This is a genomic window from Microbacterium sp. ZW CA_36 (genome assembly GCF_044987475.1).
Classification (GTDB): Bacteria; Actinomycetota; Actinomycetes; order Actinomycetales; family Microbacteriaceae; genus Microbacterium.
Map to the genome: position 1 here is coordinate 1 of NZ_JBJDRL010000007.1, position 55,102 is coordinate 55,102.

At 70.8% G+C, this 55,102-nt stretch carries 56 protein-coding genes and 1 tRNA gene (1 of these 57 cut by a window edge); 35 read left to right on the top strand and 22 right to left on the bottom strand.

Features of this window, described 5'->3' with window-relative positions; translation table 11 throughout:
- Positions 1 to 184 precede the first annotated feature (184 nt).
- Positions 185 to 895 (top strand): 3-oxoacyl-ACP reductase FabG, encoded by a 711-nt coding sequence (fabG, locus tag ACI3KX_RS05160; protein ID WP_404908348.1) that lies wholly within the window; start codon positions 185 to 187, stop codon positions 893 to 895.
- Between the two features lie 71 nt (positions 896 to 966).
- Here fabG and ACI3KX_RS05165 read toward each other — a convergent pair whose 3' ends face one another.
- The 3 genes from ACI3KX_RS05165 to ACI3KX_RS05175 all read right to left on the bottom strand — a co-directional run bounded on the left by ACI3KX_RS05165 (position 967) and on the right by ACI3KX_RS05175 (position 3,677).
- Positions 967 to 1,674 carry an alpha/beta fold hydrolase gene (locus ACI3KX_RS05165; protein WP_404908350.1) on the bottom strand — a complete coding sequence of 236 codons (708 nt, stop codon included), beginning with the start codon at positions 1,672 to 1,674 and terminating at the stop codon, positions 967 to 969.
- A gap of 73 nt (positions 1,675 to 1,747) precedes the next feature.
- Complete coding sequence (gene serB, locus ACI3KX_RS05170) at positions 1,748 to 2,389, bottom strand: phosphoserine phosphatase SerB (RefSeq protein ID WP_363357472.1); 642 nt, start codon at positions 2,387 to 2,389, stop codon at positions 1,748 to 1,750.
- A gap of 43 nt (positions 2,390 to 2,432) precedes the next feature.
- A complete protein-coding gene (locus ACI3KX_RS05175) occupies positions 2,433 to 3,677 on the bottom strand; it encodes a glucose-1-phosphate adenylyltransferase (RefSeq protein WP_363357471.1) in 1,245 nt (414 codons plus the stop codon).
- 48 nt (positions 3,678 to 3,725) lie between these two features.
- On the opposite strand from ACI3KX_RS05175, the gene glgA reads away from it, so the two are divergent.
- From glgA to ACI3KX_RS05190, 3 genes are all read left to right on the top strand, one after another.
- Positions 3,726 to 4,919, top strand: a complete 1,194-nt coding sequence (gene glgA, locus ACI3KX_RS05180) for a glycogen synthase (protein ID WP_404908354.1) — start codon at positions 3,726 to 3,728, stop codon at positions 4,917 to 4,919.
- Positions 4,920 to 4,928: 9 nt separating this feature from the next.
- Positions 4,929 to 5,714, top strand: a complete 786-nt coding sequence (locus ACI3KX_RS05185) for an ABC transporter ATP-binding protein (protein WP_349427646.1) — start codon at positions 4,929 to 4,931, stop codon at positions 5,712 to 5,714.
- Between the two features lie 121 nt (positions 5,715 to 5,835).
- Positions 5,836 to 6,093 (top strand): type B 50S ribosomal protein L31, encoded by a 258-nt coding sequence (locus ACI3KX_RS05190; protein WP_194415598.1) that lies wholly within the window; start codon positions 5,836 to 5,838, stop codon positions 6,091 to 6,093.
- A gap of 116 nt (positions 6,094 to 6,209) precedes the next feature.
- Here the strand turns inward: ACI3KX_RS05190 and ACI3KX_RS05195 are convergent, their stop codons facing one another.
- Entirely contained in the window at positions 6,210 to 6,941 is a 732-nt protein-coding gene (locus ACI3KX_RS05195) for an exonuclease domain-containing protein (RefSeq protein WP_404908358.1), read from the bottom strand.
- Between the two features lie 88 nt (positions 6,942 to 7,029).
- On the opposite strand from ACI3KX_RS05195, the gene ACI3KX_RS05200 reads away from it, so the two are divergent.
- Entirely contained in the window at positions 7,030 to 7,929 is a 900-nt protein-coding gene (locus tag ACI3KX_RS05200) for an alpha/beta hydrolase (RefSeq protein ID WP_363357468.1), read from the top strand.
- Here ACI3KX_RS05200 and ACI3KX_RS05205 read toward each other — a convergent pair.
- Positions 7,889 to 8,443: a CGNR zinc finger domain-containing protein gene (locus tag ACI3KX_RS05205; protein ID WP_349427643.1), complete on the bottom strand. Its 555-nt coding sequence runs from the start codon at positions 8,441 to 8,443 to the stop codon at positions 7,889 to 7,891. The two genes, ACI3KX_RS05200 and ACI3KX_RS05205, sit on opposite strands and share 41 nt — an antisense overlap.
- A 74-nt stretch (positions 8,444 to 8,517) precedes the next feature.
- Between ACI3KX_RS05205 and ACI3KX_RS05210 the strand changes: the two genes are divergently transcribed.
- Positions 8,518 to 9,510 carry an EamA family transporter gene (locus ACI3KX_RS05210; RefSeq protein ID WP_404908361.1) on the top strand — a complete coding sequence of 331 codons (993 nt, stop codon included), beginning with the start codon at positions 8,518 to 8,520 and terminating at the stop codon, positions 9,508 to 9,510.
- Positions 9,511 to 9,535: 25 nt separating this feature from the next.
- Here ACI3KX_RS05210 and ACI3KX_RS05215 read toward each other — a convergent pair whose 3' ends face one another.
- Together ACI3KX_RS05215 and ACI3KX_RS05220 are read right to left on the bottom strand one after the other, a co-directional pair.
- On the bottom strand, positions 9,536 to 10,360 hold the full coding sequence (locus ACI3KX_RS05215) for an alpha/beta fold hydrolase (protein WP_404908364.1): 825 nt from the start codon (positions 10,358 to 10,360) through the stop codon (positions 9,536 to 9,538).
- 95 nt (positions 10,361 to 10,455) lie between these two features.
- The gene (locus ACI3KX_RS05220; RefSeq protein WP_331907206.1) at positions 10,456 to 10,926 is read right to left on the bottom strand and encodes an Lrp/AsnC family transcriptional regulator; all 471 of its coding nucleotides are present in this window, start codon (positions 10,924 to 10,926) and stop codon (positions 10,456 to 10,458) included.
- 165 nt (positions 10,927 to 11,091) lie between these two features.
- Here ACI3KX_RS05220 and pdhA point away from each other — a divergent pair, with 165 nt between their 5' ends.
- From pdhA to ACI3KX_RS05235, 3 genes are read left to right on the top strand one after another with little or no spacing between them, the layout of a single operon-like run.
- Positions 11,092 to 12,222 (top strand): pyruvate dehydrogenase (acetyl-transferring) E1 component subunit alpha, encoded by a 1,131-nt coding sequence (gene pdhA / locus ACI3KX_RS05225; RefSeq protein ID WP_363357465.1) that lies wholly within the window; start codon positions 11,092 to 11,094, stop codon positions 12,220 to 12,222.
- A gap of 2 nt (positions 12,223 to 12,224) precedes the next feature.
- A complete protein-coding gene (locus ACI3KX_RS05230; RefSeq protein WP_404908368.1) occupies positions 12,225 to 13,235 on the top strand; it encodes an alpha-ketoacid dehydrogenase subunit beta in 1,011 nt (336 codons plus the stop codon).
- Complete coding sequence (locus ACI3KX_RS05235) at positions 13,235 to 14,614, top strand: dihydrolipoamide acetyltransferase family protein (RefSeq protein WP_404908370.1); 1,380 nt, start codon at positions 13,235 to 13,237, stop codon at positions 14,612 to 14,614. The genes ACI3KX_RS05230 and ACI3KX_RS05235 overlap by 1 nt, the downstream gene beginning before the upstream one ends.
- A 38-nt stretch (positions 14,615 to 14,652) precedes the next feature.
- Here ACI3KX_RS05235 and ACI3KX_RS05240 read toward each other — a convergent pair whose 3' ends face one another.
- Both ACI3KX_RS05240 and ACI3KX_RS05245 read right to left on the bottom strand, forming a co-directional pair.
- Positions 14,653 to 16,401 (bottom strand): alkaline phosphatase family protein, encoded by a 1,749-nt coding sequence (locus ACI3KX_RS05240; protein ID WP_363357462.1) that lies wholly within the window; start codon positions 16,399 to 16,401, stop codon positions 14,653 to 14,655.
- 93 nt (positions 16,402 to 16,494) lie between these two features.
- Entirely contained in the window at positions 16,495 to 17,091 is a 597-nt protein-coding gene (locus ACI3KX_RS05245; RefSeq protein ID WP_349427636.1) for a TetR/AcrR family transcriptional regulator, read from the bottom strand.
- Between the two features lie 138 nt (positions 17,092 to 17,229).
- Here ACI3KX_RS05245 and ACI3KX_RS05250 point away from each other — a divergent pair, with 138 nt between their 5' ends.
- The 6 genes from ACI3KX_RS05250 to ACI3KX_RS05275 are packed head-to-tail and all read left to right on the top strand — an operon-like array spanning position 17,230 to position 23,667.
- On the top strand, positions 17,230 to 18,834 hold the full coding sequence (locus ACI3KX_RS05250; RefSeq protein ID WP_404908373.1) for a carboxyl transferase domain-containing protein: 1,605 nt from the start codon (positions 17,230 to 17,232) through the stop codon (positions 18,832 to 18,834).
- A gap of 5 nt (positions 18,835 to 18,839) precedes the next feature.
- Entirely contained in the window at positions 18,840 to 20,960 is a 2,121-nt protein-coding gene (locus ACI3KX_RS05255; RefSeq protein ID WP_404908376.1) for a biotin carboxylase N-terminal domain-containing protein, read from the top strand.
- Positions 20,961 to 20,974: 14 nt separating this feature from the next.
- Complete coding sequence (locus ACI3KX_RS05260; protein WP_363357460.1) at positions 20,975 to 22,126, top strand: acyl-CoA dehydrogenase family protein; 1,152 nt, start codon at positions 20,975 to 20,977, stop codon at positions 22,124 to 22,126.
- A gap of 7 nt (positions 22,127 to 22,133) precedes the next feature.
- On the top strand, positions 22,134 to 22,667 hold the full coding sequence (locus ACI3KX_RS05265) for a MaoC family dehydratase (RefSeq protein ID WP_404908379.1): 534 nt from the start codon (positions 22,134 to 22,136) through the stop codon (positions 22,665 to 22,667).
- Positions 22,664 to 23,473 (top strand): HpcH/HpaI aldolase/citrate lyase family protein, encoded by an 810-nt coding sequence (locus ACI3KX_RS05270; protein ID WP_404908382.1) that lies wholly within the window; start codon positions 22,664 to 22,666, stop codon positions 23,471 to 23,473. Before ACI3KX_RS05265 ends, ACI3KX_RS05270 begins: the two co-directional genes overlap by 4 nt.
- Complete coding sequence (locus ACI3KX_RS05275; protein WP_363357457.1) at positions 23,470 to 23,667, top strand: hypothetical protein; 198 nt, start codon at positions 23,470 to 23,472, stop codon at positions 23,665 to 23,667. Before ACI3KX_RS05270 ends, ACI3KX_RS05275 begins: the two co-directional genes overlap by 4 nt.
- On the opposite strand, the gene ACI3KX_RS05280 is transcribed toward ACI3KX_RS05275, so the two are convergent.
- From ACI3KX_RS05280 to ACI3KX_RS05290, 3 genes are read right to left on the bottom strand one after another with little or no spacing between them, the layout of a single operon-like run.
- Positions 23,649 to 24,029: a DUF1801 domain-containing protein gene (locus tag ACI3KX_RS05280; protein ID WP_363357456.1), complete on the bottom strand. Its 381-nt coding sequence runs from the start codon at positions 24,027 to 24,029 to the stop codon at positions 23,649 to 23,651. The two genes, ACI3KX_RS05275 and ACI3KX_RS05280, sit on opposite strands and share 19 nt — an antisense overlap.
- Positions 24,030 to 24,039: 10 nt before the next feature.
- A complete protein-coding gene (locus tag ACI3KX_RS05285; RefSeq protein ID WP_404908385.1) occupies positions 24,040 to 24,663 on the bottom strand; it encodes a histidine phosphatase family protein in 624 nt (207 codons plus the stop codon).
- A gap of 38 nt (positions 24,664 to 24,701) precedes the next feature.
- Positions 24,702 to 25,556, bottom strand: coding sequence for a Sir2 family NAD-dependent protein deacetylase (locus ACI3KX_RS05290; RefSeq protein WP_404908388.1), 855 nt, complete (start codon positions 25,554 to 25,556; stop codon positions 24,702 to 24,704).
- An 81-nt stretch (positions 25,557 to 25,637) separates the two neighbouring features.
- On the opposite strand from ACI3KX_RS05290, the gene ACI3KX_RS05295 reads away from it, so the two are divergent.
- Positions 25,638 to 26,411, top strand: coding sequence for a class I SAM-dependent methyltransferase (locus tag ACI3KX_RS05295; RefSeq protein ID WP_404908391.1), 774 nt, complete (start codon positions 25,638 to 25,640; stop codon positions 26,409 to 26,411).
- Positions 26,412 to 26,440: 29 nt separating this feature from the next.
- Positions 26,441 to 27,244, top strand: a complete 804-nt coding sequence (locus ACI3KX_RS05300) for a TrmH family RNA methyltransferase (protein WP_404908393.1) — start codon at positions 26,441 to 26,443, stop codon at positions 27,242 to 27,244.
- A gap of 41 nt (positions 27,245 to 27,285) precedes the next feature.
- Here ACI3KX_RS05300 and ACI3KX_RS05305 read toward each other — a convergent pair whose 3' ends face one another.
- Together ACI3KX_RS05305 and ACI3KX_RS05310 are read right to left on the bottom strand one after the other, a co-directional pair.
- The gene (locus tag ACI3KX_RS05305) at positions 27,286 to 27,975 is read right to left on the bottom strand and encodes an SDR family oxidoreductase (RefSeq protein WP_363357452.1); all 690 of its coding nucleotides are present in this window, start codon (positions 27,973 to 27,975) and stop codon (positions 27,286 to 27,288) included.
- 1 nt (position 27,976) lies between these two features.
- On the bottom strand, positions 27,977 to 28,867 hold the full coding sequence (locus ACI3KX_RS05310; protein ID WP_349427628.1) for an SGNH/GDSL hydrolase family protein: 891 nt from the start codon (positions 28,865 to 28,867) through the stop codon (positions 27,977 to 27,979).
- Positions 28,868 to 29,034: 167 nt separating this feature from the next.
- On the opposite strand from ACI3KX_RS05310, the gene ACI3KX_RS05315 reads away from it, so the two are divergent.
- From ACI3KX_RS05315 to ACI3KX_RS05325, 3 genes are all read left to right on the top strand, one after another.
- A complete protein-coding gene (locus ACI3KX_RS05315; protein ID WP_363357646.1) occupies positions 29,035 to 30,885 on the top strand; it encodes a DEAD/DEAH box helicase in 1,851 nt (616 codons plus the stop codon).
- 180 nt (positions 30,886 to 31,065) lie between these two features.
- Entirely contained in the window at positions 31,066 to 32,154 is a 1,089-nt protein-coding gene (locus ACI3KX_RS05320; RefSeq protein WP_363357451.1) for a VIT1/CCC1 family protein, read from the top strand.
- 81 nt (positions 32,155 to 32,235) lie between these two features.
- Positions 32,236 to 32,320, top strand: a tRNA-Leu gene (locus ACI3KX_RS05325).
- A gap of 59 nt (positions 32,321 to 32,379) precedes the next feature.
- Here the strand turns inward: ACI3KX_RS05325 and ACI3KX_RS05330 are convergent.
- Positions 32,380 to 32,982 (bottom strand): response regulator transcription factor, encoded by a 603-nt coding sequence (locus tag ACI3KX_RS05330; protein WP_349427626.1) that lies wholly within the window; start codon positions 32,980 to 32,982, stop codon positions 32,380 to 32,382.
- A complete protein-coding gene (locus ACI3KX_RS05335; RefSeq protein WP_404908398.1) occupies positions 32,979 to 34,190 on the bottom strand; it encodes a sensor histidine kinase in 1,212 nt (403 codons plus the stop codon). Before ACI3KX_RS05335 ends, ACI3KX_RS05330 begins: the two co-directional genes overlap by 4 nt.
- 178 nt (positions 34,191 to 34,368) lie before the next feature.
- Here ACI3KX_RS05335 and ACI3KX_RS05340 point away from each other — a divergent pair, with 178 nt between their 5' ends.
- From ACI3KX_RS05340 to ACI3KX_RS05350, 3 genes are all read left to right on the top strand, one after another.
- A complete protein-coding gene (locus ACI3KX_RS05340) occupies positions 34,369 to 34,911 on the top strand; it encodes a small multidrug efflux protein (protein WP_404908400.1) in 543 nt (180 codons plus the stop codon).
- Between the two features lie 87 nt (positions 34,912 to 34,998).
- On the top strand, positions 34,999 to 36,300 hold the full coding sequence (locus ACI3KX_RS05345; protein WP_363357447.1) for a M20/M25/M40 family metallo-hydrolase: 1,302 nt from the start codon (positions 34,999 to 35,001) through the stop codon (positions 36,298 to 36,300).
- Positions 36,301 to 36,358: 58 nt separating this feature from the next.
- Entirely contained in the window at positions 36,359 to 37,180 is an 822-nt protein-coding gene (locus ACI3KX_RS05350; protein ID WP_308867361.1) for an undecaprenyl-diphosphate phosphatase, read from the top strand.
- A 141-nt stretch (positions 37,181 to 37,321) separates the two neighbouring features.
- Here ACI3KX_RS05350 and ACI3KX_RS05355 read toward each other — a convergent pair whose 3' ends face one another.
- Positions 37,322 to 38,197: a PAC2 family protein gene (locus ACI3KX_RS05355; protein WP_404908404.1), complete on the bottom strand. Its 876-nt coding sequence runs from the start codon at positions 38,195 to 38,197 to the stop codon at positions 37,322 to 37,324.
- 91 nt (positions 38,198 to 38,288) lie between these two features.
- Between ACI3KX_RS05355 and ACI3KX_RS05360 the strand changes: the two genes are divergently transcribed.
- The 9 genes from ACI3KX_RS05360 (at position 38,289) to lnt (ending at position 48,287) form a co-directional block, all read left to right on the top strand.
- Complete coding sequence (locus tag ACI3KX_RS05360; protein ID WP_363357446.1) at positions 38,289 to 38,996, top strand: HAD family phosphatase; 708 nt, start codon at positions 38,289 to 38,291, stop codon at positions 38,994 to 38,996.
- Positions 38,993 to 40,018, top strand: a complete 1,026-nt coding sequence (locus tag ACI3KX_RS05365) for a tRNA (adenine-N1)-methyltransferase (protein ID WP_404908407.1) — start codon at positions 38,993 to 38,995, stop codon at positions 40,016 to 40,018. Before ACI3KX_RS05360 ends, ACI3KX_RS05365 begins: the two co-directional genes overlap by 4 nt.
- A gap of 9 nt (positions 40,019 to 40,027) precedes the next feature.
- Positions 40,028 to 40,993 carry an FKBP-type peptidyl-prolyl cis-trans isomerase gene (locus ACI3KX_RS05370; RefSeq protein ID WP_404908410.1) on the top strand — a complete coding sequence of 322 codons (966 nt, stop codon included), beginning with the start codon at positions 40,028 to 40,030 and terminating at the stop codon, positions 40,991 to 40,993.
- 44 nt (positions 40,994 to 41,037) lie between these two features.
- The gene (locus tag ACI3KX_RS05375) at positions 41,038 to 42,054 is read left to right on the top strand and encodes a helix-turn-helix transcriptional regulator (protein ID WP_404908413.1); all 1,017 of its coding nucleotides are present in this window, start codon (positions 41,038 to 41,040) and stop codon (positions 42,052 to 42,054) included.
- Positions 42,051 to 43,013, top strand: coding sequence for a helix-turn-helix transcriptional regulator (locus ACI3KX_RS05380; RefSeq protein WP_404908415.1), 963 nt, complete (start codon positions 42,051 to 42,053; stop codon positions 43,011 to 43,013). The genes ACI3KX_RS05375 and ACI3KX_RS05380 overlap by 4 nt, the downstream gene beginning before the upstream one ends.
- 67 nt (positions 43,014 to 43,080) lie before the next feature.
- Positions 43,081 to 43,326 (top strand): Sec-independent protein translocase subunit TatA, encoded by a 246-nt coding sequence (gene tatA, locus ACI3KX_RS05385; RefSeq protein WP_349427616.1) that lies wholly within the window; start codon positions 43,081 to 43,083, stop codon positions 43,324 to 43,326.
- Positions 43,327 to 43,392: 66 nt separating this feature from the next.
- Positions 43,393 to 44,154, top strand: a complete 762-nt coding sequence (gene tatC, locus ACI3KX_RS05390; protein WP_404908505.1) for a twin-arginine translocase subunit TatC — start codon at positions 43,393 to 43,395, stop codon at positions 44,152 to 44,154.
- Complete coding sequence (locus ACI3KX_RS05395; protein WP_404908418.1) at positions 44,151 to 46,673, top strand: DEAD/DEAH box helicase; 2,523 nt, start codon at positions 44,151 to 44,153, stop codon at positions 46,671 to 46,673. Before tatC ends, ACI3KX_RS05395 begins: the two co-directional genes overlap by 4 nt.
- Before the next feature lie 48 nt (positions 46,674 to 46,721).
- Entirely contained in the window at positions 46,722 to 48,287 is a 1,566-nt protein-coding gene (gene lnt, locus ACI3KX_RS05400) for an apolipoprotein N-acyltransferase (protein WP_404908420.1), read from the top strand.
- A 23-nt stretch (positions 48,288 to 48,310) separates the two neighbouring features.
- Here the strand turns inward: lnt and ACI3KX_RS05405 are convergent, their stop codons facing one another.
- The 4 genes from ACI3KX_RS05405 to ACI3KX_RS05420 all read right to left on the bottom strand — a co-directional run bounded on the left by ACI3KX_RS05405 (position 48,311) and on the right by ACI3KX_RS05420 (position 51,083).
- Positions 48,311 to 48,694: an RNA polymerase-binding protein RbpA gene (locus tag ACI3KX_RS05405; protein ID WP_349427613.1), complete on the bottom strand. Its 384-nt coding sequence runs from the start codon at positions 48,692 to 48,694 to the stop codon at positions 48,311 to 48,313.
- A gap of 126 nt (positions 48,695 to 48,820) precedes the next feature.
- The gene (locus ACI3KX_RS05410) at positions 48,821 to 49,597 is read right to left on the bottom strand and encodes a glycerophosphodiester phosphodiesterase family protein (protein ID WP_404908422.1); all 777 of its coding nucleotides are present in this window, start codon (positions 49,595 to 49,597) and stop codon (positions 48,821 to 48,823) included.
- Positions 49,594 to 50,592 (bottom strand): SPFH domain-containing protein, encoded by a 999-nt coding sequence (locus ACI3KX_RS05415; RefSeq protein WP_363357439.1) that lies wholly within the window; start codon positions 50,590 to 50,592, stop codon positions 49,594 to 49,596. The genes ACI3KX_RS05410 and ACI3KX_RS05415 overlap by 4 nt, the downstream gene beginning before the upstream one ends.
- A complete protein-coding gene (locus tag ACI3KX_RS05420) occupies positions 50,589 to 51,083 on the bottom strand; it encodes an NfeD family protein (RefSeq protein ID WP_404908426.1) in 495 nt (164 codons plus the stop codon). Before ACI3KX_RS05420 ends, ACI3KX_RS05415 begins: the two co-directional genes overlap by 4 nt.
- A 42-nt stretch (positions 51,084 to 51,125) precedes the next feature.
- On the opposite strand from ACI3KX_RS05420, the gene ACI3KX_RS05425 reads away from it, so the two are divergent.
- Both ACI3KX_RS05425 and ACI3KX_RS05430 read left to right on the top strand, forming a co-directional pair.
- Positions 51,126 to 51,899, top strand: coding sequence for an SDR family oxidoreductase (locus ACI3KX_RS05425; RefSeq protein WP_404908429.1), 774 nt, complete (start codon positions 51,126 to 51,128; stop codon positions 51,897 to 51,899).
- 3 nt (positions 51,900 to 51,902) lie between these two features.
- Entirely contained in the window at positions 51,903 to 53,888 is a 1,986-nt protein-coding gene (locus ACI3KX_RS05430; protein ID WP_404908430.1) for a S9 family peptidase, read from the top strand.
- A 70-nt stretch (positions 53,889 to 53,958) separates the two neighbouring features.
- Here ACI3KX_RS05430 and ACI3KX_RS05435 read toward each other — a convergent pair whose 3' ends face one another.
- Positions 53,959 to 54,516, bottom strand: a complete 558-nt coding sequence (locus ACI3KX_RS05435) for an HdeD family acid-resistance protein (protein ID WP_194415527.1) — start codon at positions 54,514 to 54,516, stop codon at positions 53,959 to 53,961.
- Between the two features lie 185 nt (positions 54,517 to 54,701).
- On the opposite strand from ACI3KX_RS05435, the gene ACI3KX_RS05440 reads away from it, so the two are divergent.
- Positions 54,702 to 55,102, top strand: the 5' portion of a protein-coding gene (locus tag ACI3KX_RS05440; protein ID WP_404908433.1) for a sulfite oxidase-like oxidoreductase. 193 nt of this gene lie beyond the right edge of the window; the window shows 401 of its 594 coding nt (coding positions 1–401); it begins with the start codon at positions 54,702 to 54,704; its stop codon lies off the right edge, out of view.

Consider the following 55,102-nt stretch of genomic DNA (forward strand, 5'->3'; position numbering starts at 1 on the left):
GAACGGGCGGGTAGGCGCCCGGCTCCGGTGCGGGGTTCTGAGGAGTGGAGTCGCTCACGGCGGGCCTTTCGTCGGTGTCTGGACCCAGCGTCCCAGCGGGCACCGAGGGTGTCAAACGGGCCGGGGGCGCTGCGCCCACGCCGATAGGCTGGTGCGGATCCGCCACAACCCCGGGAGTGCCACCATGTCCACCGATCGCGTCGTCCTCGTCACCGGCGGAAATCGCGGCATCGGCCGCGCCATCGCGGAGCGCTTCGTCGCCGAGGGGTACAGGGTCGCGGTCACCGCACGCTCCGGCGAGGGCCCCGCCGGCACGCTGACCGTACGAGCGGACGTGACGGATGCCGCATCCGTCGACGCCGCGTTCACCGAGGTCGAGAACGCGCTCGGCCCCGTCGAGATCGTCGTCGCGAACGCCGGCATCACGAAGGACACGCTGCTGCTGCGCATGACCGAGGACGACTTCGACAGCGTCGTCGCCACGAACCTCGGCGGCGCCTTCCGGGTCGTCAAGCGCGCGTCGAAGGGCATGCTGCGCGCGCGATGGGGTCGCGTCGTCCTCATCTCGAGCGTCGTCGGCCTGTACGGGTCCGCCGGCCAGATCAACTACGCCGCGTCCAAGAGCGCCCTCGTGGGCTTCGCCCGTTCGCTCACCCGCGAGCTCGGCGGACGCGGCATCACCGCGAACGTCGTGGCGCCCGGCTTCATCGAGACCGACATGACGGCGGAGCTCCCGGCGGACACGCAGGCGGAGTACAAGAAGAACATCCCGGCAGGGCGCTTCGCATCGGCCGACGAGGTGGCCGGCGTGGTGACGTGGATCTCGTCGGACGACGCGGCCTACATCTCCGGCGCCGTCATCCCCGTCGACGGCGGCCTCGGCATGGGGCACTGACCCGCTCCCACACGCGCGCACCCGCGCCGTCCTGCGCTCGGCGGGCGGCCCGACCGGCTCGGCGACCGGCGTCAGCCGATCGCGCGGAGGATCGCCTCGGCGACCGCGCCGGGACGGGAGAACTGCGGCCAGTGGCCGGTGGGGTCGCCCGGTGCCCCGAGCTCGATCACCTCGAGCTTCTCGAGCTCGGCCAGTTCTGCCGCCCACGACGGAGCCTTCTCGACGATCTCCCTGATCTGCGCCTCGGGCACCGTGCCGGTGATGATCGTGGCGGGCACCGCGCGGCGCCGTTCGTCGGAGAGCCGGATGGGATCGGTCGGCACCCGCTCGGGCACCGACTTCGCGCGAGCTGCGACATCGGCTCGTGTCTGCGGATCGAGGTCGGCCACGTCGGAGTCGTCGAAGAAGTCCCAGCCAGGGAACGGGATCACGCCGTCCACCACGGGGAACTCCGAGATGGAGCCGCCTTCGCCCGGCGGGAAGGTGTCGAGGAACACCATGTGGCCGACGCGGTCGGGGCGCGCGTCCACCGCTCCATAGGCGACGTTGCCGCCGCCGGAGTGTCCGACGACGGCCACCGGACCGTCGAGGCGATCGAGTGCGTCGACCGTCGCGGCGATCCAGTCGGCGATGCCGATGCCTGCGGACTCGGAGCCGGACGCGCCGACCCCCGGCATCGTCAGCGGGTGGGTGCGGTGGCCGGCTGATTCGAGGGCAGGGGCGACCTCGCCCCAGGAAGACGCGTCGAGCCACAGCCCGGGAACGAGGATGATGTGCATCCTCCGACCGTAGCGACGGCGACCGACATCCGGACCCCCTGCGCGCGAGGCGAGCGGAGTGGTGAGCCGCCGCCTACGGCAGCAGTGCGATGACCTCGGCGAGGTCGACCGGCCCGACGACCACGTCGGCGCGAGCCCGGACCGCGGGCTTGGCGTTGAACGCGACGCCCAGCCCGGCGACCGCCATCATCTCGAGGTCGTTGGCTCCGTCGCCGATGGCGATCGTGCAGGCGATCGGCACGCCGCGCTCGGCGGCCCATTCGCGCAGCGCCGCGGCCTTGCCCGCGGCATCCACGATCCCGCCGTCGACGCGCCCGCTCAGCGCGCCGTCGCGCGTCGCCAGCCGGTTCGCGCGCCAGACGTCCACGCCCAGGTCGGGGGCGACGGTGTCGAGGATCTCGTGGAACCCGCCCGACACGACGCCCACGGCGCCGCCGCGGTCGTGCACGGCGGCGATGAGCTCGCGCACCCCGGGGGTGGGCTCGATGCGCGCCAGCACGCGTGCGAACGCGGCGACCGGCACGCCCTGGAGGGCCTCGACGCGCGAGCGCAGGCTGCTCGCGAAGTCGACCTCGCCGCGCATGGCGGCCTCCGTCGCGGCCGCGACCTCGGCGCCGCGCCCGGCCTCGTCGGCGATCAGCTCGATGACCTCGTTGCGGATGAGGGTCGAGTCGGCGTCGAGCACGACGAGGAAACGGGCGGCAGCGGCAGGCACCCTTCCACGCTAGCGGGACGCGGTCCCCGCGCCCGACCGCGTGTCATCGCTCGACGCGGAACCCCTTGCCGACGACCGTGATGCCGCTGTCGGTGATCGTGAAGCCGCGCGCCAGATCCTTCTCGCGATCGACGCCGACGGTGGCGCCGTCGTCGAGGACCACGTTCTTGTCGAGGATCGCGCGATGCACGCGGGCACCGGCACCCACGTGGACGTGGTCGAAGAGCACCGAGTCGGTGATCGTCGAGCCGCCGCCGGCGAGCGTCCAGGGGCCCACCACGCTGCGCTCCAGGTGGGTGCCCGAAAGCACCGATCCGAGCGAGACGATCGAGTCGATCGCATTGCCGATGCGGCCGACCGAATCGCGCACGAACTTCGCAGGCGGCGAGTTCACGGACTGCGAGTGGATCGGCCAGTCGGTGTTGTACAGGTTGAAGATCGGGAGCGTCGAGATGAGATCGCGGTGCGCGTCGAAGAACGAGTCGATCGTTCCGACATCGCGCCAGTAGTACCGGTCGCGAGGGGTCGATGCGGGCACGTCGTTGCGGTTCATGTCGTAGACGCCGGCCTCGCCGCGATCGACGAAGTAGGGGATGATGTCGCCGCCCATGTCGTGGTTCGACGTCGGCAGCTCGCCGTCGGACTCGACCGCCTCGATCAGCGCGTCGGTGTCGAAGATGTAGTTGCCCATCGAGGCCAGCACCTGGTCGGGGGCGTCGCCGAGCCCGACGGGGTTCTGGGGCTTCTCGAGGAACTCGCGGATGCGCACCGGGTCCTGGGGGTCGACGTCGATGACGCCGAACTGGTTCGCCAGCGAGATCGGCTGACGGATGCCGGCGACCGTGGCCCGCGCGCCCGATTCGATGTGCGCGGCGAGCATCTGCCGGAAGTCCATCCGGTAGACGTGATCGGCGCCGATCACGATGACGATGTCGGGCTGCTCGTCGTTGATGAGGTTGAGGCTCTGCAGGATCGCATCGGCCGAGCCGGAGAACCAGCGCTTGCCGAGGCGCTGCTGGGCGGGCACCGAGGTGACGTAGGAATCCAGCAGCGCCGACATCCGCCAGGTCTGCGAGATGTGACGGTCGAGGCTGTGGGACTTGTACTGCGTGAGCACGACGATCTGCCGCAGGCCCGAGTTGATGAGGTTCGAGATCGCGAAGTCGATGAGCCGGTACTGGCCGCCGAAGGGGACGGCGGGCTTGGCGCGATCCGCGGTCAACGGCATCAGCCGCTTCCCTTCGCCGCCGGCGAGGATGATTCCGAAGACCTTGGGTGCAGCTGGCATGGCCCCCACACTATGACGCGTTCCGGCCCGTGTACTAGCGTTCGACACATGCGAGTCGACATCGTCACCAAGGAGTACCCGCCGGAGATCTACGGCGGCGCCGGCGTGCACGTGACGGAGCTCGTGAAGGCGCTCCGCTCCCGCATGGATGTCCGGGTGCGCGCGTTCGGCGCCGAGCGCGACGAGGAGGGGACGAGGTCGTACGGCGTGCCCGCCGAGCTCCTAGGCGCGAACGCGGCGGTGCAGACGCTCGGCACCGACCTCGAGATCGTCTCGGATGTCGCGGGCGCGGACGTCGTGCACAGTCACACCTGGTACGCGAACCTCGCCGGCCAGCTGGCGTCGCTGCTCCACGGCATCCCGCACATCGTGACGGCCCACAGCCTGGAGCCGCTGCGACCGTGGAAGGCGGAACAGCTCGGCGGCGGCTACGCCGTATCGAGCTGGATCGAGAAGTCGGCCTACGAGGGCGCCGCGGCCATCGTCGCGGTCAGCAACGGCATGCGGGAGGACATCCTCCGCAGCTATCCGGCACTGGACCCCGACCGCGTGCGCGTGATCTACAACGGCATCGACGTGGACGCGTGGCACCCCGTCGAGGACCCGGCGCTGCTGGGGGAGCTGGGCATCGACCCCGCGCGTCCCTCGGTCGTCTTCGTCGGCCGGATCACCCGGCAGAAGGGCCTGCCCTACTTCCTGCGCGCCGCCGAGCGCCTTCCGGCCGACGTGCAGGTGATCCTCGCCGCCGGCGCGCCCGACACGCCCCAGATCATGGCGGAGGTGGAAGACCTCGTGCGCGGCCTGCAGGAGACCCGCGACGGCGTCGTCTGGCTCGACCGGATGCTGTCGCGCCACGAGCTGTGCACCATCCTCAGCGCCGCGACGACCTTCGTGTGCCCGTCGGTGTACGAGCCGCTCGGCATCGTGAACCTCGAGGCCATGGCCTGCGGCGCCGCGGTGGTCGGCACGGCGACCGGCGGCATCCCGGAGGTGGTCGTCGACGGCGTCACCGGGCGCCTCGTGCCCATCGAGCAGGTGCAGGACGGCACCGGAACGCCGACGGATCCCGAGCGGTACGTCGCGGATCTCGCGCGCGTGCTCACCGAGGTGGTCGGCGATCCGGAGCGCGCCCGGGAGTACGGTGCCGCGGGGCGCCGGCGTGCGACGGAGGACTTCAGCTGGCAGCGCATCGCCGACCAGACGGCCGAGCTCTACGCGGAGGTCGTCGCCGACGGCCGATAGGCTGTGAGCATGCCACAGGTGCTCGAGTTCTCCGACGTCGTCGTCCGCCGAAACGCCCGGAACATCGTCGATCACCTGAACTGGACCATCAACGACGACGAGCGCTGGGTGGTGCTCGGACCGAACGGCGCCGGCAAGACGACCGTGCTCCAGATGGCCGACACGCTCCTTCACCCGACCTCGGGAACCGTGACGATCCTCGGTGAGCGGCTGGGCCGCACCGACGTCTTCGACCTGCGGCCGCGGATCGGATTCGCGTCCTCCGCGATGGCGCGTCGCGTGCCGCCCGAGGAGACGGTCCTGAACGTCGTGCTGACGGCCGCGTACTCGGTGCTGGGCCGCTGGCGCGAGGACTACGAAGACATCGACGAGCGGCGCGCCCTGCGGGTGCTGGCCGAGTGGAAGCTCGACCACCTCGCCGATCGCACGTTCGGCACCCTCAGCGACGGCGAGCAGAAGCGCGTGCAGATCGCCCGCGCCGTCATGACCGACCCCGAGCTGCTTCTCCTCGACGAGCCCACGGCGAGCCTCGACCTCGGCGCGCGCGAAGAGCTGCTGATCCTGCTGAGCGGCTACGCCCAGGCGCCCACGACCCCCGCGATGATCATGGTCACCCATCACGTGGAGGAGATCCCGATCGGCTTCACGCACGTGCTGCTGCTGCGCGACGGCCAGGCGGTGGCGTCCGGCCCGATCCGCGAGACGCTCACGGCCGAGGCGCTGACCGACACGTTCGGCGTTCCGATCCGCCTCACCGAGGACAGTGGCCGCTTCGCCGCGCGCGCCGCGCACTGAGGCCCGCGAGGGCCGGTTCGGCAAGCGCGCCCGAGACTGATAGAATCCTTCTTTGGTGCGCTCGCACCCCAGACTTTGACCGCCCTGGCAAAATCCAGGGCACCACCCTCAAAGGACCATCATGAAGACTGACCTCCACCCGGACTACCAGGCCGTCGTGTTCCGTGACCTCGGCTCGGGCGAGACCTTCCTCACCCGCTCGACGGTGACCAGCGACAAGACGATCGAGCTCGACGGTGTCGAGTACCCCGTCATCGACGTCGAGATCTCGTCGGCCTCGCACCCGTTCTACACGGGCAAGCAGCGCATCATGGACTCGGCCGGTCGTGTCGAGAAGTTCAACCAGCGCTTCAAGAACTTCGGCGGCGCTTCCAAGTAAGCCCGCCCGCTCCGGCGCCGATCGATCACCGGCCCGCCCCGGATCAGAAGACCCCGCTTCGGCGGGGTCTTCTGTGTTTCTCGGACCGCCCGGCGATCGCGCGATCCTGCGACGGATCAGCGGATCGGCCAGCGGCCGTCGAGCTGCTCGTCGGGATCCAGCCGGCCGATGCCGATGAAGTACTCGGTGAGGCTCTCGGCCTGCGCCCGCGCCCAGCCGATCTGCCGGGTGTGCAGTTCGTGCACGGTGTCGGGAAGCCACGGGGCGAAGCGCTCGGCGAGCGCCTGTGCGACGCGTCCGGCGGCCACGGCATCGGCCGACGCCTCGTGCGCCGCATCCAGCCGCACCGCGTAGTGCGCCGCGACGACCTGGAGAGTGCGCTTGCCCTTTCGCCACCGGTCGTACGCCTTGTCGACGACGAGCGGGTCGATGACCGGCGAAGGGTTCTCGATCGGCACGACGCCATGGCGCAGCGACTCGTACTTCAGCAGCGAGAAGTCGAACGGCGCGTTGTAGGCGACGACGGGGATGCCGGCGTCCAGAAGAGCACGGACGGCCTCGACCACTTCGGCCACGACGTCGACCGCCGGGCGCCCCTCGGCACGCGCCTGTGCGGTGGAGATGCCGTGGATCGCGCTCGCGCCCTCGGGGATCTCGACGCCGGGATCGGCGAGCCAGTCGCGCGCGCGGATGACCCGGCCGGCGGCATCCAGCAGCCCGACGTGCGCCGTGACGATGCGATCCGCGGTGACGTCGACGCCGGTCGTCTCGAGATCGAACACCCCGATCATGCGCACCCAGTCCGGCACATCCCACAGCGGCAGCTGTTCGGGATGCGGGCGGCTCATGCCGATCACGGTATGCGTCGCCTCCGACATCGGAGCACAGGCGCACCGCGCACAGGCGAGGCCCGGGTGCGACTCGTAGACTCGATGGGTGACCGCGCCGAACCCGTACGCACCTCTCCTCGACGAGATCCCTGTCGAGCGCCGCGAGGTCGGCGTGCTGGGCGGCGTCACGGCGTACTGGGTCTACGGCCCCGCCGATGCGGCCGTCACGATCGTCGCGGTGCACGGCTTCCGGGGCGAGCATCACGGACTCGAGCCGGTGGTCGCGCACCTTCCGGCGGTGCGCGTGATCTCGCCCGACCTCCCGGGATTCGGCGAGACCGCGCCGGTGCCGGGGCGACGGCACGATCTCGGCCTCTTCGCGGAGTGGCTGCGCGAATTCGCCGGGGCGGTCGCGCCGGGCGCGGTGATCCTGGGCCACTCCTTCGGCTCCATCGTCGTGGCGGCCGCGGTCGCGGGCGGCCTCGAGACGCCGCGGGTCATCCTGGTCAACCCCATCGGAGCGCCTGCGCTCGAGGGTCCTCGGGGGGTGCTCACCCGGCTCGCCGTCTTCTACTACTGGGCCGGGGCGAGGCTTCCGAAGCGGCTCGGCGACGCGCTGCTGCGCAACGGCCTCATCGTGCGCGTGATGAGCGTGTCGATGGCGAAGACCAAGGACCCCGGCATCCGACGATTCGTGCACGACCAGCACGACACCTACTTCTCGCGCTTCGCCGACCGCGACGTGCTGCACGACGCGTTCCTCGCGTCGGTGTCGAACGACGTGCGCGCGTTCGCGCCGCGCATTGCCCAGCCGACCCTGCTGGTGGCCGCGCAGCGCGACGACATCACGCCCATCGAGGCGGAGCGACGCCTGGCGACGATGTTCCCGGACGCGCAGCTCGTGGAGATCCCCGACGTCGGGCACCTGATCCACTACGAGACGCCGGCGGCCGCCGCCGGCGCGATCACGCGGTTCGTCGCGCCTTCCGCTGCCGATACGCGTTGACGTTCATGCGGTTGCCGCAGTTGCCGATGTCGCAGTAGCGCTTCGAGCCGTTCTTCGAGAAGTCGACGTAGACGCCGTCGCAGTCGTCCGCGGCGCAGATCCGCACGCGGTCGTACTCGTCGGCGCGGATGACGTCGACGAACGCCAGCGCCGCCTCGACGAGCACCCGGGTTGCCAGCGGAGCGTCGTCGCTGGTCGCATGGATGTGCCAGTCGAATCCGTCGTGGATGACCAGGCGGGGGAGTGCCCTGCCGTCGCGGAGCATCTCGTTGACCAGCGGCACGGCGCCGTCGCGGTCGACCTCCCACAGCTGCCGAAGGCGCGGCCGGACGTCGCGGAGGGCGGCGAGCTCGGCGGCGTCGCGCCGGATGAGCCCCGTGTACGGGTTGACGCGCAGGTAGTCCTCGAAGTCCTCGAGGGTGGTGAGGGTGTCCTCGTCGTCGTAGCCGGGCAGCGTGTTCACCAGGTACGACGCCGCGCGCAGGTTCTGCTCCGTGTCATGAATGAAAACCACGTTGACTCCTGACAAGCCGGTCCGGTACTGTCACCAGTGTAAACACCTTTCACTCCTGACAGTCGGATGCGCCCATGACCTCGACCGCGTCGCTTCGCGTCGCCCTTCCGAGCTCGGCGCCCGGCTCGAGCGCACGACTGCGCACCACCGGCCTGATCATGGGCGTCGCCTCGGCGCTCGCGTTCTCGTCGAGCGGGCCGTTCATCAAGCCGCTCCTCGAAGCCGGCTGGTCGCTCGGTGCGGCGCTGCTCGTACGCATGGGCGTCGCCGGCCTCGTGCTGTCGCCGGCGCTCTTCCTGGCGATGAAGCGGCAGCGCGGCTTCCTGCGCCGGCACTGGCGGCTCATCGTCGGCTTCGGTCTCATGCCCGTGCTCGGCTGCCAGCTCTTCTTCTTCTCCGCGATGCAGCGGATGCCGGTGGCCGTGGCGCTGCTGATCCAGTACCTCGCGCCGGTCATGCTGGTGGTCGCCGTGTGGGTGCGCACCCGGCGGGCACCGTCCGCGCTCGTGCTGTGGGGATCGCTGGTCGCGATCGTCGGCCTCGTGCTCGTCGTCGACATCTCGGGCGCGTCGTTCGATCTGATCGGCACCCTGCTGGCACTCGCGGCGGCCGTCTGCGTGTGCGCCTATTTCGTGATCTCCGAGCGCGCCGGCGACGACCTGCCACCGCTGGCGCTGGCGGCGAGCGGCCTGCTGACCGGCGCGCTCGTGATGGGGGTGCTCTGCGCCACCGGCATCATGCCGTTCCAGGCCCCCGCCGTCTCGGTGGTGCTGGCCGGCACCGCGGTGCCGTGGTGGATGCCGCTGCTCTGGGTGGCCGCCGTCGCCACGACGCTCGGCTACGCGTTCGGCGTGATGGCGGTTCCGCGCATCGGCTCTCGTCTGGCGTCGTTCGTCGGGCTGTCAGAGGTGCTGTTCGCCCTCATGTTCGCGTGGATCTTCCTCGCCGAGGTGCCCGCACCGATCCAGTTCGCCGGTGGGGCGCTGATCCTCGTGGGCGTCGTGCTCGTGCGTGCTGACGCATCGTCGACCGCGAACCCACGCGGTGAGGCGGCTGTGCTCTCCTGAGAGGGAGCCCTGGGCCGCAACGCTGTCATCGCCCGCGCGCGGCAGTTGTCGAACTGTGCCGGCGAAGAAACTGGACAACAGCGCGCCCGGCTGGTTCAGGCTCTTGTTCAAGTGGGTAATGACCGGAGTCATCGAGAACGAGACTGGTCACGTCCCTGGCGATGGGACGCACACCGTCGGCAACGGCGGAGCCCAATGCGAAGCGCCCGCCGATCGCGAGCACTGGTGTTGCGACCTGGTTCGTGACGAGGGCCTGGACGTCGCCGAGATCATCGCTGCGGGTGCGATAGTAGCCGAGGCCTGCTTCCAGAACGCCCCGTGCGGAATATGCGTTGACGTACGAACGCATCGTGGCGGGATCGAGTCCCGCCGGGCCTGCGCTCTGCTGGAGGAACACGCCGTAGTAGGCGGCTTCGCGTCCGGGGACGAGGCGTTCTGCGAGACCGGCTGCACGGTTGAAGGGTCCGTGCCATGTCGGGTAATGGTCACGGCCCGGCGCGGGGATGTCGATGTCGATCCCGGGGAGGATCTCTTCCTCGACGACAAGCGCGGTCACTGCGGAAGCCAGCTCGGCGGCGAGGAATACGGCAACCGTGGCGCCCCAGTCATGGCCGATCAACGCGAAACGCGTGATCCCGCGTCGAGCGAGCACATCCCTCAGCCAGTGCGCAAGGTCGGCCTTGCGGAAGCTCGGGCGCTGGTCGGGTTTCGCGCCGAGACCTGGCAGGGTGATCGGAACGGTGGTGAAGCCCGCCTGGTCGAGGAGGGGGAGCAGGTGTCGCCAATGCTCCTCGGTCACCGGCCAGCCATGCAGCAGCACGACCGGCAGACGATCCGATCGGGCGCTCATCGTTCCATGATGCCCGCATCCTCAGACGTTGAGTGATCGAGGTCGCGGTCCTGAACGTCGCCATCGTTTCAGGCGGAGGATTTGTCAGACACGCCCTAATCGCGTCGAGCCAGGTCCATCAGGGGCGTGACGCGGTGGGCGATGACCTCGCCCATCACCAGTGACGTCTCGGTGCGCTCGACGCCCTCGATGGCGAGGATGCGGGCGTCGGTGTCGAACAGGTGCTGCGTGTCACGGCAGGCGACCCGCACCAGCAGGTCCACCTGACCCGACAGGCCGTGCGCCTGCACGACCTCGGGCACCCGGGCGAGTTCGACGGCGATGCGCGGGAGATCCGCCTGGCGCACGATGACGCTGATGAACGCCTCGATCGGAAACCCCAGCGACGCCGAAGAGATCGCCCGCTCATACGACAGGAACACTCCCGCCTTCTCCAGCCGTGACATGCGCGCCTGCACCGTGTTGCGTGAGAGGCCGAGCCGTTCGGCGAGTGCGACGACGGTCGCGCGGGGATCGGCGGAGAGCGCTGCCAGCAGCTCCAGGTCGACGTGATCGAGGGCACTCATAGTGCGAAACGTTAGCACGGTCTGGGTGGTCATGACTTATCAACATGCTCAAGCAGAGCACGGATGCTTGAGCGAGGTGCGATGCAGACGTAGCCTCGAGGTAGCCGGCGACGAAGCCGGCGGACGCGAAGCGGCTCCTCACGAGGGAGCCCGCAACGAGGAGTGATGACGATGACGCACACCCTGACCCCGACAGCGGATCTCGCCACCGACATCGACGATGTCGCGCGACTGCTGACACCCGACGGCGAGCGCATCGCCGACCCCGAGCTCGATCGTTGGGTCGCCGACGTCGACGCCATCACACTGCGCGGTCTGTACCGCGACATGGTGCTGCTGCGACGCATCGACACCGAGGGCGTCGCACTCCAGCGGCAGGGCCAGCTCGGCCTCTGGCCGCCCTGCCAGGGGCAGGAGGCGACCCAGATCGGCACCGCGCGGGCGCTGCGCGCCGACGACTTCGCGTTCCCGAGCTACCGCGAGACGGGTGTGGTCTACGCGCGTGGTGGCAAGCCCTCGGACTTCGTGCTCGCCTGGCGGGGCGAGGAGCACTCGACGTACAACCCCTACGACATCAACACAGCCACGCAGCAGATCATCATCGGCGCGCAGGCGCTGCACGCCGTGGGCTACGCCATGGGCGTGCAGCGCGACGGCACCGACCAGGTGTCGGTCGCCTATTTCGGCGACGGTGCCTCCAGCCAGGGCGACGTCAACGAGGCGATGGTCTTCGCCGCCTCCTTCGGGGCGCCCGTCGTCTTCGTGTGCACCAACAACCAGTGGGCGATCTCGGAGCCCGTCTCGGTGCAGGCGAAGTTCCCGATCGCCGGCCGGGCGCCCGGGTTCGGCATCCCGAGCATGCGCGTGGACGGCAATGACGTGCTCGCGTGCTTCGCAGCGATGCGCTGGGCGCTGGACATGGCCCGCCGCGGCGAGGGCCCCGCCTTCATCGAGGCCGTGACGTACCGCATGGGCCCGCACACCACCTCCGACGACCCCACGCGCTATCGCGACAAGGAGGAGGTCGAGAAGTGGCGTCGCCGCGACCCGATCACGCGGCTCGAGGCCCTGCTGCGCGCACGCGGCGAGTTCGACGAGGCGTTCATCGGCACGGTCGAGGCTGATGCCGATGCGCTGGCCGCCGGGGTCCGCGAAGCCGCGATGACCGCCACGACCCGCGCACCGCTGACGGTGCTCGACAACGTCTACGCCGAGCCCCACTCGGGGATCGACGAGCAGCGCGAGTGGTTCGGTGCGTACCTCGACGGGTTCGCCCCCGCCCCCGAGGAGGTGTGACGATGGCGCAGCTCACGATGGCGAAGGCCATCAACGAAGGACTCCGCCGCGCGATGGCCGACGATCCGAAGGTGCTCGTCATGGGCGAGGACATCGGCAAGCTCGGCGGTGTGTTCCGCATCACCGACGGACTGCTCGGCGAGTTCGGCGCGCAGCGGGTGGTCGACACCCCGCTCGCCGAGGCGGGCATCATGGGCACCGCCGTCGGACTCGCCTTCCGCGGCTACCGGCCCGTCGTCGAGATCCAGTTCGACGGATTCGTGTACCCCGCGTTCGACCAGATCGTGTGCCAGGTCGCGAAGCTGCACTACCGCACGCGCGGCAACGTCACGATGCCGATCACGATCCGCATCCCGTGGGCCGGTGGCGTCGGCGCGGCCGAGCATCACTCCGAGTCGCCGGAGGCCTACTTCGTCCACACCTCGGGGCTCCGCGTCGTCGCGGTGTCGAACCCGCAGGACGCGTACGTGATGCTGCGTCAGGCCATCGCGTCGAACGACCCGGTGGTCTTCTTCGAACCCAAGCGGCTCTACCACTCCAAGGGCGAGGTCGATCTCGACGTGCAGCTGGCCGACGCGCCGCCGATGGGTCTCGCCCGCGTCGCGCGTGAGGGCAGCGACGTGACGCTCCTGACCTACGGCTCGCAGGTCGCCACTGCTCTGGATGCCGCCACCGCGGCCGAGGACGACGGCGTCTCGATCGAGGTCATCGATCTGCGCTCCATCTCGCCCGTGGACTACCGCACGGTGACGGCATCCGTCCGCAAGACCGGCAGGGTCGTCGTGACGCACGAGGCAGCTCGGGAGGCCGGGGTGGGCGCCGAGCTCATCGCGAGCGTCACCGAGCGGTGCTTCAACTATCTCGAGGCCGCGCCCCAGCGGGTCACCGGCCACGACATCCCGTACCCGCCTGCGAAGCTCGAGAAGCATCATCTGCCCGACCTCGACCGCATCCTCGACGCCGTCGATCGTGTCATGGACCGGCCGAACAGCCTGAGCGGGGTGCGCGACTGATGGCACAGGACTTCCGTCTCCCCGACCTCGGCGAGGGCCTTCCCGAGGCCGAGCTCGTGCAGTGGCTGGTCGCCGTGGGCGACACCGTCGCACTCAACCAGACGATCGCCGAGGTCGAGACCGCCAAGGCCGTCGTCGAGCTGCCGTCGCCGCACGCCGGCACCGTGACCGCCCTGCACGCCGCCCCCGGTGACGTCGTGGCGGTCGGCTCGGTGCTGATCTCGTTCGACACCGCCGCGGTTCCGCCGTCGGCCGAAGCCGCCTCCGCCTCGGTGAGCGCGGCGGCGGCCCCCGCGTCCGAGCCGAACCTCGTCGGCTACGGCGCCGCGCCCCGAAGTGCCGCACGGCCGCAGCGTCGCGCACGCGTCGCGGGAACCGTGGCTGCAGCATCCGACACCGCGGTGCTCGAAGCGGCTCCGCACGACGCGATCCAGTTCGCGGATGTCGTGGAGCGTGCGGTCGAACGTCCCCGTTCGACTCCGCCGGTGCGCAAGCTCGCCAAGCAGCTCGGCGTGGACCTCGCACTCGTCGAGGCCACAGGCGCGTCCGGCGTGATCACACGTGCCGATGTGGAGGCGTACGCGGAGCGCGTCGGAGCGGTCACGGTCGCCCCGGTGGCCGCGGCGTCCGCCGAACCGGTGGAGACGTTCGAGCTGCCGCGATCGGGTGAGGCCGGCGAGCGCACGACGCGCACGCCGATCCGGGGCGTGAGGCGCGTGACCGCGGAGGCCATGGTGCGCAGCGCCTTCACGGCGCCGCACGTGACCACGTTCTTGACGGTCGACGTCACGGCGACCAGCGAGCTGATCGCGTCGCTGCGCGCGGACCGCGCCCTCCAGGAGCACCGGATCGGCATCATGGCGGTGGCCGCCAAAGCCGTATGCCTCGCGCTCGCGCGCCACCCGGGGCTCAACTCGAAGTGGGACGATGCGGCGGGCGAGATCGTCGAGCACCACTACGTCAACCTGGGCATCGCCGCGGCGACCGGGCGGGGCCTCGTCGTGCCCAACATCCGCGACGCGCAGGAGCTCACCCTGGTCGAGCTCGCCGACGCCATCCGCGGCCTCGCCGAGACCGCGCGGTCGGGCAGGACGGCGCCGGCGGACATGATGGGCGGCACGTTCTCGATCACGAACGTCGGCGTGTTCGGCGTCGACGCCGGCACACCGATCATCAACCCGGGGGAGGCAGGCATCCTCGCCCTCGGAGCCGTGCGGCGCCAGCCGTGGGAGCACCGCGGCGAGATCGCGCTGCGCGACGTGATGACGCTCGCTCTCTCGTTCGACCATCGCCTCGTGGACGGCGAGCAGGGGTCACGGTTCCTCGTCGACGTCGCCGACATCCTGCGCGAGCCCGGGCGGGCGATGCTGCTGCGATAGAAGGCCGCTGGCCGGCCGGCACCTTGGGGGTCGGCCGGTCAGCTCTTCTTCGGGTAGAAGAGGCCGAGCCCGTGCTTCTGGAGCACCTCGTACGCCTCGGCGTAGGTCTCGGGCTCGGGTGCACCGGGCGGCGCGTAGCGCGCGAGCAGCAGACCCAGCAGCCCGCGTCCGGGCGGGCTGAGCGGCTTTGTCCTGTGCTTGCCGTCGCGGAGATCGATCCGCTCGTCCTCGTGCGGGTTGGGCGGCACGTACATCGGGTGCACGACGGGCCAGGTCGACGGATCTCTGGGAGCGTCGAGGTTGATCACCGAGAACAGGTCGCGCGCCGTCGCGTCGCGACGGGTGAGCGGACGCAGGCCGTGCAGGCGTGCGAGCGTCGCGATCACGGCGCCATGGTGCAGCTCATCGTGGACGATGGTGCCGCTGCGCGTGTAGGCCGAGACGGCGATCGCGGGCACGCGCAGCCCCAGCCGGTCGAACGTGAAGCCCATCTCGCCGGGTGCGTCGTCGGCGACCGGTGGGACCGCGGCCGGGGGAGGGACGTGGTCGTACGTGCCGCCGTGCTCGTCGAAGGTGATCAGCAGCAGCGTGTTGAGCGCGTTGGAGCCGTCTGGCGTGGCGCTGTCCTTGATGGCGTTGTACACGTCGGCGATGAGCTTCTCGCCGGCACGCACGTCCGAGATGGCGGAATCCAGCACGGGCGTGCCGTCGACGTCGCTCTCGCGGTACACGCCGAAGGGCGGGTGGAAGTCGTTGTGGTTGTAGACCATCCGCGGCTCGATGAACGCGTAGGCCGGCAGACGCCCGGCCGCGGCATCCTCGGCGAACTCCGACATGTGGCCGAAGCGGCCGGTGCGCCAGTACTGCTCCAGCACGGGGGCGTGCATCATGCCCGTGAGCGACACCAGCTGCATCTCGTCGAAGTAGATCTTCCACGAGATGCCGGCCTCCTCGAGCCGGTTGAAGATCGTCGGCGTCGCGGGCGCGTCGAGCCACTTGTCGTAGCCGCCGCCGTGCTTGTTCGTGACGAAGCCGTGCGAGGTCGACGCGTGGAAGAACGACCGGTTGCAGTAGGTCTGCGACGGGACGGCGGCGAACCACGCGTCGAAGACGGCGAAGCCTTTGGCGAGGGTGGAGAGCACCGGCAGCTGCTCGGGGGAGAAGCTGCCCATGATGTGGGTGGCCTCCTCCAGCGTGGGTGCCTGCCCACGGCGCAGCCGCTCGACGTTGTTCCAGTAGTCGCGGACGAATCCGTCCATCGTCGGCACGGTGCCGGAGGGCGGTGCGTTGAAGGGCGCCGTCATGTCGCCGATCTGGCTGGTCGCATTGGCGGCGGGCGACACCGTGCCGAACAGCTGCGTATTGACGTGCGGGAACTCTTCGCCGGGATCGGGGTTCGGCCGGCCCATCACCTCGTCGGTGGGACCGCTGTAGGTGTGCGCCGCGATCCGCTCGCCGCTCGGGGCGGTGTTGGCATAGTCCCCGAAGGCGAGCCCGTCGAACGTCGCGCCGTCGGGGAGCGTGTCGGGCGTGTACAGCCAGCCGAGCAGGTTGTCGAACGAGCGGTTCTCGCCCATGACGACGACCACATGATCGAAGCCGGGCTCCGAGCGCGCGGGCAGAGCGGCCAGATCGAGTGATCCCTCGCGGAAGCCGAGCTCGTGGCCGATGGTGGCGCCCGCCGCAGCGCCGACCGCGCCGCCGACCACGAGCCCCGCGGTCGCGATGCCGCCGAGCTTCAGGAAGTCGCGGCGCGAGCTGTCGGTGCCCTCCGCACGCGGTCGCATGACTCTTTCCGCGTCGCCGTGATCCTCCGGCTGCGCGTCGTCCGTGTGGCCATCCCCCGCCATGGTCCGTCCAGATTAGGCCACCCAGACAGTTCAGGCGGTGAGCGAAGCGCGGGCCATCGCGCGGAGGATGCCGCGCACGTCGCGCTCCCCGGGGCGCGACCGGGAGGCGCGCACGGTGTGGGGCGTCGAGTTGATGAGGCCGAAGCACGCGTGGGCGCGCACGCGCAGGTCGTCCTCGTCCCGCTCGGGATGGATCGTCGAGAGGATGCCGATCCACACCTCGACGTACTCGCGCTGGAGGCGTCGGACGGTGTGGCGGTCGTCGTCGCTGAGGCTGGCGAGATCGCGGTCCTGGACGCGGATGACGTCGGCATCGCGGAGCGCGAACTCGACGTGGAAGGCGATGATCGCGTCGAGCTGGTCGGCGGGGGTTTCATGGGCCGTCAGCACGGTCCGGCCTCCGGCCAGCAGCCGCTCGCTCACCTCGACGAGGATGGCGCCGAGCAGCGCCTGCTTGTTGGCGAAGTGCCGGTAGAGGGCCGGACCGCTCACGCCGACCGCGCCGCCGATGTCTTCGAGACTGACGCCGCTGAAGCCGCGTTCGGCGAACAGGGCGGCCGCCTCGCGGAGGATCGCTGCGTGGCGGTCGGCCTTCGCACGATCGCGGTCGGTGGCGGCGCTTGTCATTCCGGTTCCCCGCTTGTGATTCCAGTTAATGGTCGCTAACCTGAAGCTCAGTTAGTGAACACTAACCAATCCGATCGCGTCAGGACAACGGACGTGATCCGATCGTGACGTCGACGGAGATGACACGGGAGGGCGCAGATGGGCGTGCTGAGCACCGCCGCGGTGCACGACGAGACCTTCGTGCGCATCCACGAGGCGCAGCAGGGGCTGGCTCGAGAGCTGCGCGACCGGCTGGCGGCGGCATCCCTCGGCGGGCCCGCCGCCTCACGGGAGCGCCATGTCGCACGCGGCAAGCTGCTGCCCCGTGACCGCGTCGCGCGGCTGCTCGACGAGGGGAGCCCCTTCCTCGAGATCGCACCGCTCGCCGCCGACGGGCTGTACGGCGGGGATGCCCCGGCCGCCGGTGTCATCGCCGGCATCGGCCTCGTCCACGGCCGTCAGGTGATGGTGGTCTGCAACGACGCGACCGTCAAGGGCGGCACGTACTACCCGCTGACGGTGAAGAAGCACCTCCGTGCCCAGGAGATCGCGTTCGAGAACCGCCTGCCGTGCGTCTATCTCGTCGACTCGGGCGGCGCGTTCCTGCCCATGCAGGACGAGGTGTTCCCCGACCGCGACCACTTCGGGCGCATCTTCTTCAACCAGGCCCGCCTCTCGGCCGCCGGCATCCCGCAGATCGCCGCGGTCCTCGGCTCCTGCACCGCCGGCGGCGCGTACGTGCCTGCCATGAGCGACGAGACCGTCATCGTGCGCAACCAGGGCACGATCTTCCTCGGCGGCCCGCCGCTGGTGAAGGCCGCGATCGGCGAGGTCGTCACGGCCGAGGAGCTCGGCGGGGGAGAGCTGCACGCCCGACGCTCGGGCGTCGTCGATCACCTCGCCGAGGACGACGAGCACGCCCTCGAGATCGTCCGCGACATCGTCGCCACCCTGCCGCTTCCCGCAGCGCCCGCATGGGATGTCGTGCCGAGCGTGCCGCCGGCGGTCGACCCGTCCGACCTGTACGGGGTCGTCCCCGTCGACGTCAACCAGCCGTACGACGTGCGGGAGGTCATCGCCCGCCTCGTCGACGGCAGCGAGTTCCATGAGTTCAAGCGCGAGTACGGCGACACGCTCGTGACCGGTTTCGCCCGCATCCACGGCCACCCCGTCGGCGTCGTCGCGAACAACGGCGTGCTGTTCAGCGAATCCGCGCAGAAGGGCGCGCACTTCATCGAGCTGTGCGACCAGCGCGGCACGCCGCTGCTGTTCCTGCAGAACATCTCCGGCTTCATGGTGGGACGGGACGCCGAGGCAGGCGGCATCGCGAAGGACGGCGCCAAGATGGTCACCGCCGTCGCCACCACGCGCGTCCCCAAGCTCACCGTCGTGATCGGCGGCTCGTTCGGCGCCGGCAACTACTCGATGTGCGGCCGTGCGTACTCGCCGCGGTTCCTGTGGACCTGGCCCGCGAGCCGCATCTCGGTGATGGGCGGGAATCAGGCCGCGTCGGTGCTCTCGACAGTCAAGCGCGACCAGCTGGAGGCACGAGGCCAGGAGTGGTCGCAGACGGACCAGGCGGCGTTCGAAGCGCCGATCCGCGCTCAGTACGAGGAGCAGGGGAGCCCCTACTACGCCACCGCCCGGCTCTGGGACGACGGCGTGGTCGACCCACTCGACACCCGCGACCTGCTCGGACTCGCGCTGGACGTCGTCTCGCGCACGCCCCTGCCCGAACCGCGCTTCGGCGTCTTCCGGATGTGATCCCCGTGACCTCTTCTCCCACCTCGGTCCGTGAGGCCCGGCCTGCGATCGTTGATCCCGTCGACGGCCCCCCGTTCGGGACCGTCCTCGTCGCCAACCGCGGCGAGATCGCACGCCGGGTGATCCGCACGCTGCGGCGGCTCGGCATCCGCTCGGTCGCCGTCTACAGCGACGCCGACGCCGACGCGCCGCACGTGCGGGAGGCCGACGTCGCGGTGCGCATCGGACCGGCGGCCGCGTCCGCGTCGTACCTCGACATCCAGGCGGTGATCGGCGCCGCGCGCGAGACCGGCGCCGAGGCCGTCCATCCGGGCTACGGGTTCCTGGCCGAGAACGCCGGCTTCGCGCGCGCGTGCGCCGAGGCCGGGATCGTGTTCATCGGCCCGGGGGAGCGTGCCCTCGACGTGATGGGCGACAAGATCCGCGCGAAGGAGCACGTGACGGCGCACGACGTCCCGACGGTCCCCGGCTTCAGCGCCGTCGGGATGACGGACGCCGAGATCGCCGGGGCGGCGGCCGAGACGGGCTATCCGCTGCTGGTCAAGCCCTCGGCCGGTGGGGGCGGCAAGGGCATGCAGGTGGTGCGCGGGGCGTCCGAGCTGCCGCAGGCGCTGGCGACGGCCCGGCGCGTGGCCGCCGCGGCGTTCGGCGACGACACGCTGCTGCTGGAGCGTCTCATCGAGCGCCCGCGCCACATCGAGGTGCAGGTGCTGGCCGACGCGCACGGCAGCGTCATCCATCTCGGCGAGCGTGAGTGCACACTGCAGCGCCGGCACCAGAAGGTCATCGAGGAAGCCCCCTCGCCGGTGGTGGATGCCGCCACCCGCGCGCGCCTCGGAGCCGCGGCGTGCGCGGCCGCCGCGAGCGTGGACTACCGCGGCGCCGGCACCGTCGAGTTCCTCGTTGCCGGCGATCGCCCCGACGAGTTCTTCTTCATCGAGATGAACACGCGACTGCAGGTCGAGCACCCGGTGACCGAGCTCGTGACCGGCGTCGACCTCGTCGAGCAGCAGCTCCTGGTCGCGGCGGGCCGTCCGCTCGCGGTCGCGCAGGACGACATCCGCCTCGACGGCCACGCGATCGAGGCCCGCGTGTACGCCGAGAGCCCCGAGCGCGGCTTCCTGCCGGCGACCGGCGACGTGCTGGTGTGGCGCGAGCCTGCCGGGGTGCGGACGGACGCCGCGGTCGAGTCGGGCAGCGTCGTCTCGTCCGACTACGACCCGATGATCGCGAAGGTGATCGCCCACGCCGGCGATCGCGCCCAGGCGATCGAGCGGCTCGGCGCCGCGCTCGCCGAGACCGTGCTGCTCGGCGTCGACAGCAACCTCGGCTTCCTGCGGGCGCTGCTGGCCGATCCGGGCGTCCGCGCCGGCGATATGGACACCGGACTGATCGACCGGATGCCGCCGTACACCGCCGCGGAGCCGGGGGAGGCGGCGCTCGCCGCCGCGGCCGTGGCCGGAGAACTCGCGCGCGTGCGCGGCGCCGAGCCGGTCCGAGCGGCGGCGGGCCCGCTGTGGCTCGCCGGCACCGGCTGGCGCGCGGGGAGCGCACCGGTCGGCCGCACGGTCGCGGTCGAGGAGGAGAACGGCGCCATCGTCGTCGTGGCCGCTCCCGACCTCGCACCGGCCTCGTTCTCCGCCATGGACCCACGACGGGCCCCGGAGCCGTCGGCCTCCGGCCGCGCCGGCTTCGTTCCGCACGGCGGATCGCACGCCACTGCGAAGGCGCCCGCCCCGGGGGTGACAGTGGCCACGGATGCCGCAGGGTGGATCTGGGTCCACGCCGGCGCCGAGACACATCGGCTGCGCGCCCTCACCCGCCGGCAGGCGATGGAGAAGCGCCTCGCCGCCCGCGAGCGCGATGCCGCCGCCACCGATCCGGAACTGCGCTCCCCGATGCCGGGCGCGGTCGTCGCGCTCCACGTGTCCGACGGCGCGGACGTCGCCGCCGGCGACCGGATCGTGACCATCGAGGCCATGAAGATGGAGCACCCCGTCGTCGCGCCCCACGCGGGCGTCGTGCGACTCGACGTCACCACCGGCGACCAGGTGCGCCGCGACCAGGTGCTCGCGCACGTCACCGCCGCAGAACCCGCCCACGAGGCATCCGACACCCCCTCCTGAAACCCGAGGCAGCCATGGACCACTTCAACCTCACCGACGACGAGCGAGAGCTCGCCCGCATGGTGCGCGACTTCGCCGACGAGGTCGTCGCCCCGCAGGCCTACGAGGCCGACCGCACGAAGACCCTGCCGATGGACGTCGTCGCCCAGATGGGCGAGCTGGGCCTGTTCGGGCTGCCGTTCCCCGAGGAGTACGGCGGGCAAGGCGGCGACTACTTCGCGCTCTGCCTCGCGATCGAGGCGCTCGGCCGCGTCGATCAGTCCATCGCCATCACGCTCGAGGCCGGCGTCAGTCTCGGTGCGATGCCGGTGTTCCGCTTCGGCACCGAGGAGCAGAAGCACGCGCTGCTGCCCGATCTGCTCGCGGGCAAGGCGCTCGCCGGTTTCGGGCTCACCGAGCCGGAAGCAGGCTCCGATGCCGGCGCGACGCGTACCACGGCCAGGCTCGAGGGCGGCGAGTGGGTGATCAACGGGTCGAAGCAGTTCATCACCAACTCGGGCACGCCCATCACCCGGTTCGTGACCGTCACGGCGGTGACCGGGGAGCAGGACGGCCGCAAGCAGATCTCGACGATCATCGTGCCGTCCGGCACCCCCGGGTTCACGGTCGAGCCCGGCTACGACAAAGTCGGCTGGCACGCCTCCGACACGCATCCGCTGACGTTCCAGGACGCGCGCGTACCCGAGGCGAACCTGCTCGGCGAGCGCGGTCGCGGGTTCGCCAACTTCCTCCACATCCTCGACGAGGGCCGCATCGCCATCGCGGCGCTGTCGACCGGTGCGGCGGAGGGATGCCTGGAGGCCGCCGTCGACTACGCCAAGAAGCGCACGGTGTTCGGCGATGCGCTCGCGACGAGGCAGGGCATCCAGTTCCTGCTCGCCCGCATGCAGCTTCGCGTGCACAACGCGCGCCTCGCGTGGCACCACGCCGCGCGGCTGCGCGACGCGGGAAAGCCGTTCAAGACCGAGGCGGCGATCGCCAAGCTCACCGCGAGCGATGCGGCGATGGACAACGCGCGCGACGCGACGCAGGTGTTCGGCGGCAACGGGTTCATGAACGAGTACCCGGTCGCACGCCACTACCGCGACTCGAAGATCCTCGAGATCGGCGAGGGCACGAACGAGGTGCAGCTGCTCGTCATCGCCCGGGCACTGGGCGTGGCGTGAGGGTAGCGTGACAGACGTGACGCCCGACGCTGCCGACAACCCCGCCGCCGGCGGCTCCGCCGAGATCGTGCAGCGGGGGCTCTGGTACGACGAGCTCGAGGTGGGTGCGACGTACCTGCATCGCCCCGGTCGCACGGCCACCGAGGCGGACAACGTGCTGTTCTCCTCGCTCACGATGAACACGCAGGCGCTGCACCTGGATGCCGCGTTCTCCGAGTCGCAGCCGTTCGGTCAGCGCCTCATGAACTCGATGTGGACGCTGGCGACGATGGTCGGGGCATCCGTCTCGCAGATCACGCAGGGCACGCTCGTCGCCCAGCTCGGCCTCACCGACATCTCGTTCCCGGCGCCCCTGTTCCACGGCGACACGCTGTACACCGAGACCGAGGTCCTCGACAAGCGGCTCTCAGCCTCGCGGCCCGGGCAGGGCATCGTGACGCTTCGTCACACCGGACGCAACCAGCGCGGCGACGTCGTCGCGGTGGCCACGCGGACCGCCCTGATGTGGTGCGCGCCGCAGACCCCCGAGAGGACCCCATGAGCTTCGACCTCGGCCCCGCGCTGCTGTTCTGCCCCGCAGACCGGCCAGAGCGGTACGCGAAGGCGTTCGACCGTGCGGATGCCGTCATCCTCGACCTGGAGGACGCGGTGGCGCCCGCCGACAAGACGGCGGCCCGGGGCCACCTCATCGAGTCCGAGCTGGACCCGGCCCGCGTCATCGTGCGCGTCAATCCGCCCGAGACCGACGCGTTCGCCGCCGATCTCGCCACCCTCTCGCAGACCGACTACCGGCGCATCATGGTCGCCAAGTCCGAGTCGCCCAAGCGCATCAAGCGCATCGACGCCCGGTTCGAGGTCATCGCGCTGTGCGAGACCGCGAAGGGAGTCGCCCAGGCCGACCGGATCGCGGCGCTCGACAACGTGGTCGCGCTGATGTGGGGCGCCGAGGACCTGGTAGCCAGCCTCGCCGGCACATCCAGCCGCAAGCCGAACGGCCGCTATCGCGACATCGCACGCTACGCCCGCTCGCACGTGCTGCTCGCGGCGGGCGCACGCGGCAAGGCGGCGATCGACGCGGTGCACCTCGACATCGACGACGCGAAGCGCCTGGGCATCGAGGCGGCGGATGCCGCGGCATCCGGATTCCGCGCGACGGCGTGCATCCACCCGAGCCAGGTGGCCCTGATCCGGGCTGCCTATCAGCCGGACGAGAAGACGGTGGCGTGGGCGCGCGCCGTGCTCGCCGCCGCCGAGCACGAGCGCGGGGTGTTCTCGTACAAGGGGCGCATGGTCGACGAGCCGGTGCTGCGGCACGCACGCGGCGTGCTCGCGCGCGCGGACGGATGAGCGCGGAGTCGGAGCTCACCCCGCGGATCGGCACGGTCGCGCGGCGCGAGCTGGCGGTCCACGGTGTCACCCGGTACGACGAGCTCACGATGCGCTCACGGGCGGAGCTGCTCGCGATCCACGGCGTCGGCCCCAAGGCGGTCCGCATCCTCGGCGAGGAACTCGCCGCGCGGGGTCAGTCGTTCGCCGGCTGACGCACGCGCTCGTCGGCGATCGCGCGCGCGACGCGGCCGATGAGCTCGTCGGGCATGGGCTTCGCATGGGGGAAGACCACCGAGTCCTTCTCGGCCCGGTACGGCGCGATCTCGGCCTCGAGCGGCGCGGGCAGCGGGGGCACGGGGTAGAGACCGATGTGCTTCTTCCAGCCGGCGAAGTGCAGCGCGTACCGGCCGCCGAGCATGACGGCGGCGATGCCGTAGCGCATCTTCTCCTCGGGTGCGGTGCCCGACGCCGCCGTGACGGCATCGACGATCTCTGCGCGCACCCTGATCAGGCGGGCGGACACCTCGGGCGGGAAGCCGGCGATGTATTCGTCGACGGTGGCGGCGGCGGCCATGGCGCCGAGCCTAGGCGACGAGTCCCGCGTACGTCACGAGCCGCAGGTGATCGCGCTCGTAGACGAAGTCGTGCGTCGACCCGTTGGCGAGGCGCTCGCCCGCGGGCGGCAGCTCGCCGGCCGTGGCGTGGCGGATCAGCTCCCGGATCAGCGCGCCGTGACTCACGACGATGAGGTTCGCGGCCGCAGGCGCGGTCGCGCGGCGGTGATCGCGGACCACGCGGCCGAGAGCCGCGATGCCCCGCCGGCGCAGCTCCGGCCACGGCTCGGCTCCGGGAATCTCGGCGCTGTGCCAGTCGCCCCAGCGGGCGCGGAACTCCTCCACGTCGATGCCCTCCGCCTCTCCGTACGAGCGCTCGCGCAGTCCGCGATACGTCCGCGGTGCGGCGAGGCCGAGCTCGGCGGCGATGATCTCGGCCGTCTCGCGGGCACGGGCGAGATCGCTCGAGACGATCGTCGCCGGCACGACCCCCGCCCGTCGATCAACACCGCCGAGGCGCTCGCGCAGCACGGCCGCGGTGGCGCGGGCCTGCGAGCGGCCCGTGTCGTTGAGGGGGATGTCGGTCGCACCCTGGATCCGCCGATCGCGGTTCCAGTCGGTCTCGCCGTGGCGGATCAGGGTGAGAGCGGTCATGCGACGACCCTACCCGGGCCGCCTGGACGCGAGATGCGTCAGGCGAGGGACGGGAGGCCGTCGGCCAGTGCCCGGAGGACCTCACTCGTGCCGGCGTCGATCTTGACCGACGCGCGGGCGTCGGCGCGGGTGACGCCGCGGTTCACGATCACGACCGGCAGGCGCCGGCGGCGCGCACGCTCGAGGAGTCGGATGCCGGAGTTCACGACGAGCGAGGAACCGGCGATGAGGAGGGCTCCGCTCGTGTGCACCAGCTGCTCGGCTTCCCGGAACTTCTCTGCCGGGATGAACTCTCCGAAGAAGACGACGTCGGGCTTCAGCATCCCGCCGCACACGCTGCAGGCCGGGATGCGGAATCCTTCGGTGCTCTCGGGGAGCACGTCGCCGTCAGGCCCCAGCGCGACGTTCTCGGGGACGCGGATCCACGGATTGTCGTCTTCGACGCGGCGGGCGAGGTCGCGGCGGTCGAACACCTGCCCGCAGTGCGTGCAGAAGATGCGGCGCATCGTGCCGTGCAGCTCCACCACGCGCCGGCTGCCGGCCCGGACGTGAAGGCCGTCGACGTTCTGCGTGACGACACCGGTGGCGAGCCCGCGCGCCTCGAGGTCGGCGATCGCCCGATGACCGGGGTTGGGCTCGGCCGCCGCGAACGCCTTCCAGCCGAGGTGGCTGCCCACCCAGTACCGCCGCCGAGAGGTGTCGCTGGAGAGGAACTGCTCGACCGTCATGGGCGTCCGCACCGGTGCGCCCGCGCCCCGATAGTCGGGGATGCCGGAATCCGTGGAGACGCCGGCGCCGGTCAGCACCGCGATGCGGCGGCCCGAGAGCGTGGCGATCGCCTCAGCCACGGCATCCGTCGTCCGGGCGTCCAGTCCGGGCGAAATCGTCGTCACGGCGCACCCCCTTCGCGTCGAGTGTAGGCCCCTCGGTTTTCCGGGATGTTACGGCGGCCCCCCGCGTGCCAGGATGAGCGCGTGGGCAGCTTCGGCGGTGTCAGCGCGGAGGCGTACGCGCGGTTCATGGGCCGCTTCTCTGCGCCGCTGGCCGTGCCGTTCGCCACGGTGGGGCTCGAAGGCGTGCACCCCGGGACACGTGTGCTGGACGTCGGCTGCGGACCGGGCATGCTCACGCTCGAGCTCGCGCGACGCCGGGGAGCGGCGGCAGTGAGCGCGGTGGATCCCGAACCGGTGTTCGCAGCGGCGACCGCCGAGGCCTGCCCCGGGGCGGATGTGCGCGTGGCCGCCGCCGAGGACCTCCCGTTCGGCGACGGGGAGTTCGGGGCAGCGCTCGCGCAGCTCGTCGTGCACTTCATGACCGATCCGGTGCGGGGCGTCGGTCAGATGGCGCGCGTGACCGCCGTCGGCGGACGTGTCTCGGCGTGCGTGTGGGATCACGCCGGGGGCGGTGGGCCCCTCTCGGACTTCTGGCGCATCGCGCGCCGTCTCGACGCCGGTGTACGCGGCGAGGCTTCCCTCAGCGGTGCCGCCGAAGGACAGCTGGTCGAGATCTTCGAGCGCGCGGGCCTCGGGGACGTGACGCAGACGGTCGTCGAGAGCACCGTGGCGCTGCGCGGCTTCGACGACTGGTGGCAGCCGTTCCTCCTCGGCGTCGGGCCGGCGGGGCGCTACGTCGCGACACTCGATGCGGCCGGCGTGGCCCGGCTGGAGCGCGCCCTGCGCGAGGAGCTCGGCGACGGGCCCTTCGCGGTGACGGCTCGGGCCTGGACGGCGGTCGGCACGCGCGTCTGAGCCGTCGGCGCGTGCGACGATGGGACCCGATGCACGCGATCCACATCACCGACGCCGCGGACGAACGACTCGCGGACTACCGCGATCTCACCGATGTCGCGCTCCGGCGCGTGCTCGAGCCCGAAGGTGGCCTGTACATCGCCGAGTCCGCCAAGGTCATCGCGCGCGCGCTCCGGGCGGGGCATCGCCCGCGATCGGTGCTCGTGCAGGAGAAGTGGCTCGGCGATATCGAGCAGGTGCTCGCCGACACAGCGGCGCCGGTCTACGTCGTCGCTCCGGAGATCGCCGAAGCCCTCACCGGCTACGCCGTGCACCGGGGCGCCCTCGCGTCGATGCATCGGCCGGAGCTGCCGACCGTCGCCGAGGTGGTCGCCGGCGCACGGCTCGTCGTCGTGCTCGAGGACATCGTCGACCACACCAATGTCGGCGCCATCTTCCGCGCGGCCGCCGGGCTCGGTGCCGATGCGGTGCTCGTCAGCCCGCGCTGCGCCGACCCGCTGTACCGTCGCAGTGTGCGGGTGAGCATGGGGACGGTGTTCCAGGTGCCGTGGACGAGGCTGCCCGAGTGGAGAGAAGCGGGTGCCGTGCTGCACGAGTCCGGGTTCACGCTCGCAGCCCTCGCGCTCGCCCACGACGCCGTCGCGCTCGACGAGTTCAGCGCTCGGCGGCCCGAGCGGGTCGCGCTGATGCTGGGCGCTGAGGGGGACGGCCTCTCCCGTAGCGCGCTCCAGGTCGCCGACACGGTCGTCACGATCCCGATGACCGCGGGCGTGGACTCGCTCAACGTGGCTGCGGCGAGCGCGGTCGCGCTGTGGGAGCTGCGGACGCGCTGACCTGCGTCGCGCCGAGGTCACGCCGGCGGGGCGGCGTCCGCTCAGGCGCCCGGGCGGATCGTCAGCTCGGTGAGGTCCGCATCCCGTGGCAGATCCAGCGCTGCGAGGATCGCGGAGACGACCGAGGCCGGCTCGATCCACTGGGAGGCGTCGTAGTCCGCGCCCTCCTGCTGGTGCACCTTCTCCTGCATGGGCGTCGCCGTGCGTCCCGGGTACACCGTCGTCACGCGCACGCCGTGGGCGCGCTCCTCCTCACGGAGCGCATCGGCGATGGCGCGGACCGCGAACTTGCTCGCGGCGTACGAGCCCCATTCGGGACTCACCCGCAGCCCGGCGCCCGAGTTCACGAACACCACGCGCCCGCGCGCGGCGCGCAGGGCGGGAAGCATCAGCCGCGTCAGCTCGGCGGGCGAGACGGCGTTCACGTTCAGCTGATGCTGCCAGGTCGCGACGGGCGTCTCGCCGACGGCGCCGAGCTCGACGACGCCGGCCACGTGGATCAGCGAGTCGAGCTGCGGCGGCACGCTCTGGTGACTGAACGCCCACGACAGGCGTGCCGGGTCGGAGAGGTCGCCCACGAGAGTCTGCGCGTCGGGAAAGCGTTCGCGCAGCTGTACCGCGCGACCGGCATCGCGCACGAGCAGCCAGAGGTCGTCACCGCGCTCGGCGAGCCGCTCGGCGAGCGCCGCGCCGATCCCGGATCCTGCTCCGGTGACGAGATGCGTCGCCACCTCAGACCTCCTCGGGGCGGTCCGCGAGGTCCGCGTCGCCCGTGGGCGCCGATCGGGAACCCTGCTGCCCGGGCGCCAGCGTGATGACCGGCAGCGGGTCGGGGCGCTTGGCCGTCACATGATCGCCCGACGACTGGTGACGCACGCGCCGCAGCACCCACGGCACCAAGTACTCCCGCGCCCACACCAGGTCGACCGCGCGCGCCTCGCGCCACGTGCGGAGGGGGAGCGGGTCGGGCTGCATCGGCTGCAGGTCGTTCGGGACGTTCAGCGCCCGCAGCACCATGCGCGCCACCTCGTGATGGCCGAGGGTGTTGTAGTGCAGACGGTCGTCATCGAAGAAGCGCATGTCCTGCACCTCTTTCAGCGCCCACTGGTCCGCCACGATGCAGTCGTACCGGTCGGCTATCGCACGGATGTTCTCGTTGTAGATGGCGACCTTGCCCCGGATACCGCGGAAGACCGGCGTGAACGCGGTGTCGATGCCCGTGAAGACGACCACCGTGGCGTGGTCGCGCGAGAGCCGCACGACGGCGTCCTCGAAGAGCTGCGCGACCCGGTCGGGGTCGCCGTTCGGGCGGATGACGTCGTTGCCGCCCGCCGAGAACGTCACGAGGTCGGGCTTGAGGGCGATGGCCGGCTCCACCTGTTCGTGGACGATCTGGGAGATGAGGCGCCCGCGGACGGCGAGATTGGCGTACGCGAAGTCGTCCACCTGCTCCGACAGCACCTCGGCGACCCGGTCCGCCCACCCCCGGACGCCGTTCGGCGCCGCCGGCTCGCGATCGCCCACCCCCTCGGTGAACGAGTCGCCCAGGGCGACATAGCGCCGCCAGGGGTGCGTCTCGGCGTTCTCGGCGTAGGGGGCGCGGGGATCTTCTGTCGTGGGCATCCGTCTTCCGTTCCTCGGCTCGTGACCGAGAGTCAGGCTACCCCCGGTCGCCGACCCTCGATGTCGTGCCGGTCGTCTATCGTGGTGACTCGTTGTCTACGGGGGAGGTGCATTCGGTGACGGACGAAACGACGATCGAAGCGCAGGTCGCGTCCCCCTCGACCCCGATCGCCGATCCGCACAGCGCCGAGCCGCACATCGGCAGCTTCGCAGCCGAGCACCTGTCGCCGACCTACCCGCAGCGCGCACCGTGGGGCACCGCCCAGCGCCTGCGCGCTTGGCAGGCCGAGGCGCTCGACCTGTACTTCGGGATGGACGGCCCCGACGGACCCGGCGGCGGTCCGCGCGACTTCCTCGCGGCGGCGACGCCGGGCGCCGGCAAGACGACGTTCGCCCTGCGCCTGGCGAGCGAGCTCCTGCGGCGCCGCATCGTCAACCGCGTCGTCGTGGTCGCGCCGACCGAGCACCTCAAGACCCAGTGGGCGGATGCCGCGGCCCGCGTCGGCATCCGCCTCGACCCCGCCTTCAGCAACCGTCACGTCGCCCCGGCACGCCAGTACCACGGCGTCGCCGTGACGTACGCGCAGGTCGCGGTGAAGGCATCCGTCCATCAGCGTCTGACGATGGACGCGCGCACGCTGGTGATCCTCGACGAGGTGCACCATGGCGGCGACGCGCTGAGCTGGGGCGACGCGCTGCGCGAGGCCTACGCACGCGCGACCCGGCGTCTGCTCCTCAGCGGAACACCGTTCCGCAGCGACACCGCGCCGATCCCGTTCGTCGAATACCACCCTGATCCCAAGGGCATCCGGGTCTCGCGCAGCGACTACGCGTACGGCTACCGCCGCGCGCTCGAGGACGGCGTGGTCCGCCCGGTGATCTTCCTCGTGTACGCGGGCCACATGCGGTGGCGCACCAAGACCGGCGACGAGATGGAGGCGCATCTCGGGCAGGACAACACCAAGGACATCACCTCGCAGGCCTGGCGCACCGCGCTCGACCCGGAGGGCGACTGGATTCCCGCGGTACTCCGATCGGCCGACCGGCGCCTCACCGAGGTGCGCGAGCACGTGCCGGATGCCGGCGGACTGGTGATCGCGACGGACCAGACCGCCGCGCGCGCGTATGCCGCGATCCTGCGCGAGATCAGCGGCGAGGCTCCGACGGTGGTGCTGTCGGACGAGGCCGAGGCGTCGAGCCGCATCGAGGAGTTCTCCGCCTCGACGAGCCGGTGGATGGTCGCCGTGCGGATGGTGTCGGAAGGCGTGGACGTGCCCCGCCTCGCCGTCGGCGTCTACGCCACGAGCGCGTCGACTCCGCTCTTCTTCGCCCAGGCGATCGGCCGCTTCGTGCGCGCCCGCCGCCGTGGCGAGACCGCGAGCGTGTTCCTTCCCAACGTGCCGCAGCTGCTCGGCCTCGCCAACGAGATGGAGCGGCATCGCGATCACGCGCTCGACCGCGACAGTGACGGCGAGGACGAATGGAACGCCGAAGAAGACCTGATGGACGCGGCCGAGCGCGAAGACAAGGCGTCGGACGCGCTCACCGAGGAGTTCACGTACCAGGCGCTCGGCTCGCTCGCACACTTCGACCGGGTGCTGTTCGACGGCAAGGAGTTCGGTCAGCTCGCCGTTCCCGGCACGCCCGAGGAGGAGGAGTTCCTGGGCATCCCCGGCCTGCTCGAACCCGAACACGTGCACGAGCTGCTCATGCAGCGGCAGTCCCGCCAGACCCGCCACCGCCACGCCCGTGAAGCGCATGATCGCCAGGCTGAGCAGGCGGGGTCGGAAGGCGCTCCGGAGCAGCCCGCTCTGCCTCAGGCCCTGCACCGCACACTCAAGGAGCAGCGGCAGCTGCTCAACAGCCTCGTCGGCCTCTATGCCCGCCAGACCGGCGAGGCGCACGGGCTGGTGCACGCCGAGCTGCGGCGCATCTGCGGCGGCCCCGCGGTGTCGCACGCCACTGTCGCGCAGCTGCAGTCGCGGATCGACGTGCTGCGCAAGCGCGTCCGCTCCTGACGCGGGCGCCCGCCCGCTCCACCAGCCCCATCCCGGGTGGACCCCGTGCCGAGCGCGCGTGCACGGGCCGATCACGCAGCCGTTCGGAGCCCCGAAATGCTGGCAATCCTCGATTTCGGCGCGGACGCCCTCGGCACGATGGCTAGCGTTGACGGGTCCCGCACCCCGACTGGAGGCTCCGTGAGCACGCCCGCCGCACCCACCGATCGCGATCGGCGCCGCTGGGCGACGTATCTCGTCAACGAGCGCGCCGAGGCACGCGTGTACCGCGAGCTCGCCGGTCGGCGCAGCGGCGAGGAGCGCGAGATCCTCCTCGCGCTCGCCGAGGCGGAGGGCCGCCACGAGGCGCACTGGCTCGGGCTGCTGGGGGCGGAGCCCGCCCGGCTGCCGCGACCCGACGTGCGCACGCGACTGCTCGGCTGGATGGCGAAGAGCTTCGGGTCGATCTTCGTGCTGGCCCTCGCGCAGAACGCCGAGGCGCGCTCGCCGTACGACGACGAGCCGTTCGCGACCGCCACGATGGCGGCGGACGAGAAGGTGCACCACGAGGTCGTGCGCGGCCTCGCCGCGCGCGGCCGCCGCCGTCTGTCGGGGACCTTCCGGGCGGCGGTCTTCGGCGCGAACGACGGCCTGGTGTCGAACCTCGCCCTCGTGATGGGCATCGGAGCGACCGGCGTATCGAGCCAGTTCGTGCTCTTCAGCGGCATCGCCGGCCTCCTCGCGGGCGCGTTGTCGATGGGCGCGGGCGAGTTCGTCTCGGTGCGGTCGCAGCGCGAGCTCCTGGCCGCCACCGAACCGAGCGACTTCGCCGACAGCGGGATCCCGCATCTCGACATCGACGCCAACGAGCTGGCGCTCGTGTACCGGACGCGCGGGATGCCGGAGGCCGAAGCATCCGCTCGCGCGAGGCGCGTCGTCGAGGCGGCGCGGTCCGCGGGGCAGGGCAGCGCCGACACCGGGCCGATCGTCGTCGCCGATCACGGCGAGGTCGTCGGCAGCGCGTGGGCCGCTGCGCTGTCGAGCTTCCTCTTCTTCGCGTCCGGCGCGATCATCCCGGTGCTGCCCTGGATCTTCGGGCTCTCGGGTCTCGCCGCCGTCGTGCTCGCGCTGGTGCTCGTCGGGATCGCGCTCATGTCGACCGGCGCCGCGGTGGGCCTGCTGTCGGGCGCTCCGCCGCTCCGCCGGGCGCTGCGGCAGCTGGCCATCGGATTCGGCGCCGCCGCCGTCACGTACCTCCTCGGGCTGCTCTTCGGCGTCTCGATGGGGTGACGCGCCCGGGTGCCGAGCGATTCGTTGAACCTCCGGTGACGTGGTAATGTCATTCCTCGGTTGCGAAACCGGAAACCACTTGCGCGGGTGGCGGAATAGGTAGACGCGCTAGCTTGAGGTGCTAGTGCCCGTATAGGGCGTGGGGGTTCAAGTCCCCCCTCGCGCACAGAAAGTCGAAGGCCCCCGAAAGGGGGCCTTCGTCGTTGCGGAGGCGCGCCGGCCGGTTCAGATCCAGCCGCGCTCCTCGGCGAGCAGGACGGCCTGCTGGCGCGTGCTCACGGCGAGCTTGCTCAACACCGCCGACACGTGGTTGCGCACGGTTCCGGGCGCGAGCGAGAGCGTGCGAGCGATCTGTCCGGTCGTCTCGCCGCGCCGTCCGGCGCGCAGAACGTCGAGTTCGCGGTCGGTCAGCGGGCAGCGTTCGTCGCTCAGCGCGTCGGCGGCGACCTCGGGGTCGACGTAGCGTCCGCCGGCCGCGACTCGTCGGATGACCTCCGCCACCTCGTCGGCCCCGCGAGACTTGGGGATGAACCCCGACACGCCCGACGCAAGTGCTCGCCGCAGTACGCCGGGGCGCGCGTGCCGCGTCACCACGATGCAGCGCGTGGCGACGCTGCGCGTCACCCGTGCGGCGACCTCGACGCCGTCCAGGCCCGGCATCTCGAGATCGAGAAGGCAGACGTCGGGGGAGAGGCGCAGTGCTGCGCTCACCGCTTCGTCTCCGTCGGCGCACTCCGCGACGACCTCGATGTCGGGCTCGAGGCGCAGGAGGGCGGCCAGAGCGGAGCGGATCATCGCCTCGTCGTCCGCGAGAAGCACCCGGATCACCGGGACTCCTCCGGCGACACAGGGACGGCTACGGCGACGGCGAACTCCTGCGGGCGGCGCCGTATCTCGACGGACCCGCCGCCGTCCTCGACCCGACGGCCGATCCCCTCCAGCCCCGCGCCGTCGGCGCTGGGCGAGGCATCGGCGGCATCGTTCTCGATCTCGTAGCGCCAGGCATCCGCGTCGCGCGTCAGCGAGAGGCGCGCCCACCGGCCGCCACCGTGGCGCAGCGCGTTGGTGGTGGTCTCACGGATGACGGGACCGAGAACGGATGCCGGAGCCCGGTCCGCGTCGGCATGCACCGTCACCTGCACCGACGTGCCCGCCGCGCGCAGCAGATCTGCGGCGTTCTCGATCTCGACCGTCAAGGGCACGGAGCGGAAGCGAAGAGCGAGGTCTCGCGTGCCCTGGCGCGCCTCGTCGACGCTCTGCCGCGCGGCCCGCAGCTGGGTGAGGGCCGCATCCGGATCGTTCGGCATGAGGCGTTCGGCGAGTTCCAGCTGGAGTGCGATCACCTGCAGGTGGTGACCCTGAAGGTCGTGGACGTCGGTGGCGACGCGCAGCCGCTCCTGCGTCGCTGCGAGGCGGGACTCGGAGGCGCGGGCGCGGTCGACTGTCATGAGAACGTCCCACCACCACAGCGACAGCACCGTCATGCCGGGGAGAGTGACGGAGAAGAACCCGAGCAGCCACCAGGTCGAGCTCGCGTCGGGAGGCATGGTCGCACGGCTGTCGACGAACCACAGGGCGGCGAGGAGCGCCGTCGCGGCGATCACGGCGCGTCCCCGGACTCCAGCCGGCCAGTTGAGGAGCACCAGGGCCTGGATGAGCGGAAGGACGCCCATCAGCCACAGCCCCGACACCAGACCCGCGAGCAGACCGAAGCACGCGGCGACCAGCAGCGGCGCGAGCGCCCTCGGCCACCGCGCGAGCGGACTCTGCTCGGTCCGCTGCCGGTAGTCGTGCAGCAGCAGGAACGTCGAGAGCCACCACACGAGCCCGCTGAGGCCGACCGTCGCCACCGTGGCGGCATCTCGGCCCGCCTCGACGAGCGCGCCGGTCCAGACGACCACGATCATGAACTCCAGGAACACGACCGCCGAAACGGTGTACCACCAGGTAGCGGTGATCCCGCGCGACAGGCGCAGCCGTCCGTGTCGTTGCGCCGCCGTCTCGGTGTCCGCCGCCGGCACGGGGGAGGTGCTCATGGGTCCCACCCTAGGTCCATGACACATGTCATGGCCGGGGCGTGCGAACCGTCCGGAAAGCGGTGACAGCCCGGCACTTCCGGCATCCGCGGTGCGCCGATGGACTGGTCTTGCGACGGAGGAACCCCGGCCACCGTCGCCATCAGGATCGGCCCGCATCGACCATCAGGAGCACATCATGAGTCTCGTCGACACCTTCCAGGACCTCGTCGCCCAGGTGCCCGACCTCGTCCAGCCGCTCATCGTCGCCGCAGCGGGCGCCGTCCCGTTCATCGAGGGCGAGGGCGCGGCCGTGATCGGAATCATCGGCGGCATCCATCCTGCGATCGCCGCCGCGGCCGGCATCGTCGGCAATTTCGTGTGCGTCACCGTGCTCGTGCTGCTGACGGCGCGGACACGCTCGGCGGTCGTCACACGCACCCGCACGCGCCGGCTCGTCGCGGCCGGTGGAGGCGATATCGCCGACGTCTCGTCGCCTCCCGTCGGCGATGAGCGCGGTTCGGCGCGCAAGGCCAAGTTCCAGCGGGCGCTCGAGCGCTACGGCGTTCCCGGCGTCAGCCTGCTCGGACCGCTGCTGCTGCCCACGCAGTTCACGGCGACGATGCTCGCCGGTGCGGGCGTGAAGACCGCACGCATCCTCTTCTGGCAGGGCCTGGCGATCGTCGCGTGGACGACCCTGCTGACGTTCGTCGTGGGGGGCGCGATGTATGTCGTGCACTGAGCGGCGACGCGCGAGGTGGTTTCGGGGCGGCGCGACAGGCGACCGCCCCGAAGCGCGTCGGTCACACGGTCGGGTAGGTTTGTCCGCATGCCCTCACCCGATCTCGGCCTCCCCGAAGTCGCTTCGGTGGCACGGGATCTGATCCGCTTCGACACGACGAACCACGGTGGCGGGCGCGCCGCGGGGGAGCGCGAGGCCGCGGAGTACGTCGGCGCGTACCTGTCGGACCTCGGACTGGCACCGGAGTACTACGAGCCGATCCCGCGCCGCACCAACGTCATGGCGCGCGTGCCGGGGCGCAATCGCGACAAGCCGGCGCTCGTGCTGCACGGCCACCTCGACGTCGTCCCGGCCATCGCCGAGGACTGGAGCGTCGACCCGTTCGAGGGCGTCGTCCGCGACGGGATGCTGTGGGGCCGCGGTGCGGTGGACATGAAGGACATGGATGCCATGATCCTGACCTCGGTCGCCGACATCCTCCGCTCCGGCGGGCAGCCGGAGCGGGACCTCGTGCTGGCGTTCTTCGCCGACGAGGAGAACGGCGGCGTCGAGGGGTCCGCGCTCGTCGTCGAGGACCGCCCAGGCTGGTTCGAGGGTGCGACGGAGGCGATCAGCGAGGTGGGCGGCTACTCCATCCCGCTCGGCGATCGTCACGCGTACCTCCTCCAGGTGGGGGAGAAGGCCCTGGTGTGGATCCGGCTCGTCGCCCGCGGCCGCGCCGCCCACGGCTCCAGCTTCCACTCCGACAACGCGGTGACACGCCTCGCCGAGGCCGTCGCGGCCCTCGGCCGCACCGCGTGGCCGGTGACGCTCACCGACACCACCCGCGAGATGACCGCGCGACTGGCGGAGCTCACGGGCCAGGCCGCCGGCGACCCCGACGCTGTCGCGGCTGCTGCGGGTGCGGCATCCGGATTCCTCCGCTCGACGCTGCGCACCACGACGAATCCGACCGGACTGATCGCCGGCTACAAGCACAATGTGATCCCCGACCGCGCCGAGGCGCTGGTCGACGTCCGCGTGCTGCCCGGCACCGAGCAGGCCGCCCTCGCCGACATCCGCCGCATCGTCGGCGACGGCGTGGACGTCGAGGTGGTCCACCAGGACATCGGTCTCGAGGTCCCGTTCTCGGGAGACCTCGTCGACGCGATGGTGGCGGCGCTGGGCCGCCACGACCCCGGCGCGCCGGTCGTGCCGTACCTCATGGGCGGCGGCACCGACAACAAGGCGCTGGCCGCGCTCGGCATCTCGGGCTACGGCTTCGCCCCCCTCCGCCTCCCGGCCGATCTCGACTTCACCGGCATGTTCCACGGCGTCGACGAGCGCGTCCCGATCGACGCGCTGGTCTTCGGCCAAGCTGTGCTCACCGACCTGCTCCGCACCTACTGAAGTCCCCGTCGGGCGCCGCGACTGCGCGGCATCCGTCAGGCCCGTCTGAAAGGCGCCCATGCTTCTCGAAGCGATCATCCTCGGCTTCGTCCAGGGACTGACCGAATTCCTGCCGATCTCCTCGAGCGCCCACCTGCGCATCCTCGGCGAGTTCCTGCCGTCGGCGCAGGATCCCGGCGCCGCGTTCACCGCGATCACGCAGATCGGCACGGAGGCTGCGGTCGTGGTGTTCTTCTGGCGCGACATCGTGAGGATCATCGGACACTGGTTCCGCGCCCTGTTCGGCCGGATCCCGCGCAACGACCCCGACGCGAAGCTCGGCTGGCTCATCATCATCGGCAGCATCCCGATCGTCGTGCTCGGCCTTCTCTTCCAGGACCAGATCGAGACCGTGCTGCGGTCGCTGTGGATCACCGCCGGCATGCTGATCTTCTTCGGCGTGCTGCTCGGCATCGCCGATCACGTCGGAGCCAAGAAGCGCAAGCTCCAGGACATCACGATCGGCCACGGCGTGATCTACGGCTTCGCCCAGTCGCTCGCGCTCATCCCCGGCGTGTCGCGGTCGGGCGGCACCATCACCGCCGGTCTCTTCATGGGATACGAGCGCGCGGCCGCCGCCCGCTACGCGTTCCTGCTCGCGATCCCCGCCGTCTTCGGCAGCGGCTTCTTCCAGCTCTTCAAGAGCCTCGACGAGCCGGGCGTGTTCACGCTCGGCGAGACCGCCGTGGCGACGGGCGTCGCGTTCATCGTGGCGCTGGGAGTGATCGCGTTCTTCATGAGCTGGATCTCCAAGCACAGCTTCCTGCCGTTCGTGGTGTACCGCGTCGCGCTGGGCTCGCTGCTCCTCGTGCTGCTCAGCATGGGCGTCATCAACCCCTGACCTTCAGCCCGTCGTCGAGCGAGCTTGCGAGACGAAACGTCGCCGACCTGCGCTGATCGTGAGTCCGTGGCGTTTCGTCTCGCTCGTGCCTCGCTCGCTCAACGACCGGGTCTCAGCGACCGCGCGGCGGACGGATGCCGCTCAGCGGCGCGGGTCGTCGCGGCCGGGCTTGCTGGGGCCGTCGCCCGGCTTTCCGTCGGTGCGGCGCAGATAGCGCTCGAACTCCTGTGCGATCGCATCGCCCGACGCCTCGGGGGAGTCCCACGTGTCGCGCGTGCGCTCGAGCTGGTGGATGTACTCCGTCATCTCCTCGTCGTCGGCCGCGGCCGCGTCGATGGAGGCCTCCCAGGCCGCCGCCTCGGTGGCGAGATCGCCACGGGGGACCGGAGCGCCGGTGAGGTCTTCCAGCTTGTCGAGGAGTGCGAGCGTCGCCTTGGGCGACGGCGTGTGTCCGGCGACGTAATGCGGGACGCTCGCCCACAGGCTGGCCGTCGGGATGCCGGCGCGCTCCGCGGCGTCGCCGAGCACGCTCAGGATGCCGACGGGCCCTTCGTACGAGCTGCGCTCCAGCTCGAGGGAGCCGCGAAGGTTCTCGTTGTCGCTGCCTGCGAAGACGGAGATCGGGCGAGTGTGCGGCACATCCGACATCATGGAGCCGATCGCGACGAAGCCCGTGATGTCCTCCCGCAGCGCCATGTCGATGAACTCGGACGAGAAGGCCTGCCACGCGCGGGCCGGCTCGACTCCCGTGAGCAGCCACAGCTGCGTGCCGCGGGTCGTGCGTGCCGGGCGCAGCAGCGAGGCCTCCGGCCAGCGGAGCGTGCGTCGTCCGTCGCCGTCCGCGGCGATGTGCGGGCGCGTGTACTGGTAGTCGAAGTAGAGCTCGGGATCCACCGAGAAGACGGTCTCGTACGATCCGCCCTCGCGCAGCTGCGTGATGGCGGATGACGCGGCTTCGCCAGCGTCGTTCCATCCATCGAATGCGGCGACGAGAACACGACGACCCAGTCCGTCCACGGGACCCCCTCCGCCCGCATCGTCCGCGGGCTCCATCCAGGATATGCCCCCCTCTCCACGGAGGGCCGGAGCCCTCTCGTAGGATTGCACGGTGAATGAGCCCCGCCTCTCGGCCGTCCTGTGGGATATGGACGGCACCCTCGTCGACACCGAGCCGTATTGGATGGCGGCGGAGACGCCGCTCATCGAGAGCTTCGGCGGGACGTGGTCGCACGAGCAGGCGCTCGGCCTGGTGGGCCTCGGGCTCGAGGATTCCGCGCGCATCCTGCAGGGGACCGGGGTGCGCATGAGCACCGACGCCATCATCGATCACCTCACCGACGACGTCATGCGCCAGCTGAACGTCACCGGCGTGCCGTTCCGTCCCGGGGCGCGCGAGCTGCTCGCGAACCTTCGCGATGCCGGCATCAAGACGGGCCTGGTGACGATGTCGATGCGGCGCATGGCGCAGACGGTCGTCGACCTCATCGACTTCGAGGCGTTCGACGTCGTGATCGCGGGCGACGACGCGACGCGCCCGAAGCCCTTCCCCGACCCGTACCTGCAGGCGTGCGAGGTGCTGGGCGTCGCTCCCCACGAGACGGTGGCGATCGAGGACTCCCCGAACGGCCTGCGTTCGGCCGTGGCCTCCGGCGCCGCCGTGATCGGCGTGCCGCTCATGGTCTCCCTCACCGGCGCCGGCGCGCACATCCTCTGGGACACGCTCGACGGCCGCACCGCCGACGACGTCATCGCCTTCCACGCGGCGCACCGCGCACGCGTCCACGCCTCCGACCCGGCCGAGGAGATCGCCCGATGACCGACAACCTCGCCGCCGCCGAACGACCGAGCGGTCCCTTCCGCCTCGGTGACCGCGTGCAGCTCACCGGTCCCAAGGGCCGGCTCCACACCATCACGCTGCGCGGGGACGGCGAGCTGCACACGCACCACGGCGTGCTCAAGCACACGCAGCTCATCGGCCAGCCGGACGGGTCCGTCGTCGCCAACAGCGGCGGCCACGAGTACCTCGCGCTGCGGCCGCTGCTGCGGGACTTCGTGATGTCGATGCCGCGCGGCGCCGCCATCGTCTACCCGAAGGATGCCGCCCAGATCCTCGCCGAGGCCGACATCTTCCCGGGCGCCACCGTGGTCGAGGCCGGGGTCGGATCGGGAGCCCTGTCACTGTGGCTCCTGCGGGCGATCGGCGGCCACGGACGCCTGGTGTCGTTCGAGCGCCGTGACGACTTCGCCGCCGTCGCCCGCGCGAACGTCGAGACCTTCATCGGCGAGGTCCCCGCGAACTGGGACGTGGTCGTCGGAGACCTGGCCGAGGAGCTCACCGACACCGTGGCTCCGGCATCCGTCGACCGCGTCGTCCTCGACATGCTGGCACCGTGGGAATGCATCGACGTCGTCGCCGAGGCCCTCACGCCCGGCGGCGTCGTCGTCTGCTACGTCGCGACCGCGACGCAGCTGAGCCGCGTCGCGGAGTACATCCGCGGCACCGGCCTGTTCACCGAGCCCGACGCGAACGAGACGATGGTGCGCGGCTGGCACGTCGAAGGCCTCGCCGTGCGTCCGGACCACCGCATGGTCGCGCACACCGGCTTCCTGATCTGGGCGCGCCGCCTGGCACCCGGCGCCATCGCACCGGAGGTCAAGCGCCGGGCCTCGAAGTCCAGCTACGGCGACGAGGATGTCGAGCTGTGGACGCCGGGCGCGGTCGGCGACCGGCAGATCACCGACAAGAACCTGCGTAAGCGCGTCCGCGAGGCCGAGCGCGCGGCGGAGGGCGCCCGTCAGGCGTCGGGACGCGCGGGCGAGCCCGACGGCACCGCCTAGACTGTTCCGGTGCGCAAGATCCCCGCTGCCCTCGCCGTCCTGGGACTGGTGACCGTCGGCCTGGCCGGATGCTCGATGCCCGGCTCGTCGTCAGACTGCTCCCGTCCTGCCGTGTCCGACGCCGACGTCATGGACCTCATCGACGTCACCGGCGACACCGAGGACCAGCCCGAGGTCGACGTGTACACACCGCTGCACGCGCCGCACCTCGCCTTCGAGGACGTCGTCTCGGGCGACGGCACGCCGGTCACCGCGCCGAACCAGCTCATGGTGGTCGACGTCGCGCTCTTCAGCGGTACGACCGGTGAGCCGATCGTGGCGACCGCGTATGACGGCGACCTGTCGCGCGTCTCGTCGCCGGATCAGTGGACGACGAACTTCCCCGGCTTCGAAGAGGCCCTGCAGTGCGCCACCGAGGGCTCGCGCATCGCGGTCGCGATGTCGCCCGACGACATGTCGCCCGACGTCTCGGTCGGCTTCGGCCTGGACGAGGAGGACACCGTCGTGGCGGTCATCGACCTGCGCAAGGTGTATCTCCCCGCCGCCGACGGGCAGAACCAGTTCAACAGCGGCTTCGGCCTGCCCACCGTCGTGCGTGCGCCCGACGGCCAGCCGGGCCTGATCATCCCCGACGGCGCCCCGCCCACCGACCTCGTCGTCCAGACCCTGAAGAAGGGCACCGGAGAGACGGTGACCGGCGACCAGCCGGTGCGCGTCCACTACAGTGGTGTCGTCTGGGGCGAGGACGAGACGTTCGACAGCACATGGGGCGATCAGCCCGCGTCGGTCACTGCCGACGCGGTCGTCCCCGGTTTCGCGAAGGCGCTCGAGGGCCAGACCGTCGGCTCGCAGGTGCTGGTCGTCGTCCCGCCCGACCAGGGCTACGGCGACGACGCCAACGGCGCCGTCCCGCCCGGCTCGACGCTCGTCTACGTCATCGACATCCTCGGCGTCGACGTCCCGCCGGCGGAGTGACCGGGTTCCGCGACCCGGGTCGCGGGCGGCCCTAAGATAGGCGGGTGCCTGCCACTGCCGCCGCGAAGATCCCGCCCGAGGAGCGCCTTGTCAACCTCGTGGTGGCCCTCATCGCGACCGACCAGGGGCTGACGAAGGACACGATCCTGACCTCGGTCGCCGGCTACCGCGAGCAGAGCGCGGCGGGCGCGTCGAAAGACGCGCTCGAGAAGATGTTCGAGCGCGACAAGGAGTCGCTGCGCGGCCTCGGCGTGCCGATCGAGACGATCGGCGACTGGGCCGATCCCGACGACCTGCGCGAGGCGCGCTATCGCGTGCCGAGCGCCGAGTACGAGCTGCCCGAGGACATCGATTTCACCCCGGCCGAACAGGCGCTCCTCACACTCGCCGGAGGCGTGTGGAGCCAGAGCTCGATGTCGGACGATGCCCGCAGCGGTCTGCGGAAGATCCGTGCGCTCGGCGACCTCGTCGACGAGCCCATCATCGGATTCTCGCCGCGCCTCAGCATGCACGATCCCGCCTTCCCGGGGCTGCAGCAGGCGATCGAGTCGAGCCGCGTCGTCACCTTCCCGTACCTCAAGCCGGGGGAGGAGGCTCCTCGCACGCGCCGGGTGCAGCCCCTGGCCCTCATCGAGTACGAGGGCCGCTGGCACGTGTTCGGCATCGATCTCGACGTGCAGGCCGATCGCACGTTCCTGCTCCAGCGGATCGTCGGGCCCGTCACCCTCGCACGCGCCTCGTTCGACCCGGCGCTGCGCGAGGGCGCAGGAGAGCGGGCGCTGGCCGGCCTCGACGAGGTCGCCGCCCGCAACTCGGCCCTCCTCGAGGTCAACCCCGGCACCGAGGCCGCGCTCCGGCTCGCCCGCCGGGCGCAGCCTGCCGAGCAGGGCATCCGCGTGCCGTACGTCGACGCCCACATCTTCGCCGACGAGCTCGCCTCCTACGGACCCGAGGTGCGTGTCGTGGCTCCGGCGGAGCTGCGGGATCGCGTGATCGACCGCCTCGCCGCCACACGCGACCTGCACGAGGCAGCGTCGACGAACGCGAGGAGCCAGTCATGACCGCGCGCAGGCCACTGGTGGCGACGGACCGCGCCGCCCTCATGCTGCAGCTCGTGCCGTACCTCATCGGCAAGGGCGAGGTCTCGCTCGCCGAGGCCGCCGACGAGTTCGACGTCGCGCCCGAGCAGATGCGGTCGATGGTCGAGAAGCTGACGGTCATCGGCCTTCCCGGCGACCGGGGCTACTGGCAGATGTCGAACGACCTGTTCGACATCGACTGGGACCTCCTCGACGAACGCGACCTGATCGTCATCACGAACTCGGTCGGCCTGGAGCGGTCGCCGAAGCTGACGGCCCGCGAAGCCGCCGCGCTGCTCGCGGGTCTGCAGCTGGCGCGTTCCATCCCGGGCGTGGGCGACACCGAGCTCTACTCAGGGCTGCTGGCCAAGCTGGCACGCGGAGCGTCCGCCACGCCGGCAGAGGTGATCCTGGCTCCCGAGCCGGTCGACGCCGTGCGCGACCTCGTCGCCGACGCGCTGCGTCGCGGCGTCGCCGTCTCGTTCACCTACAAGGCGCCCGACGCCGCACCCACGACCCGCACCGTCGATCCGGTCAAGGTGCACATCGCGAGCGGCCAGTGGTATCTGCAGGGCTGGTGCCATCTGCGCGAGGCGATGCGCACCTTCCACCTGGACCGCGTCAGCGACCTCGAGCTCACCGGCATCCCCAGCACGCACGCGGGAGAGCAGGCGCCCGACTGGTTCGACACCGACGCCGGTGACATCGTCGCCCGCATCCGCTTCCCCGAAGAGGTCGCACCACTGCTCGGCGACTACCTCGACCGCGCGACGCTCGAGACCTCCGGCGGCGTCACGATCGCCACCATGCGGGTCGCCGACGAACTGAGCCTGCGCCGTCTCGCGGCACGCCGCGGAGGCGCCGTCGAGGTGCTCGAGCCCGCCGGCGCGCGCCGGGCTGTGGCAGAGTGGGCTGAAGCCGGCTTGGCGCAATACCGCTGAGGGCGGCTCCGAGTCACCGTCACAGGGTTACACTGGAGCCACATCCGCACCGACAAGGAGACTCCGCATGGGCGCATTCGGATGGCCGCATCTTCTGATCATCCTCGCGGTGATCCTGCTCCTCTTCGGGGCTGCAAAGCTGCCGGCTCTCGCCAAGAGCCTCGGTCAGTCCGCCCGGGTGTTCAAGGGTGAGATGAAGGCGATGAAGGAGGACGACTCCTCGGCCAAGTCCAAGGCCGAGAACGTGTCGTCGGATGCTCCGAAGGCCGATACTCCGGCGAGCTCGAGCAGCACCGCAGACCCGTCCTCCTGACCCGGCGTGGTCACCACGGATCCACCGCGCATCGAGGAGCCCGAGCAGCCTCGGCGCGATAAGCGGATGTCCCTCGGCGGGCATCTGCGCGAACTGCGGAAGCGATTCTTCATCGCGGCGGCCGGCCTCGTCATCGGCATGGTGGTCGCGTTCCTCATCAGCGGCTGGGTGATCGATCTGCTCTCGCAGCCGATCGTGGAGATCGCGGGGGAGCGGGGCGACCAGTACATCGCCCTGAACTTCACGACCGTCTCGAGCGGCTTCGATCTGCACATGCGCATCGCCTTTGCGATCGGCCTTCTCATCTCGGCGCCGGTGTGGCTGTGGCAGATCTGGGCGTTCATCATGCCCGGGCTCACGCGCAAGGAGGTCCAGTACACCATCGGCTTCCTGGCCGCGGCGATCCCGCTCTTCATGGCGGGCCTCTACGTCGGCTGGCTGATCATGCCGCACATGGTCGTGCTGATGTCGAACTTCGTGCCGAACGACCAGGGCATCGCGCAGTTCTACGACTACGCCACGTACTACGACTTCGTCTTCAAGCTGCTGCTCGTGATCGGCGTGTCCTTCGTGACTCCAGTGTTCCTCGTCGCCCTCAACCTCGCGGGCGTGGTGTCGGGCCGCGACATCCTCAAGGGCTGGCGCGTCGCGATCATCATCATCACCGTCTTCGCCGCCGCGGCGACTCCCGCCGCCGATGTCACCTCGATGCTGCTTCTCGCGGGGATCCTGTGCGTGCTGTACTTCGCCGCGGTCGGGCTGTCCATGCTGTTCGACCGCCGCAAGGCGAAGCGCGCGGCCACGCTCCTCCCGCCCGAGGCGCCGTGAGCGACCCCGCTCCTGCCGAGCGCTATGCACGAGCGAGCGAGACCGCTCAGCTCGATCGCACCCACCCCCTCACCGCCGCGTTCGCGGCGTCCCAGCGATTCACCCTCGACCCGTTCCAGATCGAGGGATGCCGCTCGCTCGAGGACGGCCGGAGCGTCCTGGTCGCCGCGCCCACCGGCGCGGGCAAGACGATCGTCGGCGAGTTCGCCGTGCATCTGGCGATGCAGACGCCCGGCGACAAGGCGTTCTACACGACGCCGATGAAGGCGCTGTCGAACCAGAAGTTCCGGGAGCTCCAGGACGTCTACGGCGCCGATGAGGTCGGTCTTCTCACCGGCGACACGAACATCAACGGCAACGCGCGCATCGTCGTCATGACGACCGAGGTGCTGCGCAACATGCTCTATGCCGACTCTCCGGCGCTGCGCGGCCTCCGGTACGTGGTGATGGACGAGGTGCACTACCTCGCCGACCGGTTCCGCGGCGCCGTATGGGAAGAGGTCATCATCCACCTCGCGCCCACCGTGCGACTGGTGTCGCTGTCGGCGACGGTGTCGAACGCCGAGGAGTTCGGCGACTGGCTCGACACCGTGCGCGGCGACACCGAGGTGATCGTCTCCGAGACCCGCCCGGTGCCCCTCGAACAGCACGTGCTGGTGCGGGGGGACCTCCTGCCCCTGTTCGACGACCGCGCCGGCATCGCGACGGCGCAGGTCAACCAGGAGCTCATGCGCATCCGGTCGTTCAAGGGGCCGAACTTCGAGAACAACAGGCGCGCGCAGCAGCTGCGCAGCGGCGACCGCGGTGAACGCGCTCACTACGCGGGCGGCGGGTACGAGGCATCCCGCCGTCGTCCGAGCCGGGGCGGGACGCGACCGGTGCGCTCGGCGAACGTGCAGCGCATCGAGCGCCTCGATCGCCCGGACGTCGTCGAGCTGCTGTCGCGGGCGAACCTGCTGCCGGCGATCTTCTTCATCTTCAGCCGCGTGGGCTGCGACGCAGCCGTGCAGCAGGTCCGGCGTGCCGGCGTGCGCCTGACGTCGCACGAGGAACGCCGCGAGATCCGCGCCGTGATCGAAGAGCGCACCCGCACCCTTCTCGAGGAGGATCTCGCCGTCCTGGGCTTCTGGGAGTGGCGTGAGAACCTCGAGCGGGGTGTCGCCTCGCACCATGCGGGGCTGCTGCCGGCCTTCAAAGAGGTGGTCGAGGAGCTCTTCCAGCGCAAGCTCGTGAAAGTGGTGTTCGCGACCGAGACTCTCGCGCTCGGCATCAACATGCCCGCCCGCACCGTGGTCCTCGAGAAGCTCGAGAAGTTCAACGGCGAGGCGCGCGTCGCGATCACGTCGGGGGAGTACACGCAACTCACCGGGCGGGCGGGGCGTCGCGGCATCGACGTCGAGGGCCACGCCGTGATCCAGTGGACCGAGGCGCTCGACCCGCAGGCGGTCGCCGCCCTGGCGTCGCGGCGCACGTATCCGCTGAACTCCAGCTTCCGACCGACCTACAACATGGCCGTCAACCTCATCGACCAGTTCGGCCGGGCGCGGGCGCGCGAGATCCTCGAGTCGTCGTTCGCCCAGTTCCAGGCCGACCGCGCGGTGGTGGGCCTTGCCCGCCAGGTCCGCGAGCAGGAGGAATCGCTCGCGGGATACGAGAAGGCGATGACGTGCGACCGGGGCGACTTCGCGGAGTACTCGGGCATCCGCCGCGAGCTGAGCGATCTCGAGAAGGTGAACCGCAAGGATGTCAGCGCCGCGCGGCGCACGCGCGACGAGCGGCAGCGCCAGATCTCGAGTCTGCGCAAGCGCATGCAGCGGCATCCGTGTCATCAGTGCCCCGACCGCGAGCACCACGCCCGCTGGGCCGAGCGCTACTGGAAGCTCAAGCGCGAGATCGACAAGATGCGGCGCCAGATCGACACCCGCACCGGAACAGTGGCGCGGATCTTCGACCGCGTCGTCGACGTGCTGGGGGCACTCGAGTACGTGGCGATCGCCGACGACGGAGTCACGACGCTCACTCCCGCCGGGCGCACGATGCGGCGCATCTACGGGGAGCGCGACCTGCTGGTCGCCGAGTCGCTGCGCCGCGGGATCTGGAAGGACCTGGATGCCGCGTCCCTCGCCGCTCTCGCCTGCTCGCTGGTCTACGAGCCGCGCCGCGACGACGCCGGGCCGGGGGAGCGCGGACTGCCGCGCGGAGCGTTCCGGTCCGCCTTCGAGGCGACGACGTCGCTGTGGCAGGAGCTCGACGATCTCGAGCGCGAGCACCGGCTCCCAGGATCCGAGCCCGTCTCTGCGGGCCTGGCGCAGGCGATGCACACGTGGGCGCGCGGCGGCATGCTCGATCGCGTGCTGACCGAGGCCGATATGGCGGCGGGCGACTTCGTCCGCTGGGCGAAGCAGACGATCGACCTGCTCGACCAGCTGTCGATCGTCGCCGACCAGCCGATAGCCGGCACCGCCCGCAAGGCGCTGGATGCCGTCCGCCGCGGCATCGTCGCCTATTCGGCCGTCTGACCCCGCGGCCGAAGAGCATCGTCGTCCCGCTCGCCTAGGGTGGAATCCGTGCCACCCGACGCGCCGTCCCGCCCACCGCTGCCGCGCCCGCTCCTGCCCCTGTGGGCGGCGGTCATCGCGGCGGCCGTCGGCGGACTCGCCCTCACGACGGCCTTCCCGGCGCTGGCGTGGTGGCCGATGGTGTTCGTGGCGATCCCGCTGACACTGATCAGCCTCATCGGCCGGCGGGTCTGGGGCGCCGTCCTGGTCGGGCTGGTCTTCGGACTGGCGTTCTTCCTGGTGAACGTGTCGTTCACCGCGCGGTATCTCGGCCCTGTCCCGTGGATCGCTCTTGCGACCCTCGAGGCGCTCCTCACGGCGGTGACGGCCGTGCCGATCGCGCTGGCCTACCGGTGGCTCCCGCGCGTGCGGACGGGCGCCTGGGCGCGCCTGGTGGCCCTCCCCGCGATCGTGGCCGCCCTGTGGGTCCTGCGTGAGCAGCTGCTCGGCACGTGGCCGTACGGAGGGTTCCCGTGGGGCCGTGTCGGCATCTCGCAGGCCGACAGCCCGCTTGCGAGCGTCGCGTCCTGGGTGGGCGTCGCGGGGCTGTCCTTCTTCGTCGTCATGGTGTGCGCGAGTGCGGTCGAGTGGGCGCGGATGCGCCGGTACCGCGACCTCCGCACGGCTCTCCCTGTCGCCGTCGTCGCGATCCTGCTGTTCGCGCTGCCGCAGTTCCCGACGACGGACGCCGGCACCATGCGCGTCGGGGCGGTCCAGGGCAACGGACCGGCGGGCTACTTCGACGAGCGCGGCCGGAACGACGTGCTGAACGCCCAGCTGCGGGCCACGGCTCCGCTGTTCGGCGAGGATCTCGACGTGCTGCTGTGGCCGGAGGGCGGCGTCGACTCCGATCCGACGGCGAATGCGAGCACCGCCGCGACGCTGGATGCGCTGGCGGGTCGGCTCGATGCGCCACTCGTCGTCGCGGCGGTCACGCAGCGCGGTGACGAGTACTTCAACTCATCCCTGCTGTGGGAGCAGGATGCCGAGAATCCGGTCGACGTGTACGACAAGCGGCATCCCGTGCCGTTCGGCGAATACGTCCCCGATCGCTGGCTCTACCGGCTGTTCGCGCCGGACCTCATCGATCTCGTGCAGCGGGAGTACACGCAGGGCGGCTCCCGCCCGTTCTTCGACGTGGACGGCGTCGGCGTCGGCCTGGCGATCTGCTTCGACGTCATCTACGACGACGTGATCTGGGACGGCGCGCAGGACGGCGCCGAGATCTACATGTTCCAGACGAACAACGCGGACTTCCGCGGCACCGACGAGAATCTCCAGCAGCTCGCCTTCGCCCGCATGCGCGCAGTCGAGACGGGACGCTCGGTCGTCAACATCTCGACGGTCGGGACGAGCCAGATCATCGCCCCCGACGGGTCGGAGATCGCCGGGATCCCCGCGGACACCGCCGGCCACATGCTGGAGGACGTGCCGCTGCGCACCGGGCTCACGCCCGCTGTCACCTTCGGGGGTGCGATCCAGCTGCTGCTCGTATGGGGCGGAGTGATCGCCCTCGTCTGCCTGGGCGTGCTCGGCCGCCTGCGCCCGGGGAACGCGAAAACGCCGGCCCCGTAGGGCCGGCGTCGCGCGGATGCGGGTCAGGCGCTGAGCTTGTCCGCCGTGACGCTCTCACCGGCTCCGCGGCGGGCGCGGATGTAGGCGAGACGCTCCTCCAGAAGCTCTTCGAGCTCCGGAAGGGTGCGGCGCTCCAGGAGCATGTCCCAGTGGCTGCGCGGGGTCTTGTCGCCCGAGTGATCGACGGTCGCGGTGCCGTCGCCCACCCGCAGCAGCGCCTCGGCACCGCACGTGCGGCACTCCCAGGCGGGCGGAACCTCGGCGTCAACCGCGAAGGTCAAAGTCGTGTCACGTCCACACGACGTGCACGTGTAGATGTGTTGTGCGCGCTCATGGAACACGACGCCCTCTTCGCTCTGTAGGCTCTGGGCGCCGAGTCGGATGCCGCGCAGACTGCGGTCTGCCATTTTGTGGTCCTCTCGTCGCTGTACAGGTATAACGAAGTGACCTGTGCGGATCATCCGAAGGAGCCCTGTTCATCGACCTTTCACAGTGGATGCACAGCGGGACTCGCGGTCGGTCACATGGGCGTGCTATGTCAGCGCGGAGAGCGCGACGTCGGCGCGATCGGTGACGATGCCGTCGACGCCCATCGAGACGAGACGCCTCATGTCGTCGGGCTCGTTCACCGTCCATACGTGGACTTCGACATCGTGCCGGTGCGCGGCGGCGACGAGCCGAGGCGTGACGATGCGGAGGCGCCCCTGACGTTCGGGCACTTGCAGGGCGTCGATGCCCGCCAGCGCCCGGACCAGCAGCCGGTCCGACCGTGACGCCACGGCGGTCAGCACGCGCCCGATGGTGCTGCGGCCCGCAGACGTCGCAGGGCGGACGCCTCGGCCCATCGCCGCGGCGGCATCGAGGGCGGCACGCCGCCGCGCGTCGGAGAAGCTGGTCAGCAGCACGCGATCGCCGAAGGACGCGACCGTCCTGCCGACGGCGGACGCGGCAGCCGTCGCCTTCACGTCGAGGTTGAACCTCGTCGCCGGGAACGCGTCGAGCGCCTGGGCGAGCGTGATGAGCCCGCCGCGACCTTTCATGAGGTCTTCGAGCTCGCGCACGGGGACGTCGGCGACCTTGCGAGGGTCACCGGTGACGCGCGACAGATCGTCGTCGTGGAACAGCACCACCACGCCGTCCGCAGTGAGGTGGCAGTCCGACTCGACGTAGTGCGCCCCGGCGGAGTGGGCGGCGGCCACCGCGGCGAAGGAGTTCTCCACCATGCCGCCGCGGGCGGCATCCGATGTCACGAGCCCGCGGTGCGCGAGGATGCGCGGCGTCGCGACGCCGCTGAACCACGGGTGGGTCACGGGGTGGGCGGGGTGACTGCGGGCGGCGGGCCGCCGAGTGCGGCGCCGCCTGAGGCGGTGCCCGTGCTCTGCGCGCGACCCTTGGCCGCGGCATCCGTCATCACACCGGCGAACGAGCCGGTCAGACCTTTGAGCGCCTCGGTGAACTCGCTCGGGATGATCCAGAGCTTGCTCGATGCGCTGTCGGCGATCTTGGGGAGCGTCTGCAGATACTGGTACGCCAGCAGCTTGTCGTCGGGGTTGCCGGAGTGGATCGCGTCGAACACGGTCTGGATCGCCTCGGCCTCGCCCTGCGCCCGCAGCACCGCGGCCTGCTTGTCGCCTTCGGCCTTGAGGATCTCGGCTTGCCGACGGCCCTCCGCCTCGAGGATCTGAGACTGCTTCGAGCCCTCGGCGGTCAGGATCGTCGCGCGACGCTCGCGCTCGGCGCGCATCTGCTTCTCCATCGAGTCCTGGATCGAGTGCGGCGGGTCGATGGCCTTCAGCTCGACACGGGAGACGCGGATGCCCCACTTGCCGGTGGCCTCGTCGAGCACCACGCGCAGCTGACCGTTGATGTTGTCGCGGCTGGTGAGCGCCTCTTCGAGGTTCAGCCCGCCGACCACGTTGCGGAGGGTGGTCGTGGTCAGCTGCTCGACCGCACCGAGGTAGTTCGCGATCTCGTACGTGGCGGCACGCGCGTCGGTGACCTGGAAGTACACGACCGTGTCGATCGAGACCACCAGGTTGTCCTCGGTGATCACGGGCTGCGGCGGGAATGAGACGACCTGCTCGCGCATGTCGATGAGCGGACGCAGCCGGTCGATGAAGGGGACCAGCAGGTTCAGGCCCGGCATGAGGGTCTTGTGGTAGCGGCCAAGACGCTCGACGATGCCGGCATTGGCCTGCGGGATGATGCGGATCGAGCGGAAGATCACGACCAGCACGAAGATGAAGACCGCGATCGCGAGGATCCAGCCGATCGCGGTCGGGATGGCCGAGCTGATGTCGTTCATGCGAGCGGGTCCTCAGATGCCGGGGGCAGGGGAGTGGGGGAGTCGGAGCGGACCACCGCGGTCGCGCCGTCGATGCGGCTCACGCGCACCGGCGTGCCCGGGTCGAGGTCGCCGGATTCGGTCCGGGCGGTCCAGATGTCGCCGTTGGCGAGCTTGACCTGCCCGGCGTGGGCGCCCACCGACGAGACGACGGTGCCGCGCAGCCCGATGAGGGCGTCGACGTTGGAGGGCGTCGGGTCTTCGCCGCGGCGCAGGCGGCGCAGCAAGGGTGGCCGCAGGACCAGCACGAGGACAGCGGCGACGGCGGCGGCGACGATCACCTGGAGCCAGATCGGGGCGCCCAGCAGGTCCGTCATCAGACCGGCCAGACCGCCGATGCTGAGCATCAGGAAGGTGAAATCGAGAGTGAGCATCTCGATCACGAGGAACACCAGGATCAGCACCAGCCAGCCGATCCACGCCCACTGTTCGACGGTCTCGATGAGCTCCACGGTGCGCCTCCTCAGCTCGAACCTAGCAGGTAGGGTCTACACGTGACTGAGACATCCACCCCGCTTCCCGAGAGTTCCCTGAGCGGCAAGACCGCACTCGTGACGGGCTCGTCGCGCGGCATCGGCGCCGACACCGCGCGCTACCTCGCACAGGCCGGCGCGAACGTCGTCATCAACTACCGCAACAAGGCTCCGAGGGCCGAGAAACTCGCGACTCAGCTGCGTGAACTCGGGGTGCAGGTCCTCGTCGTCGGCGCGGATCTCACCGACCCGGCGTCCGTCCAGGCGATGTTCGACGAGGTCGCCCGCACGTTCGGAGCACTCGACATCCTCGTGCTCAACGCTTCGGGCGGCATGGAGTCCGGCATGGCCGAGGACTACGCGCTGCTGCTCAACCGCGACGCGCAGGTGAGCGTGCTCGAGACCGCCCTGCCGCTTCTGGGTGAAGGCTCGCGGGTCGTGTTCGTCACGAGCCACCAGGCCCACTTCATCCGGACGACGCCGACGATGCCCGAGTACGAGCCGGTCGCCCTCTCCAAGCGCGCCGGCGAGGACGCGCTGCGCGAGCGGATCCCTGCGCTGACCGAGCGCGGTGTCGAGTTCGTGGTCGTCTCGGGCGACATGATCGAGGGCACCATCACCGCGACACTGCTCGAGCGTGCGAACCCGGGCGCGATCGCCGCCCGCCGCGAGGACGCCGGCAAGCTCTACAACGTCTCCGAGTTCGCGGCCGAGGTCGCCCTCGCCGCGCTCGAGCCGGTGCCCGCCGACAACACGCGTCTGGTCGGCGACGTCTCGTCGTTCGGGACGGACTGATCGATGCGGGCTCAGGACATCGAGACCCTCATCTCCGTCGGACGCCCCGAGATCGCCGCTGACGGCTCGTTCGCCGTCTTCGCGTCCTCGCGCCCCGACATCGCCGCGAACCGGGCCGTCGGCCAGCTCTGGCGCGTCGACCTTCCCGACGGCGCCCCGCGCCGCCTCACGCGCGGCGTCGCCGACGGCTCTCCGAAGCTCTCGCCCGACGACTCCCGCATCGCCTTCGTGCGCGCCGACGCCAAGGGCAAGGCGCAGGTCCACGTCGTGGCGGCGGGCGGCGGCGAGCCGGTGCAGGCCACCGACGCGACGCTCGGCGTCGAGGACTTCGCGTGGTCGCCCGACGGCGCCACGATCGCCTACCTCGCGCGCGTGCCCGAGAAGGGCCGCTACGGCAGCGTGGAGGGGCTGGATGCCGCGGCCGAGGCGCCGCGTCACATCACGGGCATCCGCTGGCACGCGAACGGTCTCGGCTACATCGGCGACCGGCCCGCGCACGTCTTCGTGATCGCGGCCCCGGAGCCGGATTCCGAGCCGTTCTACGAGCCCGCCGCGGCCGTGCGCCCCGACGATGCGACGCCGCCGAAGCAGATCGTCGTGGCCGCAGAGGCGCGTGCACTGACCGAAGGCGCGGCGTCCCACGGCGGCCTGGCGTTCACCGCCGACGGCCGCGAGGTGCTGACCGTCCCCGACGACATCGAGGCGGACCGCCGCGACCTGCGCAACCGCCTCCTGGCGATCTCCGTCGACGGCTCGGGTGAGCGTGAGCTGCTGTCAGCCGACGCCGGTCTCTCGCTGTCGGGGCTGGACGTCGCCGACGACGGCACCATCGCACTGCTCGCCAACGAGGTCGGCGACGGCGTCGACTTCGTCGCACCGGCCGTCGGCCTGTGGCTGCTGGAAGAGGGCGGTCCGGTCCGGATCACGGATGCCGAGACGATCGACCTCGGTGAGGCCGGCAGCCACATCACGGCGGTCGGCGACGGATTCCTGGTGCAGGACCGCACACGTGGCCGCATGCGGCTGATCCGCGTCGGCCGCGACGGCGCCCTCTCCGAGGTCCTCAGCGGCGACGTCGAAGTGACGGGCCACGCCGCCGCAGGTGACCACGTCGTCGCCGCCGTGGTGCGCCCCGACTCGTTCGGCGAGCTCGTGCTCGTCGAGGCCGGCGCCGCCCGCACCTTGACCGCGTTCGGAGCGCCTGCCGCGGCATCCGGCATCGCTCTTCCGCGCGAGCTGACCGTGGCGGGTCGCGATGGCTACCCGGTGCACGGCTGGATCGCCGCACCCGAGGGTGAAGGACCGTTCCCGGTCATCCTGCAGATCCACGGCGGACCGTTCGCGTCGTATGGGGTGCACCTGTTCGACGAGACGCAGGTGCTCGTGGATGCCGGCTATGCGGTGGTCTACTCGAACCCCCGCGGCTCGGCGGGCTATGGACGAGCGCACGGTCGCAGCATCCGCCAGCAGATGGGCACCGTCGACTTCGCCGACGTCATCGACTTCCTCGACGGAGCCATCGCCGACGACGCACGCCTGGACGGCGAGCGGGTCGGCGTGATGGGCGGCTCGTACGGCGGCTACCTCACCGCCTGGGTCATCGCGCACGACCACCGCTTCGCCGGCGCGATCGTGGAGCGCGGCTTCCTCGAGCCGCTGTCATTCCAGGGGACGAGCGACATCGGCTCGTTCTTCGGCGACGAGTACGTCGGGATCTCGGCCGACGACATCGCGCGACAGAGCCCGATGGCGGTCGTCGGCCAGGTGAAGACGCCGACGCTCGTGATGCACTCGGAACTCGACTTCCGCTGCCCGCTCGAGCAGGCGACACGGTACTACTCGGCGCTCAAGCGCCAGGGCACCGAAGCCGAGCTGCTGGTGTTCCCCGGCGAGAACCACGAGCTCACGCGCTCGGGACGGCCGCGCCACCGCATCGAGCGTTTCGATGCCGTGCTCGACTGGTGGCGCCGGCACCTGCCGGTCGACTGACCAAGGTCGTACAGACGACACCGGCCCCGGGAGCGATCGCTCCCGGGGCCGGTGTCTGATCGGGCTCGGATCAGATGTCGCCCTTGAAGGTGAAGGCGCGGACGATGTTGATGATGCCGAGGACGATGAGCGAGATGCCCAGGATCCACCAGAGCACGATGACGCCCCAGATCGGCGAGAACAGCACGATGATGCCCGCGATGATGCTCAGGATGGCGAAGAAGATCGACCATCCCTTCGAGGCGGCGTCACCGAGCGTCGACAGCGCGACGATGCCTTCGACGATCCACATGATTCCGATGAGGATGCCGAGGAACAGCGCGAGCCACGCGGTCGTCTGACCGATGTTGAACAGCGCCACGACGCCGGCGATGATGAAAAGGATGCCGAGGGCGATGTGGCCGACACGCGCCCACCCGCCCTTCGTCTTCGAGAAGATCCCGAGACCGGCGTAGACGAGCCCGGCCGCGATCGCGTAGATCGCGATGATGACGGTGACCACGGCGGCGGTCTTTCCCGGCCAGACCAGGATCAGGATGCCGACGATGAGTGCGAGGACGCCGCCGACGCCGAGCGCCGTGCGGATCCCGTTGACGGCCGACTTCTCGGCTTCGGATGCAGTGGACATGGGGGCCTTTCTGAGAGTTCCCTGTACGTGGTGCGGCTAAAGCTTAGACCCCTTGTCGAACATGCAAGCGACCGTGAACGTGTGTTGCCGGATGCCCATCGCCCCGACGGGCCGCGCCGCGCTACCGTGGGCGGAGCGTATCCGTGATCATGCGCGTCCGTTCGGAGCGCAGGAGGAGGGTTTCGATGGCCGTCGTCTCGAGGGGTTTCGGAGCACGGCGTCGCGAAAGCGATCCGCGACTGCCGCCCGGCCAGTACCTGACCGAGGACTTCCCGGTGTTGTCGGCGGGGCCCACGCCCCGCATCGACCTGGGGGAGTGGCGGTTCGCCATCCGCACCGAGGGAGGCGCGGAGACCTCCTGGACGTGGGAGGAGTTCCAGGCGCTGCCCATCGAGGACGTCGACACCGACATCCACTGCGTCACGCGCTGGTCGAAGCTCGGCACGTCGTGGCGGGGCGTGTCCCTGGACACCCTGCTCGACGAGGTCGAGACGGATGCGGCCTACGCCATGGCGCACTCGTACGGCGGCTACACGACGAACATCCCGCTCGACGAGCTGCGCGAAGGCCGGGCGTGGGTCGCGTT

What these genes read in the sequence shown, in the direction of transcription:
- ACI3KX_RS05275 (WP_363357457.1), top strand. Translation starts at nt 23,470, where the DNA reads ATGAGCGCGGAGTCGGAGCTCACCCCGCGGATCGGCACGGTCGCGCGG.
- ACI3KX_RS05195 (WP_404908358.1), bottom strand. Translation starts at nt 6,941, where the DNA reads ATGAGCCGCCCGCATCCCGAACAGCTGCCGCTGTGGGATGTGCCGGAC.
- ACI3KX_RS05340 (WP_404908400.1), top strand. Translation starts at nt 34,369, where the DNA reads ATGAGTCTCGTCGACACCTTCCAGGACCTCGTCGCCCAGGTGCCCGAC.
- ACI3KX_RS05350 (WP_308867361.1), top strand. Translation starts at nt 36,359, where the DNA reads ATGCTTCTCGAAGCGATCATCCTCGGCTTCGTCCAGGGACTGACCGAA.
- ACI3KX_RS05415 (WP_363357439.1), bottom strand. Translation starts at nt 50,592, where the DNA reads ATGAACGACATCAGCTCGGCCATCCCGACCGCGATCGGCTGGATCCTC.
- ACI3KX_RS05190 (WP_194415598.1), top strand. Translation starts at nt 5,836, where the DNA reads ATGAAGACTGACCTCCACCCGGACTACCAGGCCGTCGTGTTCCGTGAC.
- ACI3KX_RS05235 (WP_404908370.1), top strand. Translation starts at nt 13,235, where the DNA reads ATGGCACAGGACTTCCGTCTCCCCGACCTCGGCGAGGGCCTTCCCGAG.
- ACI3KX_RS05345 (WP_363357447.1), top strand. Translation starts at nt 34,999, where the DNA reads ATGCCCTCACCCGATCTCGGCCTCCCCGAAGTCGCTTCGGTGGCACGG.
- ACI3KX_RS05270 (WP_404908382.1), top strand. Translation starts at nt 22,664, where the DNA reads ATGAGCTTCGACCTCGGCCCCGCGCTGCTGTTCTGCCCCGCAGACCGG.
- ACI3KX_RS05260 (WP_363357460.1), top strand. Translation starts at nt 20,975, where the DNA reads ATGGACCACTTCAACCTCACCGACGACGAGCGAGAGCTCGCCCGCATG.
- ACI3KX_RS05185 (WP_349427646.1), top strand. Translation starts at nt 4,929, where the DNA reads ATGCCACAGGTGCTCGAGTTCTCCGACGTCGTCGTCCGCCGAAACGCC.
- ACI3KX_RS05365 (WP_404908407.1), top strand. Translation starts at nt 38,993, where the DNA reads ATGACCGACAACCTCGCCGCCGCCGAACGACCGAGCGGTCCCTTCCGC.
- tatC (WP_404908505.1), top strand. Translation starts at nt 43,393, where the DNA reads ATGTCCCTCGGCGGGCATCTGCGCGAACTGCGGAAGCGATTCTTCATC.
- ACI3KX_RS05380 (WP_404908415.1), top strand. Translation starts at nt 42,051, where the DNA reads ATGACCGCGCGCAGGCCACTGGTGGCGACGGACCGCGCCGCCCTCATG.
- ACI3KX_RS05280 (WP_363357456.1), bottom strand. Translation starts at nt 24,029, where the DNA reads ATGGCCGCCGCCGCCACCGTCGACGAATACATCGCCGGCTTCCCGCCC.
- fabG (WP_404908348.1), top strand. Translation starts at nt 185, where the DNA reads ATGTCCACCGATCGCGTCGTCCTCGTCACCGGCGGAAATCGCGGCATC.
- ACI3KX_RS05300 (WP_404908393.1), top strand. Translation starts at nt 26,441, where the DNA reads ATGCACGCGATCCACATCACCGACGCCGCGGACGAACGACTCGCGGAC.
- ACI3KX_RS05250 (WP_404908373.1), top strand. Translation starts at nt 17,230, where the DNA reads ATGGGCGTGCTGAGCACCGCCGCGGTGCACGACGAGACCTTCGTGCGC.
- ACI3KX_RS05310 (WP_349427628.1), bottom strand. Translation starts at nt 28,867, where the DNA reads ATGCCCACGACAGAAGATCCCCGCGCCCCCTACGCCGAGAACGCCGAG.
- ACI3KX_RS05215 (WP_404908364.1), bottom strand. Translation starts at nt 10,360, where the DNA reads ATGAGCGCCCGATCGGATCGTCTGCCGGTCGTGCTGCTGCATGGCTGG.
- ACI3KX_RS05220 (WP_331907206.1), bottom strand. Translation starts at nt 10,926, where the DNA reads ATGAGTGCCCTCGATCACGTCGACCTGGAGCTGCTGGCAGCGCTCTCC.
- pdhA (WP_363357465.1), top strand. Translation starts at nt 11,092, where the DNA reads ATGACGATGACGCACACCCTGACCCCGACAGCGGATCTCGCCACCGAC.
- ACI3KX_RS05335 (WP_404908398.1), bottom strand. Translation starts at nt 34,190, where the DNA reads ATGAGCACCTCCCCCGTGCCGGCGGCGGACACCGAGACGGCGGCGCAA.
- glgA (WP_404908354.1), top strand. Translation starts at nt 3,726, where the DNA reads ATGCGAGTCGACATCGTCACCAAGGAGTACCCGCCGGAGATCTACGGC.
- ACI3KX_RS05245 (WP_349427636.1), bottom strand. Translation starts at nt 17,091, where the DNA reads ATGACAAGCGCCGCCACCGACCGCGATCGTGCGAAGGCCGACCGCCAC.
- ACI3KX_RS05165 (WP_404908350.1), bottom strand. Translation starts at nt 1,674, where the DNA reads ATGCACATCATCCTCGTTCCCGGGCTGTGGCTCGACGCGTCTTCCTGG.
- ACI3KX_RS05435 (WP_194415527.1), bottom strand. Translation starts at nt 54,516, where the DNA reads ATGTCCACTGCATCCGAAGCCGAGAAGTCGGCCGTCAACGGGATCCGC.
- ACI3KX_RS05240 (WP_363357462.1), bottom strand. Translation starts at nt 16,401, where the DNA reads ATGCGACCGCGTGCGGAGGGCACCGACAGCTCGCGCCGCGACTTCCTG.
- ACI3KX_RS05405 (WP_349427613.1), bottom strand. Translation starts at nt 48,694, where the DNA reads ATGGCAGACCGCAGTCTGCGCGGCATCCGACTCGGCGCCCAGAGCCTA.
- ACI3KX_RS05430 (WP_404908430.1), top strand. Translation starts at nt 51,903, where the DNA reads ATGCGGGCTCAGGACATCGAGACCCTCATCTCCGTCGGACGCCCCGAG.
- tatA (WP_349427616.1), top strand. Translation starts at nt 43,081, where the DNA reads ATGGGCGCATTCGGATGGCCGCATCTTCTGATCATCCTCGCGGTGATC.
- ACI3KX_RS05210 (WP_404908361.1), top strand. Translation starts at nt 8,518, where the DNA reads ATGACCTCGACCGCGTCGCTTCGCGTCGCCCTTCCGAGCTCGGCGCCC.
- ACI3KX_RS05175 (WP_363357471.1), bottom strand. Translation starts at nt 3,677, where the DNA reads ATGCCAGCTGCACCCAAGGTCTTCGGAATCATCCTCGCCGGCGGCGAA.
- ACI3KX_RS05230 (WP_404908368.1), top strand. Translation starts at nt 12,225, where the DNA reads ATGGCGCAGCTCACGATGGCGAAGGCCATCAACGAAGGACTCCGCCGC.
- ACI3KX_RS05285 (WP_404908385.1), bottom strand. Translation starts at nt 24,663, where the DNA reads ATGACCGCTCTCACCCTGATCCGCCACGGCGAGACCGACTGGAACCGC.